General features: G+C 60.0%; 56 protein-coding genes and 7 pseudogenes. 27 read left to right on the top strand and 36 right to left on the bottom strand.

The features are described 5' to 3' along the window. Positions 1-367: 367 nt before the first annotated feature. The 4 genes from PQR53_RS34585 to PQR53_RS34570 all read right to left on the bottom strand — a co-directional run bounded on the left by PQR53_RS34585 (position 368) and on the right by PQR53_RS34570 (position 2,653). Entirely contained in the window at positions 368-922 is a 555-nt protein-coding gene (locus PQR53_RS34585) for a TetR/AcrR family transcriptional regulator (RefSeq protein WP_408464410.1), read from the bottom strand. Positions 923-997: 75 nt separating this feature from the next. Further along, positions 998-1,360, bottom strand: a complete 363-nt coding sequence (locus tag PQR53_RS34580) for a GNAT family N-acetyltransferase (protein ID WP_408464408.1) — start codon at positions 1,358-1,360, stop codon at positions 998-1,000. Positions 1,361-1,397: 37 nt separating this feature from the next. Continuing rightward, the gene (locus PQR53_RS34575; protein ID WP_408464406.1) at positions 1,398-1,727 is read right to left on the bottom strand and encodes a hypothetical protein; all 330 of its coding nucleotides are present in this window, start codon (positions 1,725-1,727) and stop codon (positions 1,398-1,400) included. Between the two features lie 44 nt (positions 1,728-1,771). Next, positions 1,772-2,653 carry an NmrA family NAD(P)-binding protein gene (locus PQR53_RS34570; protein WP_408464404.1) on the bottom strand — a complete coding sequence of 294 codons (882 nt, stop codon included), beginning with the start codon at positions 2,651-2,653 and terminating at the stop codon, positions 1,772-1,774. Positions 2,654-2,896: 243 nt separating this feature from the next. Here PQR53_RS34570 and PQR53_RS34565 point away from each other — a divergent pair, with 243 nt between their 5' ends. Continuing rightward, entirely contained in the window at positions 2,897-3,901 is a 1,005-nt protein-coding gene (locus tag PQR53_RS34565; RefSeq protein WP_408464402.1) for an alpha/beta fold hydrolase, read from the top strand. A gap of 62 nt (positions 3,902-3,963) precedes the next feature. Next, positions 3,964-4,932, top strand: coding sequence for an epoxide hydrolase (locus PQR53_RS34560; RefSeq protein WP_408464400.1), 969 nt, complete (start codon positions 3,964-3,966; stop codon positions 4,930-4,932). A gap of 953 nt (positions 4,933-5,885) precedes the next feature. Here PQR53_RS34560 and PQR53_RS34555 read toward each other — a convergent pair. Further along, the gene (locus PQR53_RS34555) at positions 5,886-6,164 is read right to left on the bottom strand and encodes a hypothetical protein (protein WP_408464398.1); all 279 of its coding nucleotides are present in this window, start codon (positions 6,162-6,164) and stop codon (positions 5,886-5,888) included. A gap of 106 nt (positions 6,165-6,270) precedes the next feature. On the opposite strand from PQR53_RS34555, the gene PQR53_RS34550 reads away from it, so the two are divergent. Further along, positions 6,271-7,155, top strand: coding sequence for a LysR family transcriptional regulator (locus tag PQR53_RS34550; RefSeq protein ID WP_408464396.1), 885 nt, complete (start codon positions 6,271-6,273; stop codon positions 7,153-7,155). A gap of 393 nt (positions 7,156-7,548) precedes the next feature. On the opposite strand, the pseudogene PQR53_RS34545 reads toward PQR53_RS34550, so the two are convergent. The 3 genes and pseudogenes from PQR53_RS34545 to PQR53_RS34535 all read right to left on the bottom strand — a co-directional run. Further along, positions 7,549-7,769: pseudogene (locus tag PQR53_RS34545) on the bottom strand (DUF1289 domain-containing protein); the annotation flags it as partial. 6 nt (positions 7,770-7,775) lie between these two features. Beyond that, positions 7,776-9,065 (bottom strand): CDF family Co(II)/Ni(II) efflux transporter DmeF, encoded by a 1,290-nt coding sequence (gene dmeF, locus PQR53_RS34540; protein WP_408464394.1) that lies wholly within the window; start codon positions 9,063-9,065, stop codon positions 7,776-7,778. 8 nt (positions 9,066-9,073) lie between these two features. Beyond that, a pseudogene (locus tag PQR53_RS34535) lies at positions 9,074-9,348 on the bottom strand (metal/formaldehyde-sensitive transcriptional repressor). A gap of 150 nt (positions 9,349-9,498) precedes the next feature. On the opposite strand from PQR53_RS34535, the gene PQR53_RS34530 reads away from it, so the two are divergent. The 9 genes from PQR53_RS34530 to PQR53_RS34490 all read left to right on the top strand — a co-directional run bounded on the left by PQR53_RS34530 (position 9,499) and on the right by PQR53_RS34490 (position 20,292). Beyond that, complete coding sequence (locus PQR53_RS34530; RefSeq protein WP_408464392.1) at positions 9,499-10,560, top strand: DMT family transporter; 1,062 nt, start codon at positions 9,499-9,501, stop codon at positions 10,558-10,560. Positions 10,561-10,737: 177 nt separating this feature from the next. Next, a complete protein-coding gene (locus tag PQR53_RS34525; protein ID WP_408464390.1) occupies positions 10,738-11,718 on the top strand; it encodes a chromate resistance protein ChrB domain-containing protein in 981 nt (326 codons plus the stop codon). After that, complete coding sequence (locus PQR53_RS34520) at positions 11,715-12,899, top strand: chromate transporter (RefSeq protein ID WP_408464388.1); 1,185 nt, start codon at positions 11,715-11,717, stop codon at positions 12,897-12,899. The genes PQR53_RS34525 and PQR53_RS34520 overlap by 4 nt, the downstream gene beginning before the upstream one ends. 38 nt (positions 12,900-12,937) lie before the next feature. Next, positions 12,938-13,672 (top strand): superoxide dismutase, encoded by a 735-nt coding sequence (locus PQR53_RS34515; protein WP_408464386.1) that lies wholly within the window; start codon positions 12,938-12,940, stop codon positions 13,670-13,672. Between the two features lie 97 nt (positions 13,673-13,769). After that, positions 13,770-14,807: a hypothetical protein gene (locus PQR53_RS34510; RefSeq protein WP_408464384.1), complete on the top strand. Its 1,038-nt coding sequence runs from the start codon at positions 13,770-13,772 to the stop codon at positions 14,805-14,807. A gap of 191 nt (positions 14,808-14,998) precedes the next feature. After that, the gene (locus PQR53_RS34505; protein WP_408464382.1) at positions 14,999-16,057 is read left to right on the top strand and encodes a Cj0069 family protein; all 1,059 of its coding nucleotides are present in this window, start codon (positions 14,999-15,001) and stop codon (positions 16,055-16,057) included. A gap of 243 nt (positions 16,058-16,300) precedes the next feature. Next, positions 16,301-17,752 (top strand): IS1182 family transposase, encoded by a 1,452-nt coding sequence (locus PQR53_RS34500; RefSeq protein WP_408464380.1) that lies wholly within the window; start codon positions 16,301-16,303, stop codon positions 17,750-17,752. 581 nt (positions 17,753-18,333) lie between these two features. After that, entirely contained in the window at positions 18,334-19,053 is a 720-nt protein-coding gene (locus tag PQR53_RS34495) for a Crp/Fnr family transcriptional regulator (protein WP_408464378.1), read from the top strand. 99 nt (positions 19,054-19,152) lie between these two features. Then, the gene (locus tag PQR53_RS34490) at positions 19,153-20,292 is read left to right on the top strand and encodes an ATP-binding protein (RefSeq protein WP_408464376.1); all 1,140 of its coding nucleotides are present in this window, start codon (positions 19,153-19,155) and stop codon (positions 20,290-20,292) included. Positions 20,293-20,972: 680 nt separating this feature from the next. On the opposite strand, the gene PQR53_RS34485 is transcribed toward PQR53_RS34490, so the two are convergent. From PQR53_RS34485 to PQR53_RS34470, 5 genes are all read right to left on the bottom strand, one after another. Next, entirely contained in the window at positions 20,973-21,401 is a 429-nt protein-coding gene (locus PQR53_RS34485; RefSeq protein ID WP_408464374.1) for a LysR substrate-binding domain-containing protein, read from the bottom strand. Further along, a complete protein-coding gene (locus tag PQR53_RS34480; protein ID WP_408464453.1) occupies positions 21,331-21,582 on the bottom strand; it encodes a type 2 periplasmic-binding domain-containing protein in 252 nt (83 codons plus the stop codon). The genes PQR53_RS34485 and PQR53_RS34480 overlap by 71 nt, the downstream gene beginning before the upstream one ends. After that, positions 21,564-21,857, bottom strand: coding sequence for a DUF3022 domain-containing protein (locus PQR53_RS38975; protein WP_494471276.1), 294 nt, complete (start codon positions 21,855-21,857; stop codon positions 21,564-21,566). The genes PQR53_RS34480 and PQR53_RS38975 overlap by 19 nt, the downstream gene beginning before the upstream one ends. A 280-nt stretch (positions 21,858-22,137) precedes the next feature. Beyond that, positions 22,138-22,398, bottom strand: a complete 261-nt coding sequence (locus PQR53_RS34475) for a hypothetical protein (RefSeq protein ID WP_408464372.1) — start codon at positions 22,396-22,398, stop codon at positions 22,138-22,140. Positions 22,399-22,420: 22 nt separating this feature from the next. Then, positions 22,421-23,323, bottom strand: coding sequence for an SDR family oxidoreductase (locus tag PQR53_RS34470; RefSeq protein ID WP_408464370.1), 903 nt, complete (start codon positions 23,321-23,323; stop codon positions 22,421-22,423). Between the two features lie 351 nt (positions 23,324-23,674). Between PQR53_RS34470 and PQR53_RS38960 the strand changes: the two genes are divergently transcribed. From PQR53_RS38960 to PQR53_RS34460, 3 genes and pseudogenes are all read left to right on the top strand, one after another. Continuing rightward, on the top strand, positions 23,675-23,824 hold the full coding sequence (locus tag PQR53_RS38960) for a DUF6496 domain-containing protein (RefSeq protein ID WP_459251637.1): 150 nt from the start codon (positions 23,675-23,677) through the stop codon (positions 23,822-23,824). A gap of 46 nt (positions 23,825-23,870) precedes the next feature. Next, positions 23,871-24,278, top strand: a pseudogene (locus PQR53_RS34465) (GFA family protein). 114 nt (positions 24,279-24,392) lie between these two features. Further along, positions 24,393-24,518 carry a hypothetical protein gene (locus PQR53_RS34460; protein ID WP_408367218.1) on the top strand — a complete coding sequence of 42 codons (126 nt, stop codon included), beginning with the start codon at positions 24,393-24,395 and terminating at the stop codon, positions 24,516-24,518. A gap of 215 nt (positions 24,519-24,733) precedes the next feature. On the opposite strand, the pseudogene PQR53_RS34455 reads toward PQR53_RS34460, so the two are convergent. From PQR53_RS34455 to PQR53_RS34440, 4 genes and pseudogenes are all read right to left on the bottom strand, one after another. Beyond that, positions 24,734-24,964, bottom strand: a pseudogene (locus PQR53_RS34455) (GMC family oxidoreductase); the annotation flags it as partial. A gap of 441 nt (positions 24,965-25,405) precedes the next feature. Further along, complete coding sequence (locus tag PQR53_RS34450) at positions 25,406-27,115, bottom strand: hybrid sensor histidine kinase/response regulator (RefSeq protein ID WP_408464368.1); 1,710 nt, start codon at positions 27,113-27,115, stop codon at positions 25,406-25,408. Between the two features lie 1,028 nt (positions 27,116-28,143). Next, complete coding sequence (locus tag PQR53_RS34445) at positions 28,144-28,728, bottom strand: glutathione binding-like protein (RefSeq protein WP_408464366.1); 585 nt, start codon at positions 28,726-28,728, stop codon at positions 28,144-28,146. Between the two features lie 577 nt (positions 28,729-29,305). Further along, positions 29,306-30,316, bottom strand: coding sequence for an SDR family oxidoreductase (locus PQR53_RS34440; RefSeq protein WP_408464451.1), 1,011 nt, complete (start codon positions 30,314-30,316; stop codon positions 29,306-29,308). A gap of 198 nt (positions 30,317-30,514) precedes the next feature. On the opposite strand from PQR53_RS34440, the gene PQR53_RS34435 reads away from it, so the two are divergent. Further along, complete coding sequence (locus tag PQR53_RS34435) at positions 30,515-31,729, top strand: zinc-dependent alcohol dehydrogenase (RefSeq protein WP_408464364.1); 1,215 nt, start codon at positions 30,515-30,517, stop codon at positions 31,727-31,729. A gap of 219 nt (positions 31,730-31,948) precedes the next feature. Here PQR53_RS34435 and PQR53_RS34430 read toward each other — a convergent pair whose 3' ends face one another. The 11 genes from PQR53_RS34430 to PQR53_RS34380 all read right to left on the bottom strand — a co-directional run bounded on the left by PQR53_RS34430 (position 31,949) and on the right by PQR53_RS34380 (position 42,079). Next, positions 31,949-32,479, bottom strand: coding sequence for a CinA family protein (locus PQR53_RS34430; RefSeq protein WP_408464362.1), 531 nt, complete (start codon positions 32,477-32,479; stop codon positions 31,949-31,951). A gap of 486 nt (positions 32,480-32,965) precedes the next feature. After that, a complete protein-coding gene (locus PQR53_RS34425; protein ID WP_408464449.1) occupies positions 32,966-34,135 on the bottom strand; it encodes a zinc-dependent alcohol dehydrogenase in 1,170 nt (389 codons plus the stop codon). A 264-nt stretch (positions 34,136-34,399) separates the two neighbouring features. Next, entirely contained in the window at positions 34,400-34,699 is a 300-nt protein-coding gene (locus tag PQR53_RS34420) for an NUDIX domain-containing protein (protein WP_408464360.1), read from the bottom strand. A 195-nt stretch (positions 34,700-34,894) separates the two neighbouring features. Further along, positions 34,895-35,077: a hypothetical protein gene (locus tag PQR53_RS34415; RefSeq protein WP_408464358.1), complete on the bottom strand. Its 183-nt coding sequence runs from the start codon at positions 35,075-35,077 to the stop codon at positions 34,895-34,897. Between the two features lie 33 nt (positions 35,078-35,110). Continuing rightward, positions 35,111-36,403, bottom strand: coding sequence for a c-type cytochrome (locus PQR53_RS34410; protein ID WP_408464356.1), 1,293 nt, complete (start codon positions 36,401-36,403; stop codon positions 35,111-35,113). Then, the gene (locus tag PQR53_RS34405) at positions 36,400-37,368 is read right to left on the bottom strand and encodes a cytochrome c oxidase assembly protein (RefSeq protein WP_408464354.1); all 969 of its coding nucleotides are present in this window, start codon (positions 37,366-37,368) and stop codon (positions 36,400-36,402) included. The genes PQR53_RS34410 and PQR53_RS34405 overlap by 4 nt, the downstream gene beginning before the upstream one ends. Next, the gene (locus PQR53_RS34400; RefSeq protein ID WP_408464352.1) at positions 37,341-37,673 is read right to left on the bottom strand and encodes a hypothetical protein; all 333 of its coding nucleotides are present in this window, start codon (positions 37,671-37,673) and stop codon (positions 37,341-37,343) included. The genes PQR53_RS34405 and PQR53_RS34400 overlap by 28 nt, the downstream gene beginning before the upstream one ends. Positions 37,674-37,684: 11 nt before the next feature. Further along, positions 37,685-38,335 (bottom strand): cytochrome c oxidase subunit 3, encoded by a 651-nt coding sequence (locus PQR53_RS34395; protein WP_408464350.1) that lies wholly within the window; start codon positions 38,333-38,335, stop codon positions 37,685-37,687. Beyond that, positions 38,332-40,281, bottom strand: a complete 1,950-nt coding sequence (ctaD, locus tag PQR53_RS34390; RefSeq protein WP_408464348.1) for a cytochrome c oxidase subunit I — start codon at positions 40,279-40,281, stop codon at positions 38,332-38,334. Before ctaD ends, PQR53_RS34395 begins: the two co-directional genes overlap by 4 nt. Then, a complete protein-coding gene (gene coxB, locus PQR53_RS34385; RefSeq protein ID WP_408464346.1) occupies positions 40,278-41,309 on the bottom strand; it encodes a cytochrome c oxidase subunit II in 1,032 nt (343 codons plus the stop codon). The genes ctaD and coxB overlap by 4 nt, the downstream gene beginning before the upstream one ends. 347 nt (positions 41,310-41,656) lie before the next feature. After that, positions 41,657-42,079 (bottom strand): hypothetical protein, encoded by a 423-nt coding sequence (locus PQR53_RS34380; RefSeq protein WP_408464447.1) that lies wholly within the window; start codon positions 42,077-42,079, stop codon positions 41,657-41,659. A gap of 251 nt (positions 42,080-42,330) precedes the next feature. On the opposite strand from PQR53_RS34380, the gene PQR53_RS34375 reads away from it, so the two are divergent. Continuing rightward, a complete protein-coding gene (locus PQR53_RS34375; RefSeq protein ID WP_408434078.1) occupies positions 42,331-42,771 on the top strand; it encodes an Hsp20/alpha crystallin family protein in 441 nt (146 codons plus the stop codon). Between the two features lie 25 nt (positions 42,772-42,796). Then, positions 42,797-43,204 (top strand): Hsp20/alpha crystallin family protein, encoded by a 408-nt coding sequence (locus tag PQR53_RS34370; protein WP_408464344.1) that lies wholly within the window; start codon positions 42,797-42,799, stop codon positions 43,202-43,204. Between the two features lie 75 nt (positions 43,205-43,279). Here the strand turns inward: PQR53_RS34370 and PQR53_RS34365 are convergent, their stop codons facing one another. The 3 genes and pseudogenes from PQR53_RS34365 to PQR53_RS34355 all read right to left on the bottom strand — a co-directional run bounded on the left by PQR53_RS34365 (position 43,280) and on the right by PQR53_RS34355 (position 45,191). Continuing rightward, the gene (locus PQR53_RS34365; protein WP_408464342.1) at positions 43,280-43,777 is read right to left on the bottom strand and encodes a YciE/YciF ferroxidase family protein; all 498 of its coding nucleotides are present in this window, start codon (positions 43,775-43,777) and stop codon (positions 43,280-43,282) included. Between the two features lie 606 nt (positions 43,778-44,383). Next, positions 44,384-44,636 (bottom strand): annotated as a pseudogene (locus tag PQR53_RS34360) (GlsB/YeaQ/YmgE family stress response membrane protein); the annotation flags it as partial. 27 nt (positions 44,637-44,663) lie between these two features. Beyond that, the gene (locus tag PQR53_RS34355) at positions 44,664-45,191 is read right to left on the bottom strand and encodes a DUF4142 domain-containing protein (RefSeq protein ID WP_408464445.1); all 528 of its coding nucleotides are present in this window, start codon (positions 45,189-45,191) and stop codon (positions 44,664-44,666) included. Between the two features lie 564 nt (positions 45,192-45,755). On the opposite strand from PQR53_RS34355, the pseudogene PQR53_RS34350 reads away from it, so the two are divergent. The 7 genes and pseudogenes from PQR53_RS34350 to PQR53_RS34320 all read left to right on the top strand — a co-directional run bounded on the left by PQR53_RS34350 (position 45,756) and on the right by PQR53_RS34320 (position 51,408). Next, a pseudogene (locus PQR53_RS34350) lies at positions 45,756-46,639 on the top strand (manganese catalase family protein). A 138-nt stretch (positions 46,640-46,777) separates the two neighbouring features. Further along, positions 46,778-47,449 (top strand): HAD family hydrolase, encoded by a 672-nt coding sequence (locus tag PQR53_RS34345; protein WP_408464340.1) that lies wholly within the window; start codon positions 46,778-46,780, stop codon positions 47,447-47,449. Positions 47,450-47,758: 309 nt separating this feature from the next. After that, positions 47,759-48,448: an alpha/beta fold hydrolase gene (locus PQR53_RS34340; RefSeq protein WP_408464338.1), complete on the top strand. Its 690-nt coding sequence runs from the start codon at positions 47,759-47,761 to the stop codon at positions 48,446-48,448. Between the two features lie 8 nt (positions 48,449-48,456). Next, the gene (locus PQR53_RS34335) at positions 48,457-48,888 is read left to right on the top strand and encodes an alpha/beta fold hydrolase (RefSeq protein ID WP_408464336.1); all 432 of its coding nucleotides are present in this window, start codon (positions 48,457-48,459) and stop codon (positions 48,886-48,888) included. 84 nt (positions 48,889-48,972) lie between these two features. Continuing rightward, positions 48,973-49,155, top strand: a complete 183-nt coding sequence (locus PQR53_RS34330; protein ID WP_408464334.1) for an NAD(P)-binding protein — start codon at positions 48,973-48,975, stop codon at positions 49,153-49,155. Positions 49,156-49,704: 549 nt separating this feature from the next. Then, positions 49,705-49,887, top strand: a complete 183-nt coding sequence (locus tag PQR53_RS34325; RefSeq protein ID WP_408464332.1) for a hypothetical protein — start codon at positions 49,705-49,707, stop codon at positions 49,885-49,887. 534 nt (positions 49,888-50,421) lie between these two features. Then, positions 50,422-51,408, top strand: coding sequence for a hypothetical protein (locus tag PQR53_RS34320; protein WP_408464330.1), 987 nt, complete (start codon positions 50,422-50,424; stop codon positions 51,406-51,408). 399 nt (positions 51,409-51,807) lie between these two features. Here the strand turns inward: PQR53_RS34320 and PQR53_RS34315 are convergent, their stop codons facing one another. From PQR53_RS34315 to PQR53_RS34295, 5 genes are all read right to left on the bottom strand, one after another. Continuing rightward, on the bottom strand, positions 51,808-52,266 hold the full coding sequence (locus PQR53_RS34315; protein ID WP_408464443.1) for a phosphate-starvation-inducible PsiE family protein: 459 nt from the start codon (positions 52,264-52,266) through the stop codon (positions 51,808-51,810). A gap of 261 nt (positions 52,267-52,527) precedes the next feature. After that, a complete protein-coding gene (locus PQR53_RS34310) occupies positions 52,528-53,094 on the bottom strand; it encodes an Hsp20/alpha crystallin family protein (protein WP_408464328.1) in 567 nt (188 codons plus the stop codon). A gap of 72 nt (positions 53,095-53,166) precedes the next feature. Continuing rightward, a complete protein-coding gene (locus PQR53_RS34305) occupies positions 53,167-53,325 on the bottom strand; it encodes a hypothetical protein (RefSeq protein WP_408464326.1) in 159 nt (52 codons plus the stop codon). Between the two features lie 201 nt (positions 53,326-53,526). Further along, on the bottom strand, positions 53,527-53,940 hold the full coding sequence (locus tag PQR53_RS34300) for an Hsp20/alpha crystallin family protein (RefSeq protein ID WP_408464324.1): 414 nt from the start codon (positions 53,938-53,940) through the stop codon (positions 53,527-53,529). Positions 53,941-53,955: 15 nt separating this feature from the next. Then, positions 53,956-54,396: an Hsp20/alpha crystallin family protein gene (locus PQR53_RS34295; RefSeq protein WP_408464322.1), complete on the bottom strand. Its 441-nt coding sequence runs from the start codon at positions 54,394-54,396 to the stop codon at positions 53,956-53,958. Between the two features lie 258 nt (positions 54,397-54,654). Here PQR53_RS34295 and PQR53_RS34290 point away from each other — a divergent pair, with 258 nt between their 5' ends. Next, positions 54,655-55,041 carry a hypothetical protein gene (locus PQR53_RS34290; protein ID WP_408464320.1) on the top strand — a complete coding sequence of 129 codons (387 nt, stop codon included), beginning with the start codon at positions 54,655-54,657 and terminating at the stop codon, positions 55,039-55,041. 213 nt (positions 55,042-55,254) lie between these two features. Then, positions 55,255-55,497 (top strand): annotated as a pseudogene (locus PQR53_RS34285) (Hsp20/alpha crystallin family protein); the annotation flags it as partial. Between the last annotated feature and the right edge of the window lie 164 nt (positions 55,498-55,661).

The following is a 55,661-nucleotide window of genomic DNA, read 5'->3' as shown; positions in this document are numbered from 1 at the left end:
CATCTTTGAGGGATACCTGAAGTGGGGATATCCGCACGGGTTCCATTTCGTGACCCGTTCGCTGGAACCCATGACCGCCGTTCTGCTGGCGCGGGCACGGACGCGACCGTGGGGCTCGGCGCTCGGCTGCACCGCGATGTTGGCTGCGCTCGCGACCGTCACACTCCACGGCGAATACGAGATCGGGTGGCGCCACTTGTCGCTCCGGCACTATCGATGGTTGTCGGCTGGATCGCTTGGCGCAAGCGGCTCGCTGCCGGCTCCATGGCACGGGCCTAAACTTTACGCGGCAAGGTCAACTCGAGTTATGCAACGACCAGGTTGGGATGAGAGAAACGCGCACGAGGCCTAAGATTTACGCACTGCATCAGTCGTACATCTTGAGGACTTCCATCAGCGCTCCTTCGATTATCCTGTTCGACAGATTCGTGTCCTTCACTGCGCGAGCGAGCGCTATTGAACCCACCCAGGTGCTAAAAATCATCACCGCTTTATCTTGGGCGTCTTCCGCTTCAGGAAAAGACTGCGCGAGCAAATCGAGGATTTCACTGACACGTTCGGTGAATGCCTCGCGGGTTGCATCGGGAGCGCGCGACATATCGTTGACCAAGGCCGAAATTGGGCAACCTCTGCCGACGTTGTTCCGATGACTTCCTGACACGTAGGTGCTTACCGCACGCTGAGGCGCCGTCTTGAGCGCGTCCTGAATATGCTCGATGTCCTGCAACGCCAGGATGAAAGCCTCCGTTACAAGCGCATCGCGTGACTCGAAATGCTTGTAGAAGCCGCCGACGGTTAGGCCAGCTTCTTTCATGATGTCGCCGACACTGATCCCGTCAATACCGCGCTCGCGGAGACGACGTGCAGCGACCTGCACAATCCGCTGATGCGTGGACAGTTTCTCAGCCTGTGAGTGCCCCATTTTCTCTTTCTCAAAGATGTGTTGTCCTGCGGGTCGATCGGCGGTGCCGCTCGCCCCGTCCTTCCGCAGCAGCGATCACCCAGCGCTAGCCGACGACTTCACGATGGCCGTCAATTGCAGGGTTCTGGCAACACGAAAGCCGAGTTCCCGATACAGACGAACGGCGGCAACGTTATTGGTGAACACATGAAGGAACGGTACTTTGCTGCGTCCCTGGATTGTTGCCGACAGATGCTCCATCAACAGCCGACCCAACCCTCGACCACGCCACTCCGGCTGCGTGCACACAGCGCTGATTTCGACGTATTTGCCGGCAGTCATTCTTTCGCCCGCCATCGCCACCAGTTCGCCGCCCTCCTTGATGCCAAAGAAGTGACCGAGTTCGTTGGTCCGGGCGTTGAATGGTCCGGGTTCCGTCAGCCCGGCGAGTCGGAGCATATCAGCCGTGTCGTCGACGCCGAGTCGCGCGATCCGCTTATCGGACGATACGGTGAACCTCCTGGTGGCAACCATCTGATTGGCAACCGCCTCGCACCACGTCAAAGCCGGGCGGCAAGTCCGGTTTGCCCGCCGTGAAGAACGAAAGGCGCTGTCCTGGCTGGAGCATCGCTGCAACCTGTGAGACGTTTTGCGCGGTGTAATTCTGCGCGGCCCCGAACGGTGCAAAATCCGGCCGATATCGGGCTGCCCCTTCGCGGCGCTCCACGAAGGCCGGAGGCGCCTCGGTCAGCGCGATCCAGACGGGATTCACGAGGTATTCCTCAGTTGCCACTTCACTGGCTGTATCAAGGTTGGAGGACTGCATGACAAGCTCCTGTTTTATTCGTCTTCTCTGCTAGGGAACCGTGCTCAGGCGAACAGCGCCGCGTGCTTCCTGATAAATGCCTGGACCGTCATTGGCGCAGTACCGGTCAATTCCTCAATGAAGGAATCGGTACCGGCGAAAATTCCTTCCTGGTAATCGACGGCAACCGACAGCAGATGCTGCGCGAAGGTGTCGCTGAATTTTGCATCGGTGTCCAGGCGCTTTTTGAACATGTCGAGATCGACCGGTTGATATGTCACCGTCGTGCCCAACGCGTGGCTCATCTCTGCCGCAATCTCATGGTGATTCATCTCGACCGGCCCGTACAGCGGATATACCTTGCCCGCGTGCGGTGCCGGATCGCGAAGGATGGCGGCAATCACGCGCCCCTGATCCTCGGCTGCAATCGGCGCGTGACGCCCATCGCCAAACGGAAGGCGCAATACGCCGTCCTTTTTGACGCTCGCGACCTGGCCCGGGTAGGTCAGCCATTGAGCGAAGAACGTGGGGCGAAGATGCGTGACCGGCGTGCCAGCCCAGTCGAACACCTGCTCCGAGATCCAATGGTCTTGCGCAGCATGGCTTTTCGCTTCACGGCGGGCCGAAATCTGCGACATGTTCACAATGGATTCGATTCCGGCCTCGCGGGCCGCCTGTGCGAAGGAAGCGCTGGCCGCCATCCCTCCAGATTCGATCGGATAAACGAAATAGGCCGATGAGATGCCTTGAAGAGCGCGTGCGACGTCGTCGATATCCGAGAGATCGCCAACCAGCACCTCGACGCCCTGCGCGCGCAGCTGCTCTGAACGGGCGTCCTCGCGTCGAACGAGGGTTCGTACCTGTTCGCCTGCAGCCAAAAGTGCGGTTGTCGCTGCTCCGCCTGTGTCGCCAGTCGCACCTGCGATAAAAAATTTACGAAAAGCCATTTGAAAGCTCCGTTCAATTCATTAACTGGGACGGTGATGAACACTTCGGTCACCGGATCTGAACTGGAGTATAGTCGTAATCCTGATCGACAATTGATGATAGTTTCGCCCTAGTCTTTTGCAGAATGTCGCGCTCGACGCGGGCGGCAAGCGCGTTAAGCTGCGTTCGCAAAAGCACGCTGCAAATGAAAATCGAAGACGGCGTCCTTTCCGGACGGCCCTCCATCGGAGAATGTTCCTGCCATGATCGCCCACACCTTCGCCTCACCCCGTCATTCCACGCACTATTGGGAGGCCGGACCCGCAGAGGGGCCATTGATGATCTTCCTTCACGGCTGGCCCGGGATCGGCCTGATGTGGCGCGCGCAGATCGAGGCGTTCGCGTCGGTGGGCTGGCGCTGCATTGCGCCGGACATGCGCGGATACGGCGGCTCGTCGACACCGGGCGCGCCCGATGCCTATGCGCTCAAAGAGATCGTTGACGACATGGTCGAGCTGCATGACCATTTGGGCGCGAGTCCGGCAATATGGGTCGGCCACGACCTCGGAAGCCCGGTGGCCGGTGCGCTCGCTGCGCATCACGCGAAGCGCAGCCGCGCGGTTGTATTCGTCTCCGTTCCGTATATGCCCGAGAGCTTCGGGTTGCGCAGTCTGCTGCCCCTGGTCGATCGGACTCTCTATCCCGCCGACCAGTATCCGGACGGGCAATGGGACTACTACCGCTTCTATCCCACACATTTCGATCAGACCGTGACCGACTTCAATGCCGACATAGCGTCGTCCCTGGCGGCGATCTATCGGTCTGGAGACCCGAAGTCCGTGGGCCAGATCTATCGCTCTGCGCTGGTCTCGCGCAACGGAGGCTGGTTCGGGTCGGCACATCGCGCGCTGGCGGTGGCGCGGGACGCAGCGCTCTGGCCGTCCGCTGACTTCGACGCGCTGGTTGATGCGTTCCGTGTGACCGGTTTTCGTCCGGGTAACAGTTGGTATCAGAACGATGACGCCAACATCGCCTACGCTCGAACTGCGCCCGACAGCGGCCGCCTGAGCCAGCCCGTGCTGTTCGTGAACGGCGAATTCGATGGCATCTGCGACATCACCCGCAGCGCGCTCGGCGGGCCCATGCGAAACGCTTGCACGGATCTGTCTGTGGCGACGTTGGGCGCAGGCCACTGGCTTCCGCTTGAACACAAGGCTGAACTCGTCCAGGCAATCCGCTCCTGGCTCGAGGCGAAGGAACTGTCGTAGCCATCACGGACACATCCTGACCCACATCGGGTCCTGCACGTCGACTAAAGGAGTTGAGTGAAATGAACGCATCGAACAGCGATGGCATCAAGCAATACGACATCGAAACCAATGGCATTACCTTGCACGTGACGGAGCAAGGGGAGGGGCCAGCCGTGCTGTTTTGCCACGGTTTTCCGGATACCTCCTATACGTGGCGCGGGCAGATGAAGGCTATTGCGTCGGCGGGATATCGGGCCATTGCCCCGGATATGCGTGGTTATGGGCGAAGCTCGGCTCCGGCCGACGCAGACCTGTACACACCGTTGCACACGACAGGCGACCTGATCGGTCTGCTCGATGCGCTGGAGATTCCCCGCGCTATCCTCGTCGGTCATGACTGGGGGGCGACGCACGCGTGGAACGCGGCGTTGATGCGCCCGGACAGATTCGCGGCGGTATTCTGTCTCAGTGTCCCTTTCGTGCCGCGCGGAGACGTCAGTGTTTTCGACAGGATGCGAAAGGCCGGGCATCAGGACAAGTTCTATATGTTCGAGCAAATTCGGCCCGACGCCGACGAAATCTGGGCCAACGCCGCGGTGACCATTCCCGGCATTCTGTATTGGGCATCGGGTACTGCGCCAGCCGGCCAGCAGTGGAGTCCAATGGATCCGGCTCGGAGTCTTTATCGTGCTGCTCCCGGACCGTTGCCTTCGTGGGCGTCCCCGGACTACGTCGCGCATAACATTACGGAATTTGAGCGCACCGGTTTCCACGGAGGATTGAATTACTACCGCGCGGCGGAGCCGTATTTCGCCTTGTCCGCTCCGTGGAAGGGCGCGAAGATCGTTCAGCCGTCGTTTTTTATCTGGGGCAAGGCGGACGGTCTGAGAGAGTTATATCCGCTTAGCATCGACGACCTTCGCGCCGGCTTACCGGGGCTTGTTGGAGGACTCGAACTCGATAACGTGGGGCATTGGGTACAGCATGAGGCCGCCGCCGAGGTCAGCGACCAACTGCTGAAGTTCGTGCGTACCGTTGATCTCGCATGATCGTGACATACACGGTCCGGATTACTCGCGGCTCCCCGCTCCAGACTCCGTTTCGTGGGGCGAAGAAAAATGGCGGCGTAACGGAGGTTCACGCGAGTATTCAATGACACTTGCACTCGGAGAACGGACGTCGACCAACAGGGAGACCGGTGGTCCGTGTTGGGTTGCCTTATGACACTCACTTAAATACTGCGCGCGGTGATCCTCCGACGTCTGCGTCGGACCGGGTCCGGCCGGGAAGAGATAGTCGACGCGTTGACCTAGATCACTGAAAATAGTGTCACGATGACGCTTGTTCGTCACACTTAAAAATCAAGTTTTTCAGCATCTTGGATGCCAAGAACATGTATAGATAACGATATGACGACCGTATGGACAACCGCAACATCGAAAAATTAAAGCAATGGCCGCGTCATCATTTTTCGCTACGTCAGGGATTTCGATAAGGATTTCGACCGACTCGACAATCCTATCCGGGTCATCATTACTTGGAAATATGACTCGGAAACAGGAATGCCGGCCGCTGATGTGCGTGAATGGATGGACTCCACGGAAGACGCGCTGAGGTTCGCTGTCGAGAAGGCGAGTTTGCAAGCCTCGTTCTCGTTTCTACGGGAGAAAACCTCAGGGAGTGCGCCTACTACGCCCGCTCCGGGGATGAATTCATGGTTCGGCTCAACGAAGCGCTTGGTGGTCGTTCAAAAGTGCCTGTCAACATACACATCGGCGAAGAGTCGCAATGGACTATGTTCGACGAATTCAGGCGTCGCGTTCGTGAGTAGTACCGGCGCGAGCGGGCATCACGCGAAGGTCTCCTTTATAAAATCGCGGGTGTCCCCTGAGCCGGCCGCCGTCGGGCTTAGTGCGGGCCACTTTCGGACGTTCGACCCTACTGCCTGGATCGTCGACAATCGTACGGTGCGAAACGACTGCTAACCCAATTGCCGGTTACGTCAGCGCGAACAAGCGCGCATCACCTCCACGATTGCATCCTGCTCCGGTGGTGTCTGGAAAGAAGCTTCCAGGAGAATATGCCCGTCGTCCATTTCTGTCTGGAAACACGCCTGATTGACGTTACGGGGAGTTGTCGCGACATACAGGCCGGCGATGATCAGAATGGTCATCAATAAACCCGTGAGCGTTAGCGCAGCTACCCATCGTTGTGCCTGTACATCGCTAGCGGATAGTTGGCTATCTTCATCGCCCTTTGTGCTCTCCTCGATACCAATCATTTTCTATCCTCCTGAACTGTTAGCTCCGATCTTGGTTCCATGGATAAAATATGAAAAGTTGAATTTCCTGAAACTTACGTTCAGTTATTCCTAATCTGGTACCGTCATGAGAGAGATCAGTCTGGACCGCCTGCGCACGTTGGTGACAATCGCAGATCATCGCTCCTTTGCGGAGGCCGCACGTATCCTGAATCTGGCAGCGCCAACAGTCAGCCTTCACATTCAGGAACTGGAGGAGCGCATTGGTGCGCCGCTGTTGTCACGCAAGCGCGGACACGTTCAACCCACGGCGATTGGGGAGACCCTTCTGACAAAGGCACGGCACCTTCTGGCCGGTGCCGCCCAGGCGCTGGACGATGCTCGACGGCAAGTACAGGGGCTTGAGGGTCGAGTACGACTTGGCGCGTCGACGGGCGCGATAGCAAACCTCCTGCCGCAAGCCCTTGAAGCGCTGGGGCAGCAACATCCTGCGATTGATGTTCAGGTTACGGTGCTGACGTCGCAGGACACGCTCAGCGGCCTCGCGGAAGGGACACTGGATATCGGGCTAGTCGCGTTACCCCAGTCCGCGATGGCGGGCCTTGTGATCAAGCCATGGCGCCGAGATCCCGTCATGGCCTTCATGCCTGCCAGCTGGAGCTGCCCGGCCCGCGTCACACCCAAGTGGCTGGCCAGCAAGCCACTCGTTCTCAATGACTCGACTACACGGCTTTCGCACCTGAGCACCGAATGGTTTGCAGCGGGCGGTCATCATCCTGTGCCACGCATTCAGCTTAGTTACAATGACGCAATCAGGAGCCTGGTCGCGGCTGGTTACGGCGCAGCGCTGTTGCCTCATGAAGCCGCTACTCCATTTCACGATCCGCGCATTGTCATGCGCCCGCTGCGACCAACGCTGTGGCGTCGGCTCGGCATCGCACATCGTGCGGGCCGCGTTGAAAACACTACGCAACACGTCCTCGATGTTTTGTGGGATCTGCGAGTGGTCTAGAAATTGTCATTTGTGGTCGCGTTGGTTCGCTCCCGTCAGGACAGAAACCCATTGCAGGCGACGACGGATGAGTGGCTGGTTTGTAGAAATTCAATAGACTGAATTGGGTCGACCAGAGGCGTTCGTCGTCGGCCCGGATTCGGGCCGAACCCTGCCCGACGTCCCGCACGCGTGAACTCGCAGGTCGCGCATCGCGCGTCGGACCGTAGCCGACCGATAAGCGCCAATCGCGTTTTACTTTCGAACGACCGTTGTTCGGTCCAGGACGGCCGCTCACGCCAGTGCTGTCAGACCAGCGGGCACCCTATCGAGTAACTTTCGCCATTGGCAAGCGAGGATGCGCTAACTCGGCTGTCCGGTAGGACAAAACCGAAGCCGAGACAATGGGCGGATTCAGTCATCCAAAGTTGCAGGTCCCCGATGCGGTTCGGAGCATTCCCGTTGCAACTTCGATTGCGGTCGTGCCCGGTCGTTATTCACTTGATGTCCTGATGTCGCCGGTGGTCGGTCATCTTCTTCCACCCTCGAATTTCGTCGAGAGTACGAAAACATCCAACGCACAATCTGGTCTTGCCGCCGAAGGCACAGACATCGACGCACGTCGACTTGACTGCCCTTGGTCAGGCCGCCGCGTGTGAAGGTTGCACTTCAACGGTGACATGCGACAGCCCCTTGAAGCGCTCGAGCACTGCGTGATAGAAGCGCGAGTCTCGCTGGGCTTCGCTCGTCGCCACCGACACGACAGCACTCATGTGACCCGGACCCACGCGCCATACATGCAGGTCGACGACCTTGTCGCCACGGTCCTCGATAGCATGCCGCACGTTCTCCGCCATACGTCGGTCGGAGTTCATGTCGAGCAGGATCGCGCCCGTGTCTCGCATCAAGCCGTACGACCAGTTTGCAATTACTAGCGCGCCGATGACACCCGCTAGCGGGTCCATCCAGAGCCAGCCAAATGCGCGTGCCAGTAAGAGGCCGATGATAGCCAGCACGGAGACCGCCGCATCCGCCATCACGTGAATGTAGGCCGACCGGATGTTATGGTCGCGGGTCGCTGCTTCATGTGCATCGTCGTGGTGCTCATGTTCTTCGAATTCGACTTCGTGCTCGGCGTCCGGTATCCGGACGATGGCTTTGAAGGCGTGCGGCTCAGGAATGTCCTCCTTCGATTCCAGATAGCTGCCACGGTCCGCCAGCGTGAATACCTGTTGCGTCCCATCAGGTCGCACCGTGGTAACAGACGCTGTCGAAGCGTCCAGCCGCGACCCCTCCGTCGCGGGTGTAATCCGGAAAACGGGCGGCACGCCATCTTCGAAGATGGAAACGGCAAACACACCGGATGGTGCAAAAACCTTCTGCACCTCGTCTTCATGAGCATGGCCGTCGTGTCCGTGGCCGTGGCCGTGGCTATGACCATGGCTATGACCATGGCTATGGCCATGGTCGCCGCCGCTCAACAGCAACACACTTGCCAGGTTGACAAGCAGGCCGACCACCGCGATAGGAATCGCTTCGTCGAAGTGAATGGGCACCGGCGATAGAAAGCGCGACACCGCCTCGTAGCCAATCAGCACTGCAATCATCGCGAGTACGATGGCACTCGTGAACCCTGCGAGGTCGCCGAGCTTACCGGTACCGAACACGAAGCGGGGGTCGGAGGCGTGTTTGCGCGCGTAGGTGTACGCGAGGGCCGCAATCAGCATCGCGCCGGCATGCGTCGACATGTGCAGGCCATCGGCGACAAGCGCAAGCGAGCCGAACATACTGCCGCCGACGATTTCAACCAGCATCATCGCGCTGCACAGAGCAATCACGGCCCACGTCTTGCGCTCGTTCTTTTCATGACCGGCGCCCAGAAAGATGTGGTCGTGCCCTGCGCCGAATGCGGCGTCTCTGAAATCACTCATTTTTGACTCTACTTGAAGTAGCTGTGAACAACTTCAATGAGTTGTTCCGTCGCGCTGCCGCCATGGTCCTCGCCGTTATCCGCATCGACAAGGTGGTTCCTGATGTGGTCTTCCAGCACAACTGCCAGCAGGCCGTTCATCGCTCTGCGACAACTCGAATACGCTGCAGAACATCCGTGCAACCGTGCTCGTCCTCAAGCGCCCGCTCGATGGCTTCAACCTGCCCTTTGATACGGCGAACCCTGTTAAGAAGTTTCTGTTTTTCGTGAACTGTATGACTCATCGCCCCCTCCAGATACCCCGAGGGGGTATATAATTTCTCGAAGTCTACCATAGGGGGTGGGGGTATTTTTTGCTCACGCGAAATTCTCCGTACTCGCTGGTTCCGCCAGATACTTCCCCAACCTGGTTAATGTTCGTAGCCCGTCAATCCATGAACGCACGTCACAACGCCGCTTTTACCGCTCTTCTTGCAGCCGCGCTATTTGGCGCAACCACGCCGCTCGCCAAAACTTTGCTTGGGTCGCTTTCGCCCTTCATGGTCGCGGGCCTGTTTTACCTTGGCAGCGGTGCTGGGCTCGCCGTAGGGATTCTCGTCCGACATCTTCGTCGTACGGTGGGCGATAGAGAAAACGAAAGTCGCATTCAGGCCGCCGAAGTACCGTGGCTTCTCGGGGCAATTGTGGCGGGCGGGGTGGCCGGGCCTGCGCTGCTCATGCTCGGTCTCAGCTCGACTCCTGCTGCGACCAGCTCCCTGCTACTGAACCTCGAGGGCGTTTTCACGGCTGTCATCGCCTGGGTGGTATTCCGCGAAAACGTGGACTTGCAGATATTTCTCGGGATGGTGGCAATCGTGTTTGGGGGTGTTGTCCTGTCGTGGCAGCCGGGTGCCGCTGGCGTCTCGCCAGGTGCACTGCTCGTGGTCGCAGCCTGCGTTGCGTGGGCGGTCGACAATAACCTGACGCGAAAAGTCTCGGCGAACGACGCGATGGTTATTGCCTGTCTGAAAGGACTTGTCGCCGGCTCAGTCAATCTGTGCATCGCGCTGCTGCTGGGTGCACATCTGCCCGGCATTGGAAAAATGGCTCTAGCCATGCTTACCGGCTTCGCTGGCTACGGTGTGAGCCTGGTCCTGTTTGTCGTCGCCCTGCGAAATCTCGGAACCGCCCGAACCGGCGCGTATTTTTCTGTCGCCCCAATATTCGGCGTCGCGTTGTCGCTTTTCCTGTGGCCCGAGGTGCCATCGCTTTCTTTCTGGGTTGCAGCCGTGCTCATGGCTTTGGGAATCTGGCTTCATATCCGCGAGAGGCATGAACATCCACACACTCACGAGATTCTGGACCACAACCATCGGCACCGGCACGACGAACACCATCAGCACACGCATGATTTTGAGTGGGACGGCGAGGAACCCCATACGCACCCCCATCAGCACGCACCTATTACCCACACGCACGCGCATTTCCCCGATATTCATCACCGTCACACGCACTGAGCCCGCGAGATAGCTCTCGTTTCGTCCGGCTGACGGCTAGTTCCTTTTTGGGCCGCCAGTCGGATACCAGCCGCCGCGCCCCTTGGCCCTTCCGTTCAATCGCGGTCAATGCGGTTCCGCCGAAGTCAAAACAAAAATAATTTGTAAAGTACGCTACATACGTGTAGTTTACTTTACATGAATACCTTAACCACCTGGTCTGTCCTCGTCCTGACGTTCCCCACCGAGAACGCCACCGCGCGCATGCGGGCGTGGCGGGCGCTGAAAGCGAAGGGGTGCGCCGTCCTGCGCGACGGCATCTACGTGTTGCCGCATACCCCGGAGCGTGAGGAAACGTTGCGCGAACTCGCTGGCAGCATCGACGAAGCCGGCGGCACTGCGCATCTGCTGCGGGCGCAAAGTCTGGACTCGTCACAGGAAGCGGACTTCCGCGCGCTGTTCGATCGCAACGACGATTACGGGACCTTTGTTGCGTCACTGGGTGCAGCGAGGAAGACGCTCGGAGGCCAGGCACCAGCGGAAGTCACCCGCCTGTTGCGTCGCCTGCGCAAGGACTATGACGCGATCCGGACGATCGACTACTTCCCGGGCGCCGCTTCGACTGACGCCGAAATCGCCTGGGAAGACTTTGTAGCGCTCGCGGATACGGTCCTGTCGCCGGGTGAGCCACATGCGGCCGAGCAGCCCATCCGGCCGTTACGGCGCGACGAGTACCAGGCCCGCACGTGGGCAACCCGACAGCGGCTGTGGGTCGATCGCGTCGCAAGCGCATGGCTGATCCGTCGGTTCATCGACCCGAAAGCGCGGTTCCACTGGCTGGATTCGCCCGAGACCTGCCCGCCGGACGCACTCGGCTTCGACTTCGACGGCGCCGCCTTTACACACGTGGGCGAGCGCGTGACGTTTGAGGTACTGCTCGTGAGTTTCGGTCTCGATGACGACGCGGCGCTTCTTCGGCTCGGTGAAATGGTGCACGCGCTTGATGTGGGCGGCGCACCGGTGCCCGAGGCGATCGGCTTCGAAGCGGTGATGGCCGGCGCGCGACAACGCGCGCTGGACGACGATCAACTGCTCGACGAAATGGGGCACGTCCTCGATTCAATCTACGCGTACTTTGCGACGAGCAAAAAAAATAATAACGCAGAGGGCCGTTCATGAACACCACGACGGCGACCGCACCGGGCTACACGCTCGGCCAGATCGTCCTTTACATGCTGCGCCTCGGTACCTTCGGTTTTGGCGGCCCGGTGGCGCTGGTCGGCTACATGCACCGCGACCTGGTCGAGCGCCGGGGCTGGATCAGCGAACAGGACTACAAGGAGGGGTTGGCGCTGGCCCAGATGATGCCAGGTCCTCTCGCTGCACAGCTCGGCATTTATCTCGGCTACGTCCATTACCGCGTCGTTGGTGCAACGGTGGCCGGTATTGCTTTCGTCCTGCCGTCGTTCCTGATGGTTGTGGCGCTCGGCTGGGCTTACTCGCAGTTTGGCGGCCTCTCGTGGATGCAGGCAGTCTTCTACGGCGTGGGTGCCGCGGTGGTCGGAATCATCGCGATGAGCGCGTACAAGCTGACCAGGAAGACCGTCGGTAAAGACAGACTGCTGTGGGTGATATTCCTGACGCTGGCGGTCGTCACCGTGGTCACTGAATCCGAGATCGCATGGCTGTTTATCGCGGGTGGCCTGCTCAACTGGTTCCGGCATGCACCACCGAAGTGGCTTGGCAAAGGCGGATTGAATGCGCTTGCCGTGACGCAGGCGCCGGGTGTGAGCGGCGTTCTAAGTGGTCTTGACTTGCCACTGCTCGGCCAGATCGGCCTTTTCTTCGCCAAGGCCGGCGCGTTCGTGTTCGGCTCGGGACTCGCGATCGTGCCGTTCCTCTACGGTGGCGTGGTGACCGAGCATCACTGGCTCAACGACAAGCAGTTCGTCGATGCGGTGGCCGTGGCGATGATTACGCCAGGGCCGGTCGTCATCACAGTTGGCTTCATCGGTTATCTGGTCGCGGGCTTCCCGGGCGCCTGCGTCGCCGCGCTCGGGACCTTCCTGCCCTGTTACCTGTTCACCGTGCTTCCAGCGCCGTACTTCAAGAAATACGGCAGATTGCCTGCCGTCAAGGCGTTCGTCGATGGCATTACGGCGGCGGCCGTGGGTGCGATCACCGGCTCAGTCATTGTCATCGCGCGGCGCTCGATCGTTGACTGGCCCACTGTCGTGCTTGCGCTTGTGACGGTCGTGTTGCTCTGGCGATTCAAGAAGCTGCAGGAGCCGGTGATTGTCGTTGCGGCTGCCCTGTTTGGTCTTGCTGTCTATCCGCTCATTCATTCGCACGCGATCTGACGGAATGCGCGTGCGCGCCTTCTACAAGGAACGTAATCATGGCAACACGTCGGACCTTCCTGCAGGACACCGCTGCTGTTGGCGCGGGAATCATGCTGGCCCAGGCACAAACCGCCTGTGCGGCAGAGGAGCCCGGTTATACCGACAAGCTCACAGATGCGGACGGCAAGTATGTTGCTGGACCGCTGCCATTTTCCTACGACGCGCTTGAACCCGTCATCGATGCGCGCACCGTCGAACTGCATTACAACTTTCACCACAAGCCAGCAGTAGTTGCTGCGAACAAGGCGGAAGACGGACTGGCGAAAGCGCGGGACTCGAATGACTTCGCGCTGGTGAAGTACTACGAGAAAGAGCTCGCGTTTCAGCTTTCCAGCCACATCCTGCACACCATTTACTGGACCAGTATCTCGGGGAAGGGTGGCGAACCGAAGGGCGAGGTGGCCAAAGCAATTGACAGGAATTTCGGTTCCTATGCGAAGTTCAAGGCACAACTGGTCGCTGCAACGATTGCTGTAGAAGCATCGGGCTGGGGCGTTGTTGGCTACCACCCTGCAACAGGCAAGCTCATGATCCTGCAGTGCGAGAACCATCAGAAGCTGACCGCCTGGGGCATCCAGCCCATCCTCATCCTCGATGTTTTCGAGCACGCGTACTACCTGAAGTACCAGAACAAACGCAACGAATACGTCAATCAGCTTTTCAGCCTCATCAATTGGGACAACGCGGCCATGCGGATACAGGCAGCGTCGCCTGCGCGGAGGCTGACGTGAAATGGATGATGCGTGAGTCTGGCGAAGACGGAGACGATTGAGTGAGCGCCGCTCGCGGATCTCTTTCGCATGGTGACACAATGATGAAGCTCGCATCATGAATGCGCTGTGGACTCGGCTTGCTGCCCGTTGGCTGCTTTCTGCCGCGTGCGCTATCGCAGCCGCGCTGGGAGTCATGGTGTTCTCCACGTCAGGAGCGGACGACCATCTTGAAATGGGCGGCCTGCCGTTGGAACAGATCGCCGACGTTCCGTTGGGCGGACGGCCAACCCGCCTCGACTACGCAAGCCTTGACCCGAACCGCCAACTGCTATTCATTGCTCACCTGGGCGACGGCGAGGTGGTGGCGTTTGACACGCGAGCAGCTCGCGTGATCGCCCGGATTCCAGACGTGGGATCAGTGCATGGCGTATTAGCGATTCCCGCAATGTCACGCGTGTATGCATCGGCCACCGGCTCAAATGAAATCGTCGCAATTGACGAAGCCACATTAAAGATCACCGCGCGCGTGCCGGGCGGCAGTTACCCGGACGGAATGGCCTACGCGCCAGATGCGCACAAGCTCTATGTGTCCGACGAAACGGGCGACACCGAGACGGTGATCGACGTTCGCTCGAACACGCGGATTGCAACGATCCCGCTCGGCGGTGAAGTCGGCAATACCCAGTACGATCCGGTTTCCCGACACATCTTCGTGAATGTGCAATCCCGACGGCAGCTGTTAGAAATCGACCCAGCCAGCGACCGGATCGTCGCACGAATCGATCTGCCGGGTGCGCAGGGAAATCACGGGCTGTTGATCGAACCGCAGCAACGGCTTGCCTTCATCGCCTGCGAAGGAAACGACAAGCTGCTGGTGCTCGACATGCGCACGATGCGCGTCACGTCGTCCTTCGACGTCGGTCAGGATCCGGACGTCCTGGCCTTCGACTCGCAACTGCATCTGCTCTACGTGGCTGGCGAAGCCGGCATCGTCTCGATGTTCAAAGCCGACACGGGCAACGTGTCGAAGATTGGCGACGGCCGGGTCGGTCCCAACGCGCATGTTGTCGCGGTAGATGAGTCGACGCATCGCGCCTACTTCCCGCTCAAGGATGTTCAGGGACAGGCGACGTTGCGCATCATGGCACCGTAAGACTGAGGCAATCCTGGCGCACTCGGGCGGTTAAACACTTCGTCGGATGGCGGAATCGCTCCCTGCACCTGGAAAGACCGGCAAGCGGTGATAAAGACAACGGAGTCGGAATGCGTAGTGCCAACCCTGCCAATCGCGAAGTTGTTCGCGCTTAAGTGACGCCCTGGATGCTGGCGACTGTGGAGGACGAGATGAGTCAAACTAAAACTGCCGCCAAGGTGGCCGTACTGTGGCGCGGCGATTACGAGGCGCGTAAAAGTGCGACACCGGCGAACAATCGCTTTTATCGCGTCTTCGAAGAGTTGACGGCGATCGGTATCGAGGCGCAACCCGCTGTCTATTCCGACGAGATAGTGGATGAAGTGCGTGAGCAGCTTCTGAAGGTTGACGGCGTACTGGTATGGGTTGATCCGATTCACGACGGGCAGAGCCGGGCAGCGCTTGACACCTTGCTGCGGGAGGTGGCGTCGCGTGGACCCTGGGTCAGTGCCCACCCCGACGTCATCCTGACGATGGGCGTCAAGGAAGTTCTGCATCGCACCCGGAATCTCGGCTGGGGAACGGATACCCATCTCTATCGCGACAGATTTGCGTTCCAGTCTGAGTTCCCGTCCCGGCTTGAATCAGCCGGGCCACGCGTTCTCAAACAGAACCGGGGCAATGGTGGTCAGGGGGTCTGGAAAGTCGAGCAGATCTCGCCGCCTGGCGGCGATACGGTATGGGTTCGCGTTCTGCATGCACGCCGAGGGAGCGTGCCGGAAGAGATAACGCTGCACGATTTCATGGCCCGCTGCGAGGCATACCTCCCGCCTGACGGCTGCATTGTCGATCAACCCTTCCAGTCACGCCTGCCCGACGGCATGATTCGCTGCTACATGGGAACAGACCAGGTTGTCGGGTTTGGACATCAGTTGATCAAGGCGCTGATACCCCCACCACCAGAAGGCCCAGACTCTGACGCTGCGCAGCCCGGGCCACGTATCATGCACCCTGCCTCGGCCGAGCCGTTTCAGGCCCTCAGAGCAAAAATGGAACTCGAATGGACGCCGCAAATGATGGATCTCCTGAGCATCGACAGCGCTTCGTTGCCGATTATCTGGGATGCTGACTTTCTGTATGGGCCGCGCACCGAATCGGGCGAGGATACCTACGTACTCTGCGAGATCAACGTCAGCTCGGTTTTTGCCATACCGGAGCAAGCACCGGCGGCCATTGCTCGCCTCGTGAGCGAACGTCTGCGAAAAAAATAGTCTTCGAACTGGTGTTCGCCCAGATTGCGAGCAGCATGATTTCTACAGCGAACATCGCCATCGAAGCTCCCGTGAAACGGTGATCGCTGCAGTTGGGCAGGATGGCTAAAGCCACGAAGGTCCGCTCAAGCGCAAACTCCGGTCATTCGCCAGACTCTCATGATTGACCGTAAATGGCCGAGGCCGTGTAAAAACGCGTGTGATCACCTAGACTGAAGCAACCTGCTGAAACGAGAGGCGCAGATGGGGCGATTTGTCGAAGGTGCGCAACGCAGTCAGACCACACTATTGCCAGAGTGTCTCGATGACTTCATCGCTGAAGACAACCCTGTACGGATTGTCGACGCGTTCGTCGAAGAACTCGAACTGGCATCCCTCGGATTCGAAGGCACCACGCCGGCAAGCACAGGGCGACCTTCTTACCACCCGGCCGTGCTGCTCAAGATCTATATCTACGGGTATCTCAATCGCGTGCAGTCTAGCCGACGCCTGGAGCGCGAGTGCCAGCGCAATGTCGAATTGATGTGGCTGACCGGCCGGCTCGCGCCAGACTTCAAGACGATTGCCGAGTTCAGGCGGAGCAATGGTGAAGGCATTCGCAACGTGTGCCGTCGCTTCGTGATGATATGCCGGGACCTGAAGCTGTTCACACAAGCGGTCGTAGCCATCGACGGTAGCAAGTTCAAGGCGGTCAACAGCCGCGATAACAACTTCACGCCCAACAAGATTGCACGACGCCAGGAGCAGATCGAGCAAAGTATCCAGCGTTATCTCGATGCACTGGAGACCGCCGATCGCACTCAACCGGCCGAGGTAGAAGCGAAGACTGAACGCTTACGGGAGAAGATCGAGACGCTGCGTGAACAGATGCGCGATCTGGATCGCGCAGCGGAGCTTCTGAACGACCTGCCTGAAAAGCAGGTCTCGCTGACCGATCCCGACTCACGCTCAATGATCTCTCAAGCCAAGGGTACGGGCGTGCTTGGCTATAACGTTCAGGTCGCCGTCGACGCCCGGCACCATCTCATTGTTACTCATGAAGTCACGAATGTCGGCAACGACCGGACGCAGTTGAGCCCAATGGCCAAAGCGGCGCGCGAAGCGATGGGCAAGAAGAGAATTAAGGCACTGGCAGACCGTGGATACTTCAGCGCACCAGAGATCAAGGCATGCGACGACGCGGGTATTGCGGCCCTAGTGCCCAAATCACAAACCTCCGGTGCAAAGGCTGACGGCCGCTTCGACCGGGCCGACTTCATTTACATCGCCAGAGACGACCAGTATCTGTGTCCAGCAGGGCAACGCGCGATATACCGCTACACCTCGTTGGAGAGTGCCAATCTGCTGAAACTGCGTACCTACTGGAGCAGTGCCTGTCCACACTGTCCGCTCAGAAAGCAGTGCACGCCGGCACCGTATCGGCGCATTCGCCGGTGGGAACATGAAGCGGTACTCGACAGAATGCAACGCAGACTGGATCGTCAGCTTGACGCTATGACAATACGGCGACGAACGGTCGAACACGTGTTTGGCACGCTGAAGCACTGGATGGGCTCAACCCACTTCCAGATGCGCAGGCTTGGGAACGTCTCGACTGAAATGAGCTTGCATGTGCTCGCGTACAACCTCAAACGCGTCATGAAGATCCTCGGGTTTGCAAAGACACTCCGAGCGATGAGGCTGGCAGGCGCGTAGTCTCACATCTGCCTATGCTTGCGGGCGTGGCGCAATCAGTTCAGTCGTAGACAACAGGAAGCTGCGAGGGCGCGGCCTCACCAGTCGCTCGACAGACTGCCGGCACACGCGTTTTTACACGGCCTCGGCCAGTCTCAGTCACTTGACCAAGCATCGCGCGCCCGTTTGCTGAACGACAAGGGACGTTCGTTGACCATGCCTTGATCTTGCTCTTGCCCGCCATACTGGCCGTTCACCTGGTGCCATTAACCGTTCGAAGCGATCGACTCAGGACGAGGGGGCTGGATATCGCCCGAAAAAAAGCGATATCGGCTAGGATCACCGGGCGGACAGCCTTGAACGCTACCGTACAGACGTGCCCGCTGCGCCGTGAGGCGCTCATGTTTCCTAGGCGCATCCGCCAGTGGCGAGTTGCCCCAGTGTGCCGTAAACGCATCACGCCATGGCTGATGGTCGAGACAACGCGGCGACATTCATACCGTTTGTTCGACGCGTTCATCACGGCTTCAATGCCTGATCCCGTCAAGACGAGGCTTTCGCATGCAGTGCGGTTCTGCGCCAGATGCCTGGGAGCGGGAAACATGACGAACGAACATCGTGCCAAAGAGAATCACTTGCTCAGGGTCCTGCCGGACGCAGAATGGGCGCGTCTCGCAGCGAGCCTGGTGCCGGTCGATATGCCCTTGGGGCAGATTGTGTATGAGTCTGACGCATACCTGGAGAACGTCTATTTCCCGACGACATCAGTTGTATCGATGCTGCGCCTGATGCATGACGGAGCGCCTGCAGAAATCGCGATCGTGGGTAACGAAGGGATCGTTGGGATCGCGCTGTTTATGGGCGGAGAGACGATGCCGAACAGGGCGATCGTGCAAAGCGCAGGGCAGGCGTATCGCCTGGATGCCGGAATCCTCAAGGAGGAATTCGACCGAGCTGGCCCGGTGCAGCGCTTGTTGCTGCGCTACACCCAGGCATTGATCACGCAGATGGCCCAGACGGTCGTTTGTAACCGGCATCACTCGACGGACCAGCAAATGTGCAGATGGCTGCTGCTCAGTGTCGATCGCCTACCGCTGAACGAACAGAAGATAACGCGTGAGTCCATTGTGAACATGCTTGGGGTCCCACGGGCTGGCATGACCGAAGCAGCAATGAAGCTGCAGGATGCCGGGCTGATACGATGCAGCGGTGATCATATTGAGGTGCTGGATCGGCAGGGGCTCGAAAAACGCGCTTGCGACTGCTATGGCGTGGTGAAACGGGAGTCCGCCCGACTGTTACCCGATCTGCAGGCGATATAAAGGCTCCGGGCAGGTTCCGCTAGTTCGTCCCTAATTTACGCGTAACATTGGTACGCTGATCGGACCTCGGCATGCGGTTTACGCTTTGGAGACGCAGACATGCGACTTGCTGACTTTATCTCGCGGGACGAGGAGCCGATTCTGGCACAGTGGGAGGCGTTCGCCGCCACCCTTCTGCCGACGGCGGCAAGCATGGAGTCATCCGGGTTGCGCGACCACGCACAACAGATCCTGCACGCCGTGGCAAAAGATTTGCGCACTTCGCAGACCAGAGAAGCCCAACGCGAAAAATCGATTGGGCGAGCCCCCACGCTGATCGATGCGACCGAAACGGCCGCGCAAACTCATGCCCTTCTGAGGGCAAAAGCCGGCTTCAATATTAACCAGCTCGCCGCCGAATATCGCGCACTGCGCGCAAGCGTACTTCGTTTGTGGGCGGACGATTGTGAACCCGAAGCGCCTGATCTGGACGACATCATTCGTTTCAATGAAGCGATCGACCAGGCCCTTGCCGAATCGGTCAGCTTTTTCAGTGTGCAGATCGAACAGAACCGGAACCTCCTGCTTGGCATGCTGGGACACGACATGCGCAGCCCACTCCAGGCAATTCAGGTGACTGCATCTTGTCTGGCGGCGCTCAATGCAGGGGAGCAAGTATCGGGGGCCGCCTCCCGCCTGATACGTAGTGGAGCCCGGATGCAGGCGTTGCTTGATGACCTGACCGATTTCAACCGGAGCAAGCTGGGCTTGGGCATTAACGTCGCACCCAAGGATGTCAATCTGGCGGACGTGCTTGCCGACGAACTGGACGAGTTGCGTGCAATTCATCCTGACCGGCAGATCGAGTTACATCTGAGTGGCGATTCGCAGGGAGTCTGGGACGGCCAGCGTCTGCAGCAATTGCTTCAAAATCTTGTGCTCAATGCCATCAAGTATGGGGCCAAGGACTCGCCCGTGCGGGTTGTGGTGACGGGCGACGTAACGCACGTCCGTATCGACGTCAGAAATTGCGGCCCAGCCATCGAGCATGCAACGCTGGCGTGCATCTTCGATCCGCTGACGCGGGGGCCGGAACACCAGAGCAAATATGACAGGACGGGAAACCTCGGATTGGGTCTGTATATTGCCAGCGAAATCGCCAAGGCCCATCACGGTACGATCGAAGCGCGCTCCGACGAAACAGAGACGTCATTTTCGGTGTCACTCCCGCGTGCAAATGGAACCGCAATTGGGGATTGATGGTCCCCGGCCGCGAGGAGGAGCGCCCCACTCAATGTTGTATCGTCTGCTGCACGGAAAGCCCTGATCGGGCGAGCGCGACCAACTTGCGACTCACGGCGTTGATGGGCGCTTGATCTTTCGCGCAACACTCACCGGAAGCCCGTTTGCGTGCTTTTTTCTTGCGACCATTATCCGGTCGCCTAGAGGGCTCGAACGGGTGAAACGCCGGCGTACACGTAACGAAGCCGACCGCACCGCCTCGCCAAATCGCAAGAGTGCACTCGTTGACCCGGATACGCTCGTGTATTCCTCGCGTCCGATCTTGGCGTCCAGGACTATTGCCAGTCCCGACTCGCGCGCAATTTTTAGCATGTCCATTTTCGCCACCTCCGACTATCTCGCCGATCCGCACTTCGGGTGCGCCTGCTGGCATCAATAGGCCAGCATTTCATATGCCTGGCGTACGCGGGCTGGTGGAATTCGTTTTACGGAGTGCGTCAAACTGCACCGCCTGATCGGCCGTCATCGCATGCATAGCAGTCGGCGACGTCGCAGAGGTATCCGTCGCTTTTGGGTCGCCCTGAGTCGGTCGTCGTCGGGCGAAGTTCGGCCAGGAACGGCGTCCCGAGCCTGATTTTGGTGCGGCCGGCTTCGACTCGTAAGCCGTCGTTCGCTCCGCGCCATAGGGCGGGGCCCAATCAATCAGCTATCGACCGGCATAGTCGCTCCTGAACTGCGCCGACGCATTCCAGCGCCGCAGGCAACACGGAATTCACGGACGAAGTGCTATAGAACAATTGCACGGTCTCGAGAAAGCTCGCGCCAGGTATCGCGAGGATGGCGAGACCGACGCGGCCGGCTCGCTTGCGCGCAACGGCCAATGGCATCAGTGCGAGAAATGGGTAGTTCGCCAGAATGGCCTCGTTGGTCGGCAACGAAATGGATTGCACGCAACCGTCGGGGAACGCGAGCCCCGAATCGGCCAGCCAGCTTTGCAAAGCGAGGTAGGTGGGCGCCTCCTTCGGCGGCAGGATCCAGGGCAAACCGGCAAGGTCTTCAGTTGCGACGTTTCTGCGGCTCGCTAGCGGATGATCTCGCCCGCACACCACCACGATCGGATCGTCCATGATGGCGCGCGACGCGAATTCGCTTTTGCCGAAACCTACCGGCTCGGTGCGGCTCCAACACGAAATCGAGCGATCCATTTGCGAGCATGGGAAAGAGCCGGTCGCTAGTCGCTTCGTGCAACGCAACGTTGACCTGCGGCGCGCGCCGCTTTAACTCAAGTATCAACTCCGGCGCGAACACCGGCAGCACGGTGGCGACTGCACCCACTGAAATCTTGCCGGAAAGGCCGCTAGAGAGCGCGTCCACTTCGTAGCGTGCCTGCTCGAGTTGATGGAACACCTCCCGCGCGCGCCGACACACCGCGCGTCGAGCGTCGTATCGCGATGAGATTCGACAACCCACGATAACTGCAGGAATAGGCGAGTGCCTTCGTCATAACTGCTGACCGCTGGTGCTTTGGGCGATTCGAAGATAGCGGCAAGCGCCAGTTCTATTTCTTCGAGACGTTGGTCCATGTTCGCTTCATTCATCCGTACCTCCGGCAGGCCGGCGTGTTGAACAGGTCGTCACGGCGCCATCCCCGCACGTGGGCCCGTGCGCCGTCGACTAATCACAAGTGATCACCGGGAGGTGGAGCAATGCGCATTCCTTACGAAAGCGCGACCGTTGCCAGATCAGTAATCGGGCATGACCGATGCTCGCTATTCGGTAGAAATTCGGCACGCAACATGATGTTGCACAACATACCTTTGGAGGTACCCAGGTCATGAAGCGGACGATGACGAATCAGTTCATTTATGTCTCGATCGCCGCGCTGGTCGCGGTGGCCTCCGGATGCAAGAGGACGGATAACGGGAACCCAGGTGCGATGGACTCGGCAAGCAGCGGTGCGTTGAGCAATTCCGCCGGCCCGAGCGGTACGGCGGGCACCAGCAATGCCGCGAAACGGGCGGATAGCGCTGCAGGCAGCGCGGCCAGCTCGACGGACGCGCCGGTTAGCGAAGCGCCCGTTGTAAGCACACCGGCAAGTGCGGCAAGCCAGTAGGTGCCGGTCAATCTGCCAGAGGACAGGCGCCGATCACGTCAGGTGATTGCCGCCAGTCACGCCATACACTTCGCCCGTCACGAAGCTCGACTCCTGCGACGCCAGCAACACATAGACCGGCGCAAGTTCGGCAGGTTGTCCCGGTCGCTTCATCGGAACCTCGGAACCGAATTTCTCGACCTTTTCCTGTGGTTGACCACCGCTCGGTTGCAGCGGCGTCCATACCGGCCCGGGCGCAACGGCATTCACACGGACACCCTTGCCTACGACCTGTTTCGCCAGTGCATGGGTGAAGGCCGTGATGGCAGCCTTGGTCGACGCATAATCGAGCAACCCGGGACTGGGCTGATAGCTCTGGATCGACGTTGTGTTGATGATGGTCGCGCCTGGCGGCAGATGCGGCAACGCAGCCTTGCACAGCCAGAACATGGCGAAGACGTTGGTGCGGAAGGTCGCTTCGAACTGTTCCGTCGAAAGCTCGGCGATGTCATCGACGTAAGTCTGCTTGCCCGCGACGTTCACCAGGATATCGAGGCCGCCGAGTTGCCCGATCGACTGATCGACAAGCTGCGTGCAAAACGCTTCGTCGCCGATATCGCCGGGCAGCGCGATAGCTTTGCGGCCGGCGGCCTCGACCATCTGGATGACTTCACGGCCGTCCGCTTCTTCGCTCGGCAGGTAATTCAGCGCGATGTCGGCGCCTTCGCGCGCAAAGGCGATCGCAACCGCACGGCCGATCCCGCTGTCCGCGCCCGTAATCAGCGCGCGTCGGCCTGCCAGTCTGCCGAAACCCTTGTAGCTGTTCTCGCCGTGATCGGGCTGCGGGTTCATCTGTTTCGCGAGGCCCGGGGGCGACTGCGGCTGGCGTTCGAAAGGCGGCTGGGGGTATTGCTTCGTGGGGTCCTGCATGGTGAACCGGTTTTTGGTGTCGGACATGTGCGCACTCCTTTGCGTCGGTCGGTGGCCGCAGCGGGCATCGCGTGACGCCTTCTGCGTGGGCTCTACGATTGAGCAACGGGCATTCCTGGGTTAAGGGCCTGCACACCCGCACGGCGATGTCTTGCAGTTCGCCGCACGCAGCCAGCTCGACGATGCGATCGACGGTTCGGCACGCTATCGCCTAAATGGTCGGTGAAGGATTGACGCTGCCGACGGTCGGAAAAACGGAGCCCCATCGCTGCACGTCCGTCGCCAAAGTGGCACGCCGCATGTTGCGATTGCTCCACGTGTAGCCGCTCCGCCGGGCGGCTGCTTCCTCAGGACTATTTTGATCGACAGGAGAACATCATGCCGCTTAAGAGAGGGAAGTCGAAGGACACCGTGTCGCACAATGTCAAGACCGAAACAAAATACGGTAAGCCACACAAACAGGCTGTAGCAATTGCGTTGGACCAGGCGCGCAAGTCGGGTGCAAAGATTCCTAAGAGCGAGAAGTAGAACCGGTGGCGCGCAGTCCAGATTGCGGGCGAAGGGGTGCATCGTGGTGACGAACAGGGAACCAATCGAAGAAACCGGCGGGTGTGCGTGCGGAGCGGTGCGGTTCCGCGTGAGCACGCGACCCAGGCGCGTGTAGATATGCCATTGCATGACGTGCCGGCGAATACATGGCAACGTACTCGGCGGTTACGCGATGTTCGAGCGTGGTGCTGTAGCGTTCTCCGGGCCGACGCAGGCTTGGCAGAGTTCACCCGAAGCGCGAAGGCATTTTTGCCCGGTATGCGGATCGGTGGCATTCATGGAATACCTCGATGGCGAGGAGTTGGATCTTCCGCTGGGCGCTTTCGACCGTGTTGGCCTGTATGAGCCGAGTTACGAACTGTGGTGTTGTCACAAGGAGCCGTGGCTGCCCGCGGGCGTGCGCACCGAATATGACAAAGGGAGAACCGCGTAAGCCACAGGATGAATGCGGCCCGCTTAGCTCTGCGGTTGCAAAGTCTGCATCCGCGGCGGAACGCGGCTTGCTCTTTTTGTAAAGCAGCCGGCGTATCCGGCAAGGAGTGTCGACATGAGTGATACGAAGCAATCGAATTCCCAACCCGCCAACCCGAAGGAAACAGGCAAACAGCAAGGCCAACAGCAGCAGAACCAGCAAAAGGCACCGCAGCACCAGGGTGGACAGCGACAGCCGTAATGGCATGGCGCTCGTCGCTGAATGGGCGTCCGCTCCGCTGACGGATGCCCGTTCAGTCGTACCGCGCTCATGGGAGACATGCTCAGAGCTTTCGGCTCGGCAAACTCGCACAGGATGCGTTGGAGCGTCAACCTGACTTGAGGTCGATTTCATTAACCTCTCGCGACTGAAATCGGCTCGCGCTCTGCATATCCGTCCTGCAAAGGTGGGGGGGCTTAAAGTTCGCCGCGCGCAGCCAGTTCGACGATGCGACCGACGGTTCGGCACGCTATCGCCTGAATGGTCAGCGAAGGATTCACGCCACCGACAGTCGGAAACACCGAGCCGTCGCATATTCATAGATTGGGGATATCCCAGTTCCGGCAATCGGCGTTGACCACGCTGGTTGACGGATCATCGCCCATACGTGCCGTGCCGTGCAGGTGGCACGTGTCGTCGTTTTCCCGTCAGATTTCGCCGCCTTCTGCAGCGCCAAAGCGCCTGTTCCATGAAGTCCGGCGGCGGCCAAATGAACGGCGATGTGTTCCCGACTCCGATTCACGAGATGTTGACCGCCTGACCGCCGCACTGCGTGAGCGTCACCACGAACATGCCCGGGGGCATGCGGTGTCGCTAACGACGCGTGGTCACTCATGAACGGCGAGTACGTCACGGAGTAAGCACTCTCCCCGAAAGATTTCGGGCGGCTACTGTCACCTGTTTTGAGCGAGCAATTCATCAGCCGGTATGACTGCGGCATTCGGCACGGCTGAGTTGCCGGGGGCGGGCACCGCACCATCGGATACGCGGCACCGCTCGGAATTTCTGGCCGTCGCCGATGGCTTTAGTGCTTCTCCGAACGAGGCGCTGCCGGGCAGAAAAGGTCGGGCCTGGTTACGCACCCGGAATCAAACGATGCCGGCCAGTTTTCCGCCAGCGCGGTTTGCCAGTATGTACTGCAACTTCTCGAGCGATCGGGGTTTGGTGAGATGAAAGTCGAAGCCCGCAGCCAATGCCTGGGATTTGTCCGATTCTGCCGCGTAGCCAGTAAGCGCTACGAGCATGACATTATCAAGCCCGCTGTCAGCCCTCACCGCATGGGCGACATCAAAGCCGTCCATGTCTGGCATGCCGACGTCGATGATGGCGACCTGGGGCAGTGTTTCCTTGATCAACTGGACCGCTTCACGGCCGCCGTTGCACGTCGTGACCTGATGTCCTTCCAGCTCCAGCAGGACCCCTAGCGACTGCAACGCATCCACGTTGTCATCTACGAGTAGCAGCCTTACAGGCCCCAGACAGAGCGACTGCGCAGTATCGACCGTCGCCGTCGTGCCCGGGCCAGATCGCAATATAGGCAGTCGCAGGGTGACTGACGTGCCCCTGCCTGTTCCGTCGCTGTGAAGCGAGATCGTTCCGTCGTGCAGTTCCACCATTCGCTTCGCGACGGCAAGGCCGATGCCCAATCCGCCTTCTGCCCTGGCATTACCGCGCGCAGACTGCGCGAAGAGTTCAAAAACGTGCGGCTGCATCGAACTGTCGATTCCGATTCCGTTGTCGCGCACTTCAATAACGACCACATTCTTACGCGCGGAGTCACTCTTTTCGGCAACGATCGTCACGGCCAGATCGATGGTGCCGCCGATCGGCGTGTACTTCGCTGCATTGGACAGCAGGTTGCCGAAAACCTGGCTCAGCCTCACGTGATCGGCAGTGACTGGAACTGGCGCCTCAAGGCCGGACAACCTGAGGGAGTGACGTCTCGATTCAATATGGTGCTTCACGGCCGTCATGGCATCGAACGCAATCTCGTCGAGCGACGTATCGCTGTGCTTGATGGCGAGCTTGCCGTGCTTCAGCCGCGCCGCGTCCAGCAGATCGTCGACAAGAGTCCGAAGATGTCTCATCGGCCGCTGCGCAATGGTGAGGACTGCAACCGCCTGTTCGTTATCCGCGCACAACTGTTTGGCAGCGCCGACCGCGCTATCGATCGGCGCCATCGGGTTGCGCAGTTCATGGCCGAGCATCGCGATGAATTCGCTGTGCCGTCGCTCGCTTTCCTCGCCGGTATCACGGGCATCCACGATGGTTAGCGCAGCGCCCGCGGAGACGGCGAGGTTCGTGAGCAAGCGGACGTCTTCAAGGTCGAAGTGGCGTTCCGGTGTGTGCGACATCACCCAGATCGCGCCAACGAAGCCGGTTTCGGTCGGAATGGGAACGACGAGTCCTTCGGCAATGTCAACGCCGGGAAACCGCAAGCTGGGAAAGTGGGTCTGGGGCCGAACGAACAACTGGGGAGCTGCGGACTCCAGCGCGAGCCGACACGGGCATTCCTGCCACGCTGTCGTTCTGCCCTGCAGTCCCAGACATAAGCCTGCCACAGCCAGCCAGCGAAAGTGCTTTCGCAGGTCCGCACCCTCGACGAGACTGATGCCGGAACTGCCTGCATCGCAGAGCGAAAGTGCACCGTTCGCTATTTCCTGTAAGAGCCGCTCGCGCGACCCCGACTGCGCACGAGCGAGCCTCAGCAAGACGCCGTTTTCAGCGGCTAAGTCTGCTGGTCGTACCGGACGCATGCTGAGTTCGTTCGTTTGTGCGGGTTTGCGAGTGCTTTCCATGGCATCGAGTCGCGCGGAGAAAGGGTAGAGCCGAATCGCTGCGATAGCAGCGGCTGCGTGATGGCCTTCAGGACGTCGCGAAAGTATCTTGCGGCAAGCGAGCCCAAATGGTTCAGTCAGGGTACCCGCCGACGGACACTAATTGTACGAGGCTTTACCGGCGCGCGGGCGTTCATCCACGGGTCGGACCTCAGGTCATCAGATCGAGATACGCCTGTGGATGTCGCTCTTACCCGACGAGAGCTCAGAACCCGCTACGGTTGGCCGAAGCGCGGGCGGCTCGGGTACTGGTAATGAAGACCCCTTGGCGCTGGCAAGGGCTTTACGCACGCAATGGTTTAACGTGATCCGGCAAAGTGCTGCACGTACCGACGAACGCAAACTTTGTGGAGCCGGGCGCGTTTAGCCTGTCGAACCTTTGCCAACTGCGGATTCGACAACGTTGCGGATACATTTGAGCCCGGGGTGTGTCGGCCGGACCTTCTGGCGCGGCGAGTCAAGCACTGTGCAAGTCTTCTGAACGCAGGAAGCGGGTTGCCTGGAGACGACTGAATCTATCGGTTAAAGGATGCACGCTGGCACGTTTCAAACGGCGGGTAGCCTTGCGCAACATGTTTATGCCCCTGGAAGGAGTATTCTCGGGCATCAATCTCGAACTGGCGCCGAAACTGGCCGATACGTGCCCGTGTTATCGCGTCACGAGACCTGACTTCGGATCCAGCGTGTTTGCGTTCCCTCGATCTATGCAGGCTGAAGAACGCGCCTGTGCTGGCTGGTTGGCAGGAGGGCTCGCCGCTACCCGGTACAGTGCCTCAAGGTGACGTCTGGCCACACAGCGCCTGTGGCCTCGGCGCCCGGTGATGACTGGTCTGCGCCATATAACAGCCATCCAGAGATACTGCACAGAATGCACGAGACCCGGCTTCCAGACAGCCAGAAACGACAACGACAAAGCGTGCGCAACCGCACGCCTTGTAGCTGCCGCGCTCCGTTGGAAGACCGGAGGACTTTTCCGGCCCTCCGTCTCGTCAATCCAGCCCCTCGTGCTTCAGCGCAAGTTGTACGGCCGGACGCGCGCGCATCCGTTCAACATAGGCCGTCAATTTTTGAGGCACTTCGATACCCGCTTTTTTCGCCCAAAGTAGCATGGTGAACAGATAGGCATCTGCCACGCTCATTTCGCTTCCGAACAGGTAATCGCCTTTAAACATACCGGCGATCAACCGAAAGCGTTGCCCGACCTTCTCGCGTGCGGCCGTTGCCTCCGCATCCGAACTAGGCTTGAAAATACGGCCGAACTGTTTGTGGATCTCAGTCGAAATGAATGCCAGCATTTCAAGCAGGCGTAAGTTGCCGGCTTCGCCATGGGGCGCAAGGGCGGGCTTGCGCTGCGCGACCCACGAAAGGATTGCGACGTTTTCAGTCAGTCGCTGGCCGTCATCCATCTCAAGGGTTGGGACGTAGCCCTTGGGATTGATTTGGTCGAACTGATCTCCAGTCTCGGTTTCCTTGGTCTTCAAGTCGACTCGAACGCGGTCGAAGCTGAGATCGGCCTCATGCATCGCGATATGGTCGGCGAGGCTGCACGCACCCGGTGAATAGTATAGTTTCATGATAGATGTCTCCTAATCGTGAAATGGCCCTCCTACCACCGAGCAAAGGCTGTGCCATCTTCCACGGCGGGCCGTCGCATGCCGCGACGCCACCGCAAAGCAACAAATTCTTTCGCCGCCTTTGCCAAACTGGAAGACCGCTCAGCTGACGGTCGTATTCAATCTCAATGCGTTAAGCCGCGTCCCAGCGCGACGATCTGGCCAGCCTGGCGAACTTCATCGGAGCCAAGCGGCAGCGCCGAACTGTTCGACTAGCCGCCTCCCATCAAATCGGGCACGTGCAAGATCGCATTTCAAAGTCGGCACGCGCGAACAAGCCGATTACGCTATCGGCCGGACGGACGCAAGTCAACTCGAAGTGCACGATGCGTCCCCGGGCGGTGTGGCTGGTCACGACCGATGCATAAGCGAGCCCCGGCAACAGAAAGTCCGAAGCGAAGTGCGGGGCCCGGTGACCTTTGCGAACGCGTCGACGCGAACGGCTGGTTCCATTTGTATGCAATACAAGCCGGAAGCGCGCAAGCGGTAACCGACTCGCGCGGTTGCGCCACCGTCACGCCCGCGTCGTGCCGATGCACTACGGCTGTCCCGTACCGCCCATAGCGCCATAAATCTGCCCGGTAACGTAGCTTGCCTGGCTCGACGCAAGGTCCACATAAACGTGCGCAATTTCAGCGGGTTGGCCCGGTCGCCCCATGGGCACCTGTTGACCGAACTTCTGCACGTTTTCAGTCGTCTGGCCGCCCGTGACCTGAAGCGCAGTCCAAAAAGGACCGGGCGCGACTGCGTTGACCCGTATTCCCCGCTCGATCAGCTGTTTTGCGAGCGTTTTCGTGAAATTCGCAATTGCCGCCTTGGTCATCGCATAGTCCAGCAGATTCGCCGAGGGGTCATAGGCATTGACTGAGGCGGTATTGACGATCGCCGCACCGGGCGGCATGTGCGGTATCGCGGCCTTCGTGATCCAGAAAAGAGCGTACAGGTTCGTACGAAGCGTCCAGTCGAACTGCTCGGTGCTGATGTCCAGGATGGAATCGTGACTCTGCTGGCGACCGGCGTTATTGACGAGAATATCAAGCCCGCCGAGCCCGGCTACGGCCTGCTCGACAATAGATTGGCAAAACGCCTCGCTTCGAATGTCACCGGGCAGAGCCACTGCCTTGCGTCCCGCCGCTCGAATGATCTGGATGATCTCGCGTGCGTCGGGCTCTTCCTGTGGAAGATAAACGATAGCGACATCGGCGCCTTCGCGCGCGTAAGCAATTGCCGCCGCACGGCCAATGCCGGAGTCGCCGCCGGTGATGAGCGCTCGCCGACCTGCGAGGCGGCCGCTGCCTCGGTAACTGGACTCGCCATGGTCGGGGCGGGGATTCATGCGGCCCGCAAGACCCGGCCACGGCTGCTGCTGGGCTGGGAAGGGCGGACGCGGATACAGGTTGCGCGAATCTTGCGGTGGCGCAGCTTCTGCCGTCCCATTCGGCGCGCCCGTCTGCGCGACGGCACGTCCCGCGACGGCGGTAGCGAGTCCGACTGTCGCGCCCTGCATCAACTTGCGGCGCGTGGTCGATTTGGGATCATCTGAAGGCATGACTACTCCGGAGTAGAGGCTGGGGGAAGGGTGGCGGTCGGCTAGCCGTTGCTTTATGAGCAAACGGGGTTCCTGCTCAGCAAACGGCCGGTGGCACTCGGATGTGGGAATGTCGCTTGCGCGTCGATCCGCAGCGTTGGATCGTCGCGTCATGCGGTGAGTCCATCCCAGTCTTTAAGTCCATCCTAGGAGCCCATGATGAAAGCGATTGTCTTTCGCGGCATTGGCGATATTCGCCTTGAAGATGTACCTGAGCCCACGCTGGAGCAGCCAACCGATGCGATTGTCCGGCTGACAACGAGCGCGATCTGCGGCACGGACCTTCATTTCATTCGAGGCACCTTCGAAGGTGTGGACGAAGGCACTATCCTCGGTCACGAGGGCGTGGGCATCGTGGAAAAAATAGGTGAGGGCGTGCGAAATTTCCAGGTTGGCGACCGTGTAGTTGTGCCGTCCACGGTGGCTTGCGGTTACTGTTCCTATTGTCGCGCCGGTTACTATGCGCAATGCGATAACGCGAACCCGAATGGTCCTGGCGCGGGCACCGTGTTCTACGGCGGCCCCAAAGCGGCCGGTGGATTGAACGGGATGCAGGCCGAGAAAGTGCGTGTGCCATTCGCAAGCGTCAATCTGGTCAAGTTGCCCGACGAAGTGACCGACGAGCAGGCGATTCCGATTTCCGACATTTTCCCGACAGGCTATTTTGGCGCGGACCTTGCCAACATCAAGCCCGGTCAGACGGTAGCGGTGTTTGGCTGCGGCCCGGTCGGCCAGTTTGCGGTCGCTTCGGCGAAACTGATGGGCGCAGGCCGTATCTTCGCAGTCGATTGTCTCGCCTCACGCCTGGCGATGGCACGTGAGCAGGGCGCCGAAGTTATCGACTTCGACAAGGAGGATCCCGTCGAGACGATCAAATCGCTAACCGGCGGTATCGGTGTAGATTCAGCGATCGATGCAGTGGGCGTCGACGCGGTTCATGCGCACGCAGGTCCGGCGGCCGCGCAGGCCGAAGAACAAAAACAGGCTTTCGAGGAAGAGGGGAAAAAGATCGCGTCCCACGCCCGTCCGCATGGGGACAACTGGCATCCGGGTGATGCGCCGTCGCAGGCGCTGCAATGGGCGGTTCAGGCGCTCGCGAAGGCGGCCACGCTCTCGATCATCGGCGTCTATCCGCCCACCGATTCGTTCTTCCCGATTGGCATGGCGATGAACAAGAACCTGACGATCCGCATGGGCAATTGCAATCATCGCAGGTACGTGCCGCAACTGGTGGAAATGGTGCGAACCGGCAAAATTGATCCGTCGAAAATCCTCACCCAGTGTGAATCGATGACCAACGCGATTGACGCTTTCAAGGCTTTCGACGAACGTCAGCCCGGCTGGATCAAGGTCGAGTTGAAACCGTCCGCATGACCCCACCACGCGTTCCGGCGCAGGCCCGCCGGAACGCGTGGATAGGCGAACGTATGGACTGCTCATGTCACAACTTTATGCGTCGCAGCAAGACGATAGCGTCCGAGCGCCGCAGGTAACGACGCCGGCGACACCCGGTTTGCCGATGTGTGCGCCGAAACCGGGCTTTAGCGCTTGTGCCACGTCTTTTTCCGCGTGCAAATCCCGAGAATGACAGGTTCATGTCCTGGGCCTCGTGTAAATTTGCCGCCCTACGTTGGCGACTTCGTTGAAGTAATGCTCGATGCGCGACAGAGCATAGAGTGCGGCCGCCGAGCGAATTTCGTTCCTGTTGCCCGCGAACCTTCGTGTCTCGGAAAACGTGACTACGTTGCCTTCCCGCGTGCGGAATGCCCACGCATAGCATTGCGTGCCAGGAGGCGGCCCGCCTTCCGTTCCATCGTCCGCCAGTCCCGTGTTGGACACGACAATGTCCGCGCAACAACCCTCCTGTTGGAGCGCACCTTCGGCCATTTCACGCGCGACTGATTCACTGGTGAGACCGCACCGTTCAATTGTTGACTGCTTGACACCGAGAAAGCCGACCTTGCCCGAAGGGGAATAGCTCACAAAACCGACATCGAGGCACGCACCACTTCCAGGTACGCTGGCAAGATAAGACGCGATCTGCCCCGCGGTACACGACTCGGCCGTGGCGAGTTTCAGCCCGCGCGATGACAGGAACGACACGACCTGCATAAGGACATTCATGGCCGCACCCAGGGAAGGAGGAAACGTCTCTTTCCACGTAGCAAGAGACGGTCCGGATCCGGCGAAAGCGCACGCGGCCCCAGGACGAGAACTGATAGTTCTGAAAAGCGGCCGCCGATGAACGTGATAGGGTATGTCCCACGGTAAGTCCCACTTTTCAACCTCGAGACTTACCCCTCGCTCAGCGAGTCGCTTTTGTCCGCGCCGACCTGTGGGAGAGTGACGCCAGGACAAACCCTGCCGCTCCCGCCAGCAGCAGGCCGCCGACTCGCTTGTTCATGACTGCCTCTGTGTACACGCTCGTCTCTCGGACGCGACCGTTCTTGCCCGATCGCTCGCGCAGGTCACTCGCGCTTTGATGGAGTCCATCCGTCTTAATCAGAGGATGGCTGGTTTTCTGCATCGCAGTTCCCAGCTTTGCCATGAATGCGTCGTCTGCAACGACGCCTGAGGCGCTGACCTCAGTGCGGCAACGTGAGAGGGGCATCAAGGTTTCAGCACGACCTTGATGCAGCCGTCTTCTTTGTCGCGGAATGTCTTGTACATGCCCGGTCCATCTTCCAGCGATACGGTATGCGTGATGACAAAGGAGGGGTCGATTTGGCCTTCCTGGATCCGCTCGAGCAAATCGTCGGTCCACCGATTGACATGGGTTTGACCCATTTTCCAGGTGAGGCCTTTATTCATCGACGCGCCGAACGGGATCTTGTCGATCAGACCGCCATAGACACCCGGCACCGACAGCGTTCCCGCAGGGCGGCAAACATAGATCATTTCGCGAAGCACATGGGGACGGTCGGTCTCAAGCATCACCGCCTGCTTGACGCGGTCGTACACGGCATCGAAGGAGCGAGTTGCATGCGACTCCATGCCCACGGCATCGATGCATTTTTCTGGCCCCTTTCCGTTGGTCAGGTCCTTGAGGCGGTCCAGCACGCTTTCCTCGTCGAAATTGATGGTGGTCGCGCCGCCCGCACGCGCCATCGCGAGTCGTTCCGGCACGCGGTCGATCACCACAACCTGTCTCGCGCCCAATAGGACGGCGCTGCGAATTGCCATCTGACCGACCGGACCCGCCCCCCAGATCGCGACTGTGTCGTCAGGCTGGATGTCGCAGTTCACGGCGGCCTGCCAACCGGTCGGGAAGATGTCGCCGAGAAACAGAACCTGCTCGTCGGTCAGGCCGTCCGGAATCTTCACGTGGGTGGTGTCGGCCATCGGGACTCGGACGTATTCTGCCTGGCCGCCGGGATAACCACCGGTCAGATGGGAGTAGCCGAAGAGCCCGGCGGTCGTGTGACCAAACACCTTGTCAGCCTTCTCCTTGTTGCGATTACTGCGCTCGCACACCGAGAAATTGCCCCGCTTGCACTGCTCGCATTCGCCGCAGAAGATGGTGAACGGCACCACGACACGGTCGCCCACCTTGAGTTTCGCATTGTCTTTGCCGACTTCGACAACCTCGCCCATGAATTCGTGTCCCATGATGTCGCCGCTTTCCATGGTCGGCATGAAACCGTCGAACAGGTGCAGGTCCGATCCGCAAATCGCGCAGGTCGATACCTTGATGATTGCGTCGCGGCCTTCTTCGATGATCGGATCGGGAACCGTGTCGCAGCGAATGTCATGCTTGCCGTGCCAGCGAAGTGCTCTCATGTGACTCTCCTGAGGGATAGTGGCCAATTTGCGCACCGAGGGTTTGGCCGGATACCGGGTTCGATCTGTTCAACTGAGCAACGGCCGTACCACGAATGTCGGGAGCTTCGTCGGCAGTTGTTGGCCGACGATCGGCTTGCAAAAAAGGCCTCGTTGCGCACTCGAAGCAATTCTGTCCACGGTTTACCGCAGGGCACTGTCGTATAGACCTCATGCGGCGGCGGGGTTCTCGCGCGTTTGGCGCTCGACCTCTGCACGGCCTCATCAGCCTTTCAAGTCGCCGATATGTCGGCAGAAAAGCGCCACGATCCCACGCGTTGGTACGCTCGCCGAGAGCGTCTCTACCTTGGCCGGAGTGAACCACCCGCACCTGACAATTTCGTTGCGGGCTTGCGCGGATAACAGAGGGTCGACGTCCGCGAAAAAGACGTAATGCTGCGTGTCGAAGCCGTTGAACTGGAAGAGATAAACCAGAGCGTCGGCGACAAGAGTCGTTTCTTCGCCCAGTTCTCTCGACGCAGCGTCCTGTGGCGACTCGCCCCGGCGAATCCGTCCACCGGGCAAGGCCTATCTCGACCGTTGCCTGGCAACCAGCAAAATACGGTCGTCCCGAACGCATACAACGGTTGCCCTGTCTTTCATCTTCTGCCTGCCGCCCGCCTCGTTTGGGGGGAAGCGGCGGCTGCTCCCCATACCGGGTACTTTGAAATCATCGTTTGAAATTGCCGGGTCGTGCTTACACTAAACGATTGCCGCCCGTTACCCATACACTTCGCCGGTGACGAAGCTCGCTTCATGACCCAGCAGCAGATGAACCGGCACGAGCGCGGCCGGTTGGCCGGGTTGCCTGATCGGCGGCTCCAAACCGAATTTCTCGATCTTGTTCTGCGGCTGCCAGCCGCTGCGGCGATTGCCACCTGCGCGGACGCGTAATCGAGCCATTCAACGATATGGTTACCCGCCGTCTTTGCCATGTCATTTGTGCAATGTTTCTCGCAGCGACCGGATGTCATTTGCGGTGACTGGCTGTGCATCGTTGCCCCATGAAGCACGGATCCACGAAAGCACCGAGGCTATCTGTGCGTTCGTCAGCGTTTGCGCGAAGCCCGGCATAGTCTGGCGCGGCGGCCCGTCGATGGTTGCGGGGCTGCTGCCGCCTTCCACGAGCAGGCGAATCAGCGATGTCGTGTCCTCGGTGATCACGGCTGGATTACCCGCAAGCCGCGGAAACACGTTGGGCACGCCCGCGCCCCCGGGTCCGTGACACTGCGCGCAGAACGACACGTACACGCGCGCACCGACCGATTGCGGCGAGTCGATGTGATTGCCATTGCGAGTTGCCAGATCCGGCAGCGCGCCAGGATCGTAGCGTCCCGATGGTTTCTGTGCCGGCAATGACTTCAGATAGTGCGCTATGGCGAGCGCGTCGCTGTCGGTCAGATACTGTGTGCTGTCTTCGACCTGCTCCACCATCGTCCCGAACGCGCTCACGCCTGCGCCGTGCCCCGTCTTCAGAAACGCGGCGATGTCCTGTTCGCCGATCCGTCCAAGTCCTGCGCCCGGATCGCCGGTGAGGTTGGGCGCGAACCAGTTGTCGTTGATACTGCCCCCCAGATACGTGGAAGAAGATTCGTCATAGCCACGTTCCTGAAAGCCTGCGCCGCGAGGCGTATGGCATGCGCCGCAATGGCCTGGCCCCTGGACGAGAAAGGCACCTCGATTCCATTGAGCGTCGTGTCCAGCTTTCGGCTCATACGGCCTGGTCGGAGCGAATGCGCTTTGCCAGAAATAGAGCACCCAGCGTTGATTGAACGGAAACGGTGCTTTGGTCGGCGGCGCGGCCTGCGCCACCGGCTTCACGCCGTGCATGAAGTACGCGTAAAGCGCACGCATGTCATCGGTCGACATTTTCGAAAACGATGTGTACGGCATGGCCGGATAGAGCCGTTTATTTCCGGGCGAGACACCAAGACGAATCGAGCGATCGAACTCGTCGAAGCTGTATGCGCCAATGCCGTAGTGTCGATCTGGCGTAATGTTGCTGCTCATGATGGTGCCGAACGGCGACGTGAGCCCGAGTCCCCCGGCATACGCGGGGCCGCCGACAGCTGTATGGCATCCTGCGCAGTCGGCGGCTTTCGCGAGGTATTCGCCGCGCGCGACGAGTTGAGCGTCCGCCGTGTTTAGCGTTTGGCTAAGTATCGCCGGCGAAAATGCGGTGCACAGGGCCGTCGCACTAGCCAGCGCGGTCAACTTCACGCGCCTCATGACGTACCGTCCTCGCGCGGAGCCAGAGCGGTTCCACTGAACGTCACAGGCGCGCGATGCATCAGCCAGCGAGCGCCGGTCGCGATCGCGGCGATCAGATAAGCGAGACCGCCAGGCACCCACATGACGAGGCCGCCAAGTTGCTGATCCTGCAGCGGATCGAAGCCGAGGGCCGACGTCGGTTCGACATACGCCGGATACCAGAGCCCTGGCGCGAGCGTGAGCAGCGCTCCGAGTGCGCCGGTGTGTACCATGGTAGTGAACAGCAGCAACATCGCGTAGCCGCTTTGTTCGCGCCGCGCGCCATCGCCGAAAACAGCCCACCAGAACAGCAGCGCACTCAGAAGGAAGCTGCTGTGCTGAAGCGTGTGAATGCTGGGTGAGGCCAACGCCGCCTCGAAGAGACGCGGCATGTGCCATGCCCATAGCGCGGCTGCATGTAGCAGCCACGCGACGAGCGGCGCACATATCACCCGCCAGAGGCCACGCAGTGGCGGAGAGCGAAGGACGGCGACGATTGCATGGCGCGTGTGGCCCGGAAATGCCCAGAGCCATACAGCCAGCGGGCGCCCGAGCACCAGCAGCGGGGCGGCAACGATCATCATCAATTCATGCTGCACCATATGCGCGGAGAAAAGGGCAGTACTCAACGTATCGAGCGGCGAATCGAGTGCGGCAACCAGAGTGAGCCATCCGAGTGCGAAGGCGACCAGTTGACGAGTGCGAATGGCGCGACCGCGTTTGCTGCGTGCGCACAGGCGCCAATAGCCGTCCACATACAGACCGAGACTCACGAGCAGCAGTACCACGATCCAGGGCTCGAAAGTCCAGCGCAGCATGTTGGGGGCGGCTCGTCCGGCTGCGCTCAGCACATGTGCCTGCACGCAAACGGGTGAGAAAGCCGCGGAGAGCGCGAGCGGACGGGTCGCCGCGAGGCTCATTGCACGCAAGGGGAGAGCAGCCATTGAGGTATCCACATTGCGAGGAGTGCAAGGGTCGAGATCATGCCGACCCAGGTGGCCGCGCACGCCAGCATCGCGGGCCGTGCCGGCAAGGCGGGCGCGCTCGCCGGCGCGACCACGGCGGCTTCGCGCCAGCGTTGCCAGGCGAGCAGCGTCGCGAGCATCGAAAACAGCAGGGCGGTGCCGGTCACGCTGCCAAGCGGCAGCAGCGTGCGCCATGCGCAGGCTGGCGTGACCAGTGCATAGTCCGCACTCAGCGCGCTCAGAACGGCCGAGGGCGCACCAAGCAGCGCGAGCCAGGTTCGCATGGCGACCTCCATTACAGGCGCGGGGCGAGATAGATCACCGCATAGATCGGCAACCAGCTCAGTACGACGAAGTACCAGTACAGCGCGTTTTCGCTTACGTCGACAAACCGTTTTCCTTCAAAAGGCCCGGTGAACAACAGAACCGCAAGTACGGCGGTATCCACGGTGTCGGTGATGAGGTGGGTCGTGTGCAGGCCGAGCAAAAGCCAGACGACGGAGCCGTAGGCGTTCGCGTACCAGCTCACGTTCAGCGCGGCGAATTCGAAGCCGCGCAGCACGAGAAATACGAAGGCGAATAACAGGCAGATCGAGAGCCAGATCCGTGAGCGGGCGCGATCTTCGCGGTCGGCAGCGCGTTTGGCGAGCTGATTCGGCCACATGCTTAACAGCAGCACCGCAGTGTTTGCGCTGCCCCACAGGAGCGCCGGCGGCGCGGCATTCAGTGGCCAGTTCGTGGTCAGGCTGCGCAGGTAGAAATACGCCATCGCGGCAATGGCGAATACTGTGCCTTCGATCAGCATGAGGCACACAGTGCTCCACCAGATCAGGCTGCGATGACCAAAGCCGAAGCTCGGCAGGTGACGCACGTCCAGCGTCAACGCGGGAGTCGCGCCGTTGTGAACGACGGGATTGTCGGCCATAACTTTGCGGAGTTCCGTCATGGGCGTTTCTCCAGTTGAACGGCGCGCCGGTTCTCGCCGCGATTCGGCCAGAACCAGCCGATCATCGCGATAGCGACCGGCACCGAGCCCCAAACCACCGCCCACGGCGAGAAGATCGAGCCGATGAACAACACGGTGGTCGTCACCGCGCTGATAAACGGCCAGATCGACGGAGACGGGAAGAGCAGGCGCAGGTCGGGCAGCGCGTCGAGCGCGGTGGTCGAGAGTACCTCGCGCGAGTCGGCTGCAAGTCCGCTGACGCAGCCCGGCTGTGCACCGGGTTCCCATAGCGGATCGCGTCCGTGCACAACGGGTAGTGCATCGAAATTATGCGGCGGCGGCGGACTGGGCGTGCTCCACTCCAGTGTGCCCGCGCCCCAGGGATCGGCGCCCGCAAGTTCGCCATGCCGATAACTTCGGGTTGCATTGACGAGGAAAATCAGCACGCTCACGCCGATCGTATAGGCGCCGATCGTGGCGGTGAGATTCATGTTGTCCCAGCCCATGCCGTGAGGATAGGTCCACACCCGTCGCGGCATGCCGTGCAGACCGAGCAGATGCATGGGAAAGAACGTCACATTGAAACCGATAAAGAACAGCCAGAACTGCAAACGTCCGAGTGCTTCACTCATCAGACGGCCGGTCACTTTGGGAAACCAATAGTAGAACGCGCCGAACAGCGGAAAGACGGCGCCCCCCAATAGCACGTAATGCAAATGCGCGACAACGAAATAAGTGTCGTGAACCTGAAGATCGAGCGAGACGGAACTCAGCATCACGCCCGTCATGCCGCCGAGCACCAGAATAAAAAAGAACCCCAGTGCGAACCACAGAGGCGTCTTCAGATTGAGGCGGCCGGTCCAGAGTGTCGCGAGCCAGCAGAAAATCTGCACGCCGGACGGAATGGCGATCATCAGACTCGCAGCGGTAAAGAAGCTTTTGCCGAGCGCTGGAATGCTCGTGGCAAACATGTGATGCACCCACAGGCCGAACGCGAAAAACGCTGTCGTGATCAGCGCAAGAACCATCGCCGGATAACCGAAAATCGGACGACGCGCGAAAGTCGGAATGATCGACGAAAGGAATCCGAGCGGCGGAATAAAGATCAGGTACACCTCGGGGTGCCCAAAGAACCAGAAAAGGTGCTGCCATAACAGCACGTCGCCACCGCGGGCCGCGTTATAAAAGTGCGTGCCGACCAGTCTGTCGAGAATCAGCGCCGTGCTGCCGAGCATCACCGCGGGCATGGCGAACAACACCATGAACTGCGTGACGAGCGTGGCCCATACGAATAACGGCATGCGATTGAGCGACATGCCCGGCGCGCGCAGTTTGAAGATCGTCGTAATGAGTACGACCGCTTCCAGCAGGGAAGACAGTTCGGTGAAGGTAATCATCTGCGCCCAGATGTCGACGCCTTTGCCCGTTGAATAGTCGGGACCGGCTAGCGGCACATAGCTGAACCAGCCAGCGTCAGGACCCGCGCCGAGCACGAACGCCACATATAGCGTGAGCCCGCCGAACAGAAAAACCCAGTACGCGTACGCGTTCATTCGCGGGAATGCGACGCTGCGCGAGCCGATCATCAGCGGCACGAGCCATGTGGCGACGGCTTGCATGATCGGCACGGCGAACAGGAACATCATCGTCGTGCCGTGAATTGTGAAGATCTGGTTGTAGAGTTCTGGTCCGATGAGCCGATTGCCGGGGCGTGCAAGTTGCAGCCGTATCGCTAGCGCGAGTAAGCCACCCAGCAGAAAAAAGACGAAGGTCGTAATGATGAAGCGCCGCGCCACTGTCTTGTGATTCACCGCGGAAAGCCGGCCGATCCATCCGGGCGGATCGCTCCACGTGCGCGCGAGCGCTTCCATACTCCGAGGTCCGGCCGCGGGACCGTCCACCAGATGTGGTGATGTATCGTCCGAAGCAGATTGACGGTCGCTCATTGAAGGGTTCCGATCCACGCGACGAGCGCTTCGAGTTCCTGTCGCGATAATGGGCTCGCGGGCATCGTGGTGCCCGGCTTCATGCTTCCCGGTGCTTTGATCCAGGCCTCCAGGTTGGCAGTGTTGTTCGCGAACGTGCCGGCCGCGAGCATCGGCCGGCTCATGACGTGCGTGAGATCTGGGCCGAGCGCGCCGTGGGCGGACGTGCCTCGCACTGTATGGCATCCGGCGCAGGCACCGGTGGTGAAGATGCGCTCGCCTTGCGCCTGAAGGTCATTTGCGGGCTGCGGCGCCGGCATCTGCTGGTGCGCGACCCACGCCTGATATTGCGCCGGCGACTCGGCGACGACTGAGAAGGCCATCAGCGCATGTTCGAGCCCGCAGAATTCCGCGCATTGTCCGCGATACGTGCCGGGACGGTCGGCGCGGAATTCGATTGTCGACTCGCGGCCTGGGATCATGTCCTTCTTTCCATGCAGGTTCGGCACCCAGAAGGTGTGGATCACATCGTCCGCCCTGAGTGAAACGACGACGGGCCGTCCTACCGGCACATGGACCTCGTTCGCCACGGCGAAGCCGCCGCCGGCGGTGTCGTCGGCATAGCGGGTTTCCCACCACCATTGGTGGCCTGTCATCTCGAGATGAACCGCGTTGGCGACCGGCAGGCGCGACAGGGCGCGGTCGGTCATAACGTCAGTGAGGAGAAGGCCAAATAGCACGACCACCGACGCCACCGACGCACCGCTCACGACGCGACGCAGCCGGTTTTCGGGCCGATCGAGCGAGGTCAGGTCCGGGCGGTCGTCATGATTTGCGCGCGGAGCCCGCATGACGGCGAGCAGCAAGACAATCAGAACTGCCGCGAAGACCAGCGAGCAGACGGCAAGCGTGATCGTCCAAAGTGTAAAGATATGGGCGGCCTGCACGCCGGCCGGATGGAGCACGTTTTGGGTGGGCTCGGCGCATACGCGCGCGGCAACGCCGCCGGGCACCAGCGGGGCAAGGGTTTGCCAAAGCCGACGAACCAACGCCTTGTTCGGTGTTCGTCCCGGCTGTGCCCGGTATGCTCGGCCTGTATGCATGTTCTCGGCGGTGTAGACGTCTCGGGGAGCCTTCTGCGACGTGGCAGCAAGCTATGTACCTGCGCACGGGGACGGCACGTCGGGCGAGACCGGCCCCCAAGTCCCGCGATTTCGGTCCGGATGATCAGATAAGCACCGCCGCTGCCCTATCCTGGCGTCCTCACGATGCACCGTCCCGGGACTGTCGTCAGAAAATTTTTCAACCAGGAAGCGGAAGTGACCTTTCTGGTTGTGCAAGCCTGGCGCAGCACTGAAGTGTTTCCGCCGATTCCTCCTTGGTTCTAGCAGCCGGGCTACGTCTCCCGTGTTTCCCGAGCGTGGACAGGCAGCTCGTGCCCGATGGGGGGTAGCCCACCGATCTTTTCCGCCAGCATTCTTTCATAGACGCCGAAATGCAGATCGACTTCCTGCTGCGTGACCACCGTCACAAAGATGCGGACCTGTTGCGGCAGCAATCCAAGCACGACTGCGGTCGCGGATTCGAGTTGGGGGACGCACAGTTGGTCGTCCGCGAACGTCGTGCCAATCGAGAGCTCGTATGTTTTCTCTTCGCGCACCGCCGCCTCCACCAGGCGGGCCCGGGCGCTCATATTGTTTTCGATGGCAAGGCGCATCACGTCGACCGCCGTGCGCATGCCCTCGGTCGGAAAACCTTGCGGCGAGCGCAGACGTACGCGATGCCTGCCGAGCGTGACCCAGTCTGAATCGAATTCGATGAGCGTCCTCCAGTGGGAACAGATCTGCGCGGAGAGTAAGGTGCGTGAACGGATTTTCAAGAGGTTAAAAAAAAATTTCTGCACCCTTGAAATCTGCGCGCCAACGTCTATCTTTCATTTCGCTCAGGCAGCCGCGCGAATTCAGCATCGTGCGTTGCGTCTTTCGATTTGTTTGCCCGCAGTGGGGTAGACGGACTGGAGCGCGTAGGCCCGTCCGTCTCCTCGCCGCATTTTTCCCAGAGGAAACGACCATGAGTGATCTCTACTTCACGTCCGACCTGTTCAGCCAGTTCGATCGTCTGCATCAGCAGATGGCGACGCTGTTCAGCGGCCACCCTTCCAGTATCCGGACCGACCGCCTGTCGGCCTTCCCGCAGATCAACGTCGGGACGACCGATGACACCATCGAGATCGTCGCCTTCGCGCCGGGCATCGACCCAAAGCAACTGGAAGTCTCCATCGACAAGGGCCTGCTTACGATCGCCGGCGAACGGGCCGCGGCGACGCGCGAGGTCGACGAAGCCACGCGTCATTACGCGCGGGAACGTTTCAGCGGGCAATTCCGCCGGGTGATCGAGCTTCCCCAGCATGCTGATCCTGACCGGGTGGAGGCCCGTTATCTCAACGGCTGCCTGAGCATCAGCATCGGAAAGCGCGAGTCGTCGAAACCTCGTGCGATTACCGTCCAGTAACACAGTCCACGGAGAGGAGCCAATCATGAGCGATACAAACCAACTTACGCGCCGGGAGTCCAAAGTGGCAAGCGCTGCAGTGCCGGACCGTGCGGAAAAACGCCTGACGCTGAATCCGGCCGTCGACGTCATCGAGGACGCACACGGCGTAACCCTATGGGCCGATCTGCCGGGCGTGGCACGGGAGAGCCTCGAGATCAGGGTGCAGGACGGCAATCTGCGGATCGACGCATCCGCCAGCGTGCCGACCCGGGAAGGGCTGCGGCTGCAGCACGCTGAAGTGCGTGTGCCGGACTTCGCACGCTCGTTTACGCTTGGACCGGAGTTTGATACTTCAAAGATCGAAGCAAATCTCAAGAATGGTGTACTGAAGCTGCTGATCCCACGCCGCGAAGAGGCGCGGCCGCGGCGGATTGAGGTCGCCGTAGGCTAGGAGCCCGGCAAGCGGGGGCGAGCAAGTAACCTTGATGCTGCGCCCCCGCCGTGAGCCCTGAGTGCGGCATCCTTATCAGGCTGCCGACGCCTTCGCATTGCCCGCCTTTTCTGCAAACTCGGAAAGCTTGAGGTCAGTTGCCTTTTCCTCCTCAAGGGTCGCCTGGAGCAGCTTCACCCCTTCAGTGAATCCAAGCTGCTTGCCGATCGCACACAGACTGCCATAGGCCGCGATCTCGTAGTGTTCGACCTTCTGGGCTGCGGCTACGAGCCCCGCGTCCAGAACCGGGCCTTTTTCGATTTCGTCGATCAGCTCCGCTCCCTCCTCGATAAGTCCTTCCATGGCAACGCACTTCATTCGCTTCAGGCGGATGCCGCAGACGTCCACTACCTGATCGATGCGCTCGACCTGCCCGTGCGTCTCCTCTAGGTGCGTTTTGAACGCGTCGCTCAGCTTGGGATCGGACGCTGCGCGCGACAGCTTCGCCAGTGCCCTGGTGAGCTGCTTTTCCGCGCTATAGATATCCGACAGCATATGAACAAAAAGATCGTCGACTGTCTTGCGTTGGGCCATGATGGACTCCCTGAGGGTGTAGGAAGCCTCGATTTCGCAACGGGTGTGCCCGGTCAAGGCGTGACGCGCGACGGAAGCCGCCACGTCCCCGCATGTCTCCTGTCGCCTGCGCCCGGGTACGTCTCTAAAGTCCGGCGGAGCCTGCATTTGTTGGGGCAGTTCACCGGATCGAGGTCCCGCAGCCGTAACAATGTTTCGCAGCGTAGACATCCCATGAATCCAACTGCGATTGACGGAACGAAAATCTATAGTTGGCACCAACGACCTACGACCAAGGAGTCCTGCATGAACACAGCGACGTTTGAGGAGCGCATCCGGGCCAAAGCATATGAGCTCTGGCAGGAGGACAGCAGCATGGAAGGACGAGTACTGACGGAAAGCGAGAACTCTTGTCGAAGCCGAACTCGCGGATGAATAGCGTATGCGGGGAGGCGCTGATGGTGCGGCGGATGGGAAGGGGGCGGACAAGGAGCAGGGCAGCGCGGCGGACGACGGCTAAGTCGCTGCGAAAACCTGAGAACCGCCGGGCGCCGTCAGGCAGCACTCCTGCGAGCGCAACGGCGCGGGCGGTCCCGCTGCCTGGTTAGACGGCGCCCCGGATCGCCCCCGACCGAAAAGACGAACGATCAACAGGAGGATCACCGCCCCGATCAGGGCAGTTATCAGCGAGCCGACTATCCCGCTACCGAGATGGAGCCCAGGAGCGTCGCCCACCCAATCGCCGAGAAACGCGCCGACGACCTGACGATGATGTCAACGACGATGCCAATCCGCCCCCATCGACGATACGACCAGCAAGCGCGCCGGCGACGCCACCGATTACAAGCCAGAAAATAATTCCATGCGATGTGGGTTCCATGTGCTTCTCCGGTTTTCCATGCGGCCGTTACTGGGCGACGCCCTTCTTCGACGCCAGTTGCTGGGCCATCTGGTAGCGCTCCTTGATCGTTGGCAAGGCTTTCTGCGCTGCCTTTTTCAGATCGGCATTCTGGCCCTCTGAAGCCTCTTTTTCGAAAGCCGCGATAGCCTGCTGATGCCCCTCGAGGCCAACCTTCGCTATGTAGGCTTTGTCAAAGTCTGCACCCTTAAGCGTCTTGAGAGACTCGAGCACCGCGGTATCGGAATTGTCTTTCGGCACCGCGACGCCATGAGGTGCTGCCATTTTCAGTTGAACGGTCAGCTTCGTATGATCGAGCATCATGTGATGCGCGAAGGACTTCACATCCTTGTCACTGGAGTTACTGGTCGCGAGTTTCGACGCATCGATTTCGGTCGATGACGACATGGACGCAGCCTGTACGAAGTCTTTGTCGACCTGTGCCAAGGGGTTGGCCGCAGTCGTCGAGGCGGCCTGCGTCTGCGCAGTCGCAGCTGCCGACGCGAAGGTGAGTCCCGCGCTAAGCGCGCCGATCATTGTCAAATTTTTCACGCTGCTTTTCATTTTTTCTTCCCTGGTCAAGTAGTGTGTTTGCCGGCTCAACTGTCACGTGTGGGGCATGCCGTCTGACACGCCAACGCAAAGCACCTTCCAAGCCTGCGCGATGGAAAAAAGACGGCTCGCGCGAGCGAGCCGCGCGCAACCCCACTGTCCCTTTGCGCTGCGGACGCCTGGCAACGCGCAAGCCGCATGCCGCACGAACGGCACGGGCAGATTTCACGCAGCGCGGCGGATCAGTTCGCTCTCATAGGCAGTCCGGCATCGAACCGTGCTTACGAAGGAGCAAGGAAGTCGGGTTACTCGCGGACCTCAATCTTCAGGCACGACGCATGCGCCGCCCACGATCGCAGGCCTATTACCGTTGCGTTCCTGCGCGCACTTTCCGCCGGAGCGATCGCTCTGAGACTGGGGCACGGGACATTCCGCGCATGCGTTCGTCATCGCCCCCAGCTTGATTTCCAACGAGACATTCCGTGGATGTATTACCCGCACGCGGGGACTTGCGTCTGCGGAACCCACATTACTTTTTGGAGAGATGCGATGTTTGTTCACAACAAGCGACTGCAGTACACCGTCCGCGTGGCCGCACCGAACCCCGGCCTTGCGAACCTGCTGCTCGAACAGTTTGGCGGGCCGCAGGGCGAGCTGGCCGCCGCGTGCAGATATTTCACCCAGGCGGTAAGCGAGGACGACCCCGGCCGACGCGACATGCTGTTCGATATCGCGACCGAAGAACTCAGTCACCTGGAGATCATCGGCTCCATTGTCGCCATGCTTAACAAGGGCGCGAAGGGGCAACTGGCAGAAGGCGTCGAAAAGGAAGCGGAGCTCTATCGCTCGCTGACCGGAGGCGGAAACGACTCCCACACGACCGCATTGCTTTATGGCGGGGGTCCCGCGCTGACGAACTCGGCGGGCGGGCCTTGGACTGCGGCGTACATCGACACTATCGGTGAGCCGACGGCTGACCTGAGATCGAACATCGCCGCGGAAGCCCGCGCGAAGATCGTATACGAGCGGTTGATCAACGTGACCGATGACCCCGGTATCAAGGAAGCGCTCGGCTTTCTGATGACCCGCGAAATTGCGCATCAAAAATCTTTTGAAAGGCCCTTCACTCGATCCAGCCGAATTTTCCGCAAGGGAAATTGCCAGGCGTTCCTGAATTTACAAACGTTTATTACAACATGTCCGACGGCGACGACGCGCCGCGCGGTCCATGGAACGAAGGGCCTGGTTGGGACTTCGTCGAGCAGCCCCAGCCTGCGGTCGACGGCGGTGACGGGCTCGCGACCGTCAAGGTCTCGAAGAAAGATGTCGAGGTGCTGAGCGCAATGGCATCGCGTACGGCCTCTGCAATCGACACAGATCCGGTCACCGGCGCTGACCTTGGCGCCGGGCAGGATGCGGCAGTCACGAAGTAAGGTTGCCAGAGCTTCAATTGGAGCCGCCGATGGCCTTTCGTCGGCAATGACAAGCCCAGCCTGATGAGGACCCGGTATCTCGGCAAGCTATCGGCAACATCGACATTCTGACGTAGCTCTCACCTGGAGTAATTCGCCATGACCAAGGCTGCGGTCTTCATCGACGGAACGCTGGTCGATTCTGTCGATCTGCATGCGAGCGCCTGGCAAGAGGCGTTCGCCCGGTTCGGGCATGAAGTCACGTTCGAGCAGGCGCGGAGCCAGATCGGCAAAGGTGGCGACCAGCTTCTGCCGGTCTTTCTTTCTTCCGCCCAGCGCGAGGACTATGGCGACGCGTTGGAAGAATGGCGCGGCGAGCGATTCAAAATAAAGTACCTGCCGATGGTTCGCCCGTTTTCGGCGGTGCCGGATTTGCTACGTCGCGTTCATGACGGCGGCCTCAAGGTAGCAGTAGCGTCGTCCGCTAAAAAGGAAGAACTTGAGATCTACCTGGATATCGCAGGAATTTCGCAGCTGGTTGACGAATCCACGTCGTCGACCGATGCGGCGAAGTCGAAGCCCGCACCGCACATCTTCGAGGCGGTGCTCAAAAAATTGGGGATCGCCGCGACCGATGCTGTGGCTATAGGCGATACCCCATACGACGCGCAAGCGGCCGAGAAAACCGGGATGCGAACCATTGGCTTGCTGTGTGGTGGCTTTACGGAAGTCAGTCTCCGAGCTGGCGGCTGCGTGGCCGTTTATCCCGGCCCCGGGGCGTTGCTTGCCTGCTTCGATGCGTCGCCGCTCGGAGCTGGGGCAGCGTCATAACAGTCCCGCCACGAGTCCTATCCGCGCCATCGGAAATATACGGTCGATGCTCACCTGCAGATCTGTTGGAAGGCAGCCGTTTGCCGTTCTTGCGTGGAGGTTAGCATCAGATTGAAAATCTGACGCGTACCAGTTGTATGCCGCGCGCAATAGTTGACAGCAAGCCAGCGACCGGTAACTGCCAACGTCAGCGCTACCAAGGCGCAGTCGCGGCATGAACGTTGCGCGGTTAGAGAAAGTTGGTAATCCTATATTGGCCGGCGCGAATCAGCGCGAGCCATTCATCGAGTACCTACGCGCCGCGGCAGGGTGGCCGATCTTCTCTACGAGGAGATCGTCGTCCGCCCCGTGGCGACTACAGGAGAAGTCACGGGTCGCCGGTTCAATAAAATCGTCGGTTCCCGGAAACCTGCCGGAGCACTCGCAGCAGCGGCAGCCGTTGCGGCCGCCGGTGCGGTGTGGGTTCGCTATCGGGCAGGTAATGCCGAGCGCGATAATCCACCGATCGGGAGCGTCGTCGAGGTCGACGGAGTACCGCTTCATTATGTTGACAAGGGTGAAGGCCCTGCCGTCGTGCTTTTGCATGGCAACGCGGTGCTACTTCAGGACTTCGTCGGCAGTGGCCTGATCGATCGTTTAGCTGAGCGGCACCGGGTGATCGCGTTCGATCGGCCAGGTTTCGGTTACAGCGGGCGACCACGCGACCGGCTCTGGACCACGCAAGCGCAGGCCACGCTCATTCAACAGGCGCTCACGCTGCTGGGCATAGAGCAACCCGTCGTGCTCGGACATTCATGGGGCACGCTGGTCGCACTTGGCATGGCGGTCGGCGCCGCTGCTGACGTGCGCGGGCTTGTGCTGGTCTCCGGTTACTACTATCCGACCGTGCGCGCTGACGTCGCGCTCGCTGCACCGGCGGCGCTTCCCGTGCTCGGCGATGTCCTGCGTTATACCGTTTCGCCGCTGGCCGCTGGCCGCTGGCCGCTCGCCTGCTGCTGAAGCGCAGCGTGGAAGTGATGTTCGCTCCGGCACCGATGCCAGCCGACTTCTTCGACGTGATTCCTCGTGAAATGCTGCTTCGTCCCGTGCAGATCAGGGCCGAGGCCGAGGACGCCGCGTTCATGATTCCGGCCGCGGCGCAGTTGAGTGCTCACTATTCTGACCTGAGGATGCCGGTCAGTATTTTTGCCGGCGCGAAGGACAAGGTTGTCGACGCCGAATCGAATTCGGCCCGGCTGCACCAAGCGGTATCCCATAGCACGCTCGTCATGACGCCGGAGGCGGGACATATGGTGCATTACGCGCTAGCCGGTGAAATCGTGGAGGCAATCGATCTGATGACTGGTCGCCAGAATACGGAGTTCCATGCTACCGATGCCACCATCAGCGACACGTCATTCCAAACTGAAATGATAGAGGGCTCGCCAGCAACGACGTGACCCGCAGTCGACGCTCGCTGTCTGCAGCGAGCGTTGGTGGAAGAGGGTTGTGTTACCCATTGTGCTCGAGATGGAAGCTTTCCGATGGATGGTTCGATCGACTGTGTAATCGTAGGCGGAGGGCCGGCCGGCTTGACCGCGGCACTCTATCTTACGCGCTATCGCCGAACGACGAGGGTCTTCGACGCCGGCGAAAGTCGCGCGCGGCTTATTCCTGTTGCGCGCAACGTGCCGGGCTTTCCATCGGGCATCAACGGTGAGGCCTAGCTGGCGAACCTGGGCGAGCAGCTCACGCCGTACGACGTAGCGCCCGAACGTGCCCGGGTGGAGGCCATCAAGGCTGTCAGCGATGGTTTCCGGATTGACTATCTTCCAATGCGAGGCGGCGACGCACAAACCGCGCGCTCGGTGCACGCCAGACGTGTTTTGCTCGCCGCGGGCATACGTGACGGACTACCGTCGGTGCCCGACGCCGATGAGCTGACCCGCTCCGGCCTGTTTTGCCTCTGTCCGATATGCGACGGTTACGAGACTGAAGGCAAGCGTATCGCGATGTTAGGACCGGCGAAGTGCGCGCTATCGCTCGCTTGATGAGTTTGAGGAACAGATGCAGGACCAACTCGATAACGGCGTCGTTACCAGCGACGGTGGCGCCGGTTCCGACTGGATGGCAGACTACGAACTCGAGGTCGTAAAGGTCGACTGAGCACGGGCAGGAAAAGCATTGCCTTCATTCGTCGAGCCTGGCGTCTTGCCAAAGGGCGAAAACGAACTACCCTTTGTTGAGCGTGCTTGCGCTTGTGAACGGAGGTCGCCGTGACTGATTTCGAGCTTGCGTTGTCGAGGCTGAAAGTAGCCGAAGCGTTGATGCAATCGGGAGAACTGAGGCAGTCTGCGATCATTCGAAGTCCCACCGCCAAAGCGCATCATGAGCGCCTCGACGCTGTACTTGAAGAAGCGAAAGCGCTCCTGTTCCGATCAAAGGGCTGCGACTCGTAGAAGGGACACGTGTGATGCGAGTTCTTGCTGTCACAAATCTGATCGCGCCGTCGCGCGGATCACGGCGAATAACACAGCGACTAGCCAGCGGACAACGAGAAACACACGCGCAACCCGAAGGGAGTCGGGTGAGTTGCTCGGCAAAGGAAAACAGCGAAAACCGTTGGGCAGTCAGGTAAGGAAGATTCTCCGACAGCAGTTGCCGGCGACAGCGAAGGGCCGAAGTCGACCCAACTCGGCGTGGTCAGCAGATCGTAGCCCGGGAGGCGAGTTCCGGGGTACATCGGTCACTCGCCAGCGATATCATCGCTGACTGGTGGTCGACCTTGCCGACGTCAACGTGATTGCCTGAGCATGAACTCGATCAAACGTAAGCCGCCCACTTGATTTAAATCGGCGGCAAGCTTCCCTTGTCAGCATCGACGATTGGACACTGCCCGCCCTTCTTAACCCGCACAGAGCGCTTTCAACTGCGCGTTCTATCTATACTTGCGAATGCGCGACGCAAGTCGCTTACGATGAGGGCGCTCCCCGATGGACATCCGGCTTGCCAATTTTGGTCCGAAAAATTATCTCTGGCCGGAGTGTCGGGACGGGGCTGCGATAGCAATGATTGAGGATGCGGATCTGTGGCCTCTTCGGGTAAATGAGGATCGGGACGGATACGTGGCGCTAGCCATCACGAACAAGAAATCGGTGACGGGCAAAGCTCTTAAAAAAAATGCGGCCGGTCGTTGGTACAACCTGCCCGATATCTTCAGCCACTCTGATGGTGACATCTGGCTGCACCGCAAAAAAGACGAATTGTGGTGGACGATCTCGAAACCGGATCCGTCTTCGACAACCCCGGAGAAGTCGCGCGCTCCTGGCCAGGAGGGAACGATGATCTATGTGATGCGTAAGCCAGTCGAGCCTTGGTCAAACACGAACAAAAAAGGTGGGCGTCTGCTATGGAGCGCGATATATCCTGTCGCGCAGGATTTCCTGTGGAACCGGGGAACTACGGTACGCCTCAGGCCAGAGAACGTGGCCTACGCACTTGCCCTCATCAATGGCGACGATTTGTCCCCTTGGCATTCACAATCTAACTGGACAAAGGCGGTCGAGAATTCCCGGAAAGGATTGCCCTCAGTAGAGGACGTGGTCGGTCGTGCAGCCCTGACGATGGTGTACATGGCCACGCATACGAGTGCTAATTCGAATGGCCAGGAAGTGACGCGCACGATAAAAAATAAAGAGGTGAAATTTGCGAACGATTCCGTCTTTGCGGACTACGTCAAGGAACTGATCCTCGCTCAGGAAGAAGCATGCGCAATCACTGGACTACCATTGCAGTACCCAGATGCAGCGGATGATCCAGAGATGATCTGTTCACTGGACCGGATCGATAGCGACGGCCATTACGAAGCAGGTAATCTGCAGGTGGTTTGCCGCTTCGTCAACCGCTGGAAAAGCGACAGAAATGACGACGAGTTCCGTCGCCTGATAGGGCTACTGCAAGCCAGCACACGCGCTGTCTGATCGTTCGCAGAGAGAATCGCTCATCCTGACGTCAGCGCAGGAGACTCGGCGAACGGCGCAGGTCGACCCACTGCAGCCCCCCGACGCCGCCTGAATTCAACGGCAGTTCGCGAGGTCCAACGGTCATCCGTGAGCCCGCGGACGCCGAAACGTTCACGGCCTCTCCGGACGGTCACGGATCGCGGGAAAGGGTCGATCAACGCTGCGCCGTGGGTGTCCGCCTCCGGAAGGGCGGCGTGATCGCTCCCAACCCGGAGCGGGCTGTAGCTCACCGAAACGCGGTCGGCTCGAACGGCTCTTGAATAAGGATGAGGCGCGCGAGAGGGTGATGGGAATCTGCTCACCCTTTGCGATCGAGCGTGGCAGGCGCCTCCGCCGCGAGAGCGGCGGCGATCAATGTCATTCCGGGGAGCTTTCCGCTTCCACCGGATCATCGCGCTGACGCATGAGCCAATAGACCCCGCCCAGTGCCAGGAGTGCGGCGGCCAGCGCGCCAATTCGGTACGGATCGGTGTTCGGATCAAGAATGATGAATTTGCGCGCGATCGCGAGCAAAGCAATCAGCACGACCGTTTTCACCTGCACGATATGGTCGCGTCGAAGCATCACGCGGATGATGGAGTGCTTGAATTCCATCGCGATCAACAACGTCATGATCATGCCGAAGACCGTCTGGAAAACAGCATGATCCAGCGGGTTCAGCGCTTCCCACACGAGCAATACGACTACCGCGCGGATGAGTTGCCACAGTGATATGGCGATGATTACGGAAATGACGCCGCTCAGAATATGCACGACCGCCTGTTCGAAGCGCTCGTAAAAGCCAAGGACGCGCGGCTCCAACCGCAGTGCGTTCATCACTTTGCTGGCCACATTCCTGTTCTCATTCATGGTGAGCTTCCAGGTTGTTCATGGTTGCTGTCGTAGGCTGGTTGTTTCCAGCTATACCTGTGTGGGTCAAGGTTTCCTTGCTCGTTGGAGCGTGTTTGCGAACCTCTTTTGAGCATGTCGTATGCGCGCCGTTAGCGGCGTCGGTCCCGCAGTGCCGCCGGGTGGCGTGGCGAATGATTGCCACCCCGCCCGGGGCACACTATCGTTCGACCCTACGCGTCAAAGAACTCATTTGATCTCGATCGTCCTGACCGCGGAGCGCGCGGAGGCCGTTTTTGGCAAACGAAGCGTCAGGACGCCCTTGTCGAATTTCGCATCCACCTTGTCGACATCGACCCCATCGGGCAGTGGAATCGTTCGAGTGAACGAGCCATACGACCGCTCCAGCCGGTAGCAGCCATTTTCCTCGCTCCTCGTGTCCTGCTTCTTCTCGCCACGCAGGACCAGGACGCCCTCTTCGATGGACGTCTGCAAATCCTCACGATCCATGCCCGGCAGCTCAGCGGTGATGCGCAGCGCGTCGCCGTCGTCGACGACATCGATGCGCGGCTGGAACCGCGATGAACTGAAATCGCCGAACCATCGGTCAAGGCCACCGGCGCCCGCGAACGGATCGTGCAGCATTTCGCCGATCACCCGCCACGGGTCCGACGAAAAGAGCCGGGACACGTCGGGCCACTCGGCCAGCCACTGCTTCGACGTTGGCGCGCTGGACGACGATTGTTCGCCGCCTTTTTCGGTTTGCGCTTTGCGCAGGAATTTGAACGGGTTCCATTTACTCAGATCAGTGTTCATTTCACCCTCCTACAAATTGCATGATGATTGGCGTGAAGTGCGCGTGGAAAGATCCGACATCGCTCCAGCCTGCTACGCGGCCAAACCCAACGCTTGCACCGGTTCATCCAACAGACCGCGGTTGATCAGTTGAACGGCGTATTGCATCGCTTCGCGCTCAGCTTCCTGTTGACTGCGCCACCGTTCGCCGTAACGCGAAAGGTGCCAGTCGGCCAGCACGTCGCCGTTCATGCAGATCTGCACGATCGCCACATAGCCGTCAGGGGCGGATACCGGCGTCTGAATGTATCGAACCGGCACGGTATGGATGTTGATTTGATGCCCTTTCCAGGACTCTTGTGACGCTTTCCATTGCAAACTCCCAGAAATGCAGTGGTGGCGCCCAGCGGCGCGCCACCAGGTTTCCTCATTGTCGTAATGGTGTGCTCCGGGTTACTCGACCCTGACCTCGATGCGACGAGGCTGAGCCTTTTCACTGCGCGGAATGCGCAGCTTCAGCACGCCGTCCTGCAGGTTCGCTTCGATCTTTGCCGGGTCGAAGTCCGGACTCAGCGTGAAGGCCCGGAAGTAGCTGGGCGCCGGCATTTCGGCATGCTGCAGCCGCAAGCCATCGGGTGTCGGCACGCGGGCCTCGGCCTCGATCACGAGGTTGCCGTCCTGCACCTTCACATCGAGCCGGTCCTTCGAAACACCGGGTAGATCGGCGACAACCGTGATGCCCGTTTGGTCCTCGAAGACATCGACGGCCGGCACGATGGTTGACCTGCGTTCCGCGGACTTCGCCTGCGTGCTCGGCGTCACGCTGGTTGGCTGTTCGCGTTCGATAACTTGAGTGGTATCGCTCATGGCTCTCTCCTCAAATCATTGGACCGTAATCGACCGGGGCTTCGACGACTCGTGCTTGCTCACCGTCACGCACAGACAGCCGTCCACATAACGCGCCTGCACCTTGTCAGGGTTAGCGTTCTGCGGTAGTTCGATGACCCGCCTGAAGGTGCCGGCGAAGCGCTCCCCGGCGTAGACCTTCCGGTCGCTGTCGCCGTCGGGCGTTGCTGACTTGCGCTCGCCGCTGATCGTCAACAGGCCCTTGTCGATCGAAACATCGAGTTCGTCCGGCTTCATGCCGGGCGCGAAAGCGACGATCTCGATGGTGTCGTCGGTGACGCCGAGGTTGACTTGCGGGAACGCACCGCGCCTCACGGAGCGGATGCTGGATGGGAAGCCCCGGAAGAGTTCGTCGATCCGCCGCTGAAAGCGGTCGAATTCGCCGAAGAGGTCTTTCCCGAAGTAGAGATCACTCATGGTCGTATCCTCCTTTCATCCACAAAAGGAAGGCGAACGGGCGTACGCGCTCCAGTTCGCCTGCCAGGCCTCTGACAAACAAATCGAAACACGCAGCGCGATAACGCGACTGCCTGAACGGAACCCAGAATAGGAACGCCCGCGCGAAATTTCAAGGGGTGCGTTGGATGGCCGCAGGGGGACGTCGCGCGGCCCTTGAAATCCGCTTTGCTGCCCGTATTCTCGGCACGCATTGCGTTTTTTCATAAGGAGGCGAGTATGGATTTCGACGTGGAATGGCTGACACTGGGCAAACACGGGGTGAGGCTTCGCTCGACAAGAGGTTTTCCGACGGAGGCGTTGCGCACGGTCGCCGACGTGGCGCGTCTCGCGATTGAAAACAACATGAGCGCGCGTGCGCGGCTCGTGGAAGTCGTGTTTCGGGATCAGGACAAGGCGTATGACGTCGTCGTCGGCACCACCGTGGCGGAAGACCGCCTTTGCGCCGCACAGTTAGAGGTGGCGCTGGCTACTGTGCTCGGCTTGCTGCCCGAGCAGCTGACGCTGACGGTGAACACGGTTGCGCAGGCCGAGGTCGAGCTGAATTTTGGCGTCTATGAACGCCTGCTCGCACAAAAACTCGGCTCGGTGCCGCCGATTCAGTGAGCGAAACTCGCGGCGTCCCGACGGCCTTCGCACTCCTGCGACCATCCGGCGCACCCCCTTGAAATTTCGCGGAGGCGTTCCTATTCTGGATCTCGCTCAGGCAGTCGCGCTAGCGCGCTGCGTGTTTCGATTTGTTTGCCCGAGGCTTGGCAGGCGAACTGGAGCGCGTACGCCCGTTCGCCTCTTTTCAGCGTCTTGAAGGAGGATACGACCATGAGTGACCTCTACTTCGGGAGCGACCTCTTCGACGAGTTCGACCGGCTGCAATCGCAGACCACGAACTTGTTCGGGGCTTCCCGTCCAGCAATCGGTCCGACCACATCGGGCCTCTTTTGCAGGTCAACATCGGCACAGCCGGCGAGTCGATCAAGATCGTCGCCTTCGCTCCGCGGATCAATCCGGCCAAGACTCGACGTCCTGCGCGACAGGGCTTTTTTGACGATCAGCGGCGAGCGCACGCCGGAATTGTGCTGAAGCCTGCCATGTAATAGCCGGAAAAATCCAGTGATACCGCGGCAATCCCATTTCCGACGGAAATAGCTTGTCGTTCAATTCAATACTGCTTTGGGTTATCGCGATTCAGTGCGGATTCGCGATTCATGTGTGTTCTATCTATTTTC

This window comes from Paraburkholderia fungorum, assembly GCF_046027605.1.
Classification (GTDB): Bacteria; Pseudomonadota; Gammaproteobacteria; order Burkholderiales; family Burkholderiaceae; genus Paraburkholderia; species Paraburkholderia fungorum_F.
Note: the sequence above shows the minus strand (reverse complement) of the source record. Positions and strands in the feature narration are given on the sequence as shown.

Bases quoted from the DNA above. Each gene is read 5' to 3' on its own strand.
- PQR53_RS34505 (WP_408464382.1), top strand. From the start codon at position 14,999: ATGAGTCAAACTAAAACTGCCGCCAAGGTGGCCGTACTGTGGCGCGGC.
- PQR53_RS34520 (WP_408464388.1), top strand. From the start codon at position 11,715: ATGAACACCACGACGGCGACCGCACCGGGCTACACGCTCGGCCAGATC.
- PQR53_RS34415 (WP_408464358.1), bottom strand. From the start codon at position 35,077: ATGGCTCGATTACGCGTCCGCGCAGGTGGCAATCGCCGCAGCGGCTGG.
- PQR53_RS34450 (WP_408464368.1), bottom strand. From the start codon at position 27,115: ATGGAAAGCACTCGCAAACCCGCACAAACGAACGAACTCAGCATGCGT.
- PQR53_RS34425 (WP_408464449.1), bottom strand. From the start codon at position 34,135: ATGAGAGCACTTCGCTGGCACGGCAAGCATGACATTCGCTGCGACACG.
- PQR53_RS34490 (WP_408464376.1), top strand. From the start codon at position 19,153: ATGCGACTTGCTGACTTTATCTCGCGGGACGAGGAGCCGATTCTGGCA.
- PQR53_RS34330 (WP_408464334.1), top strand. From the start codon at position 48,973: ATGGATGGTTCGATCGACTGTGTAATCGTAGGCGGAGGGCCGGCCGGC.
- PQR53_RS34365 (WP_408464342.1), bottom strand. From the start codon at position 43,777: ATGGCCCAACGCAAGACAGTCGACGATCTTTTTGTTCATATGCTGTCG.
- PQR53_RS34400 (WP_408464352.1), bottom strand. From the start codon at position 37,673: ATGCGAACCTGGCTCGCGCTGCTTGGTGCGCCCTCGGCCGTTCTGAGC.
- PQR53_RS34555 (WP_408464398.1), bottom strand. From the start codon at position 6,164: ATGATTGGTATCGAGGAGAGCACAAAGGGCGATGAAGATAGCCAACTA.
- PQR53_RS34405 (WP_408464354.1), bottom strand. From the start codon at position 37,368: ATGGCTGCTCTCCCCTTGCGTGCAATGAGCCTCGCGGCGACCCGTCCG.
- PQR53_RS34295 (WP_408464322.1), bottom strand. From the start codon at position 54,396: ATGAGTGATCTCTACTTCGGGAAAGACCTCTTCGGCGAATTCGACCGC.
- PQR53_RS38960 (WP_459251637.1), top strand. From the start codon at position 23,675: ATGCCGCTTAAGAGAGGGAAGTCGAAGGACACCGTGTCGCACAATGTC.
- PQR53_RS34580 (WP_408464408.1), bottom strand. From the start codon at position 1,360: ATGCTCCGACTCGCCGGGCTGACGGAACCCGGACCATTCAACGCCCGG.
- PQR53_RS34560 (WP_408464400.1), top strand. From the start codon at position 3,964: ATGAACGCATCGAACAGCGATGGCATCAAGCAATACGACATCGAAACC.
- PQR53_RS34460 (WP_408367218.1), top strand. From the start codon at position 24,393: ATGAGTGATACGAAGCAATCGAATTCCCAACCCGCCAACCCGAAGGAA.
- PQR53_RS34320 (WP_408464330.1), top strand. From the start codon at position 50,422: ATGGACATCCGGCTTGCCAATTTTGGTCCGAAAAATTATCTCTGGCCG.
- PQR53_RS34300 (WP_408464324.1), bottom strand. From the start codon at position 53,940: ATGAGCGATACCACTCAAGTTATCGAACGCGAACAGCCAACCAGCGTG.
- dmeF (WP_408464394.1), bottom strand. From the start codon at position 9,065: ATGAGTGATTTCAGAGACGCCGCATTCGGCGCAGGGCACGACCACATC.
- PQR53_RS34470 (WP_408464370.1), bottom strand. From the start codon at position 23,323: ATGTCCGACACCAAAAACCGGTTCACCATGCAGGACCCCACGAAGCAA.
- PQR53_RS34375 (WP_408434078.1), top strand. From the start codon at position 42,331: ATGAGTGATCTCTACTTCACGTCCGACCTGTTCAGCCAGTTCGATCGT.
- PQR53_RS34500 (WP_408464380.1), top strand. From the start codon at position 16,301: ATGGGGCGATTTGTCGAAGGTGCGCAACGCAGTCAGACCACACTATTG.
- PQR53_RS34430 (WP_408464362.1), bottom strand. From the start codon at position 32,479: ATGAATGTCCTTATGCAGGTCGTGTCGTTCCTGTCATCGCGCGGGCTG.
- PQR53_RS34355 (WP_408464445.1), bottom strand. From the start codon at position 45,191: ATGATCGGCGCGCTTAGCGCGGGACTCACCTTCGCGTCGGCAGCTGCG.
- PQR53_RS34370 (WP_408464344.1), top strand. From the start codon at position 42,797: ATGAGCGATACAAACCAACTTACGCGCCGGGAGTCCAAAGTGGCAAGC.
- PQR53_RS34530 (WP_408464392.1), top strand. From the start codon at position 9,499: ATGAACGCACGTCACAACGCCGCTTTTACCGCTCTTCTTGCAGCCGCG.
- PQR53_RS34345 (WP_408464340.1), top strand. From the start codon at position 46,778: ATGACCAAGGCTGCGGTCTTCATCGACGGAACGCTGGTCGATTCTGTC.
- PQR53_RS34565 (WP_408464402.1), top strand. From the start codon at position 2,897: ATGATCGCCCACACCTTCGCCTCACCCCGTCATTCCACGCACTATTGG.
- PQR53_RS34305 (WP_408464326.1), bottom strand. From the start codon at position 53,325: ATGAACGGCGACGTGCTGGCCGACTGGCACCTTTCGCGTTACGGCGAA.
- PQR53_RS34515 (WP_408464386.1), top strand. From the start codon at position 12,938: ATGGCAACACGTCGGACCTTCCTGCAGGACACCGCTGCTGTTGGCGCG.
- PQR53_RS34525 (WP_408464390.1), top strand. From the start codon at position 10,738: ATGAATACCTTAACCACCTGGTCTGTCCTCGTCCTGACGTTCCCCACC.
- PQR53_RS34570 (WP_408464404.1), bottom strand. From the start codon at position 2,653: ATGGCTTTTCGTAAATTTTTTATCGCAGGTGCGACTGGCGACACAGGC.
- PQR53_RS34440 (WP_408464451.1), bottom strand. From the start codon at position 30,316: ATGCCTTCAGATGATCCCAAATCGACCACGCGCCGCAAGTTGATGCAG.
- PQR53_RS34410 (WP_408464356.1), bottom strand. From the start codon at position 36,403: ATGAGGCGCGTGAAGTTGACCGCGCTGGCTAGTGCGACGGCCCTGTGC.
- PQR53_RS34310 (WP_408464328.1), bottom strand. From the start codon at position 53,094: ATGAACACTGATCTGAGTAAATGGAACCCGTTCAAATTCCTGCGCAAA.
- PQR53_RS38975 (WP_494471276.1), bottom strand. From the start codon at position 21,857: ATGGACCAACGTCTCGAAGAAATAGAACTGGCGCTTGCCGCTATCTTC.
- PQR53_RS34395 (WP_408464350.1), bottom strand. From the start codon at position 38,335: ATGACGGAACTCCGCAAAGTTATGGCCGACAATCCCGTCGTTCACAAC.
- PQR53_RS34575 (WP_408464406.1), bottom strand. From the start codon at position 1,727: ATGCAGTCCTCCAACCTTGATACAGCCAGTGAAGTGGCAACTGAGGAA.
- PQR53_RS34550 (WP_408464396.1), top strand. From the start codon at position 6,271: ATGAGAGAGATCAGTCTGGACCGCCTGCGCACGTTGGTGACAATCGCA.
- PQR53_RS34585 (WP_408464410.1), bottom strand. From the start codon at position 922: ATGGGGCACTCACAGGCTGAGAAACTGTCCACGCATCAGCGGATTGTG.
- PQR53_RS34495 (WP_408464378.1), top strand. From the start codon at position 18,334: ATGACGAACGAACATCGTGCCAAAGAGAATCACTTGCTCAGGGTCCTG.
- PQR53_RS34445 (WP_408464366.1), bottom strand. From the start codon at position 28,728: ATGAAACTATACTATTCACCGGGTGCGTGCAGCCTCGCCGACCATATC.
- PQR53_RS34435 (WP_408464364.1), top strand. From the start codon at position 30,515: ATGAAAGCGATTGTCTTTCGCGGCATTGGCGATATTCGCCTTGAAGAT.
- ctaD (WP_408464348.1), bottom strand. From the start codon at position 40,281: ATGAGCGACCGTCAATCTGCTTCGGACGATACATCACCACATCTGGTG.
- PQR53_RS34315 (WP_408464443.1), bottom strand. From the start codon at position 52,266: ATGAACGCACTGCGGTTGGAGCCGCGCGTCCTTGGCTTTTACGAGCGC.
- PQR53_RS34485 (WP_408464374.1), bottom strand. From the start codon at position 21,401: ATGGACGATCCGATCGTGGTGGTGTGCGGGCGAGATCATCCGCTAGCG.
- PQR53_RS34290 (WP_408464320.1), top strand. From the start codon at position 54,655: ATGGATTTCGACGTGGAATGGCTGACACTGGGCAAACACGGGGTGAGG.
- PQR53_RS34510 (WP_408464384.1), top strand. From the start codon at position 13,770: ATGAATGCGCTGTGGACTCGGCTTGCTGCCCGTTGGCTGCTTTCTGCC.